General features: G+C 71.7%; 53 protein-coding genes, 1 tRNA gene and 1 riboswitch (2 of these 55 only partly in view). Of the genes, 30 read left to right on the top strand and 24 right to left on the bottom strand.

Annotation, left to right across the window (positions count from 1 at the left end):
* Positions 1–1,058: the 5' portion of a bifunctional phosphoribosylaminoimidazolecarboxamide formyltransferase/IMP cyclohydrolase gene (gene purH / locus BM333_RS02130; RefSeq protein ID WP_092306797.1), read on the bottom strand. It extends 547 nt beyond the left edge of the window; 1,058 of the gene's 1,605 nt are visible here — the first part of the coding sequence; its start codon is at positions 1,056–1,058; its stop codon lies beyond the left edge, outside the window.
* 154 nt (positions 1,059–1,212) lie between these two features.
* On the opposite strand from purH, the gene BM333_RS02125 reads away from it, so the two are divergent.
* Positions 1,213–1,431 carry a hypothetical protein gene (locus tag BM333_RS02125; protein WP_092306795.1) on the top strand — a complete coding sequence of 73 codons (219 nt, stop codon included), beginning with the start codon at positions 1,213–1,215 and terminating at the stop codon, positions 1,429–1,431.
* Between the two features lie 17 nt (positions 1,432–1,448).
* Here BM333_RS02125 and BM333_RS02120 read toward each other — a convergent pair whose 3' ends face one another.
* Positions 1,449–2,009, bottom strand: a complete 561-nt coding sequence (locus BM333_RS02120; RefSeq protein WP_092306793.1) for a prolyl-tRNA synthetase associated domain-containing protein — start codon at positions 2,007–2,009, stop codon at positions 1,449–1,451.
* Between the two features lie 53 nt (positions 2,010–2,062).
* On the opposite strand from BM333_RS02120, the gene BM333_RS02115 reads away from it, so the two are divergent.
* Entirely contained in the window at positions 2,063–2,803 is a 741-nt protein-coding gene (locus tag BM333_RS02115) for a DUF6065 family protein (protein WP_092306791.1), read from the top strand.
* An 84-nt stretch (positions 2,804–2,887) separates the two neighbouring features.
* Here BM333_RS02115 and BM333_RS02110 read toward each other — a convergent pair whose 3' ends face one another.
* From BM333_RS02110 to BM333_RS02090, 5 genes are all read right to left on the bottom strand, one after another.
* Entirely contained in the window at positions 2,888–3,436 is a 549-nt protein-coding gene (locus BM333_RS02110) for a CC0125/CC1285 family lipoprotein (RefSeq protein WP_092306789.1), read from the bottom strand.
* 82 nt (positions 3,437–3,518) lie between these two features.
* Positions 3,519–4,154: a LysE family translocator gene (locus BM333_RS02105; protein ID WP_092306787.1), complete on the bottom strand. Its 636-nt coding sequence runs from the start codon at positions 4,152–4,154 to the stop codon at positions 3,519–3,521.
* Between the two features lie 43 nt (positions 4,155–4,197).
* The gene (locus BM333_RS02100; RefSeq protein ID WP_092306785.1) at positions 4,198–4,773 is read right to left on the bottom strand and encodes a hypothetical protein; all 576 of its coding nucleotides are present in this window, start codon (positions 4,771–4,773) and stop codon (positions 4,198–4,200) included.
* 100 nt (positions 4,774–4,873) lie between these two features.
* Positions 4,874–5,311: a hypothetical protein gene (locus tag BM333_RS02095; protein ID WP_092306783.1), complete on the bottom strand. Its 438-nt coding sequence runs from the start codon at positions 5,309–5,311 to the stop codon at positions 4,874–4,876.
* Between the two features lie 83 nt (positions 5,312–5,394).
* Positions 5,395–6,633, bottom strand: a complete 1,239-nt coding sequence (locus BM333_RS02090; RefSeq protein ID WP_092306781.1) for an argininosuccinate synthase — start codon at positions 6,631–6,633, stop codon at positions 5,395–5,397.
* Between the two features lie 170 nt (positions 6,634–6,803).
* Between BM333_RS02090 and BM333_RS02085 the strand changes: the two genes are divergently transcribed.
* Positions 6,804–7,697 (top strand): aldo/keto reductase, encoded by an 894-nt coding sequence (locus BM333_RS02085; RefSeq protein WP_245777111.1) that lies wholly within the window; start codon positions 6,804–6,806, stop codon positions 7,695–7,697.
* Here the strand turns inward: BM333_RS02085 and BM333_RS02080 are convergent.
* Complete coding sequence (locus tag BM333_RS02080; protein WP_092306779.1) at positions 7,681–9,513, bottom strand: TonB-dependent receptor plug domain-containing protein; 1,833 nt, start codon at positions 9,511–9,513, stop codon at positions 7,681–7,683. The two genes, BM333_RS02085 and BM333_RS02080, sit on opposite strands and share 17 nt — an antisense overlap.
* A gap of 129 nt (positions 9,514–9,642) precedes the next feature.
* Positions 9,643–9,825: riboswitch (cobalamin riboswitch) on the bottom strand.
* Between the two features lie 79 nt (positions 9,826–9,904).
* Here BM333_RS02080 and mutS point away from each other — a divergent pair.
* The 5 genes from mutS to BM333_RS02055 all read left to right on the top strand — a co-directional run bounded on the left by mutS (position 9,905) and on the right by BM333_RS02055 (position 18,872).
* On the top strand, positions 9,905–12,601 hold the full coding sequence (mutS, locus tag BM333_RS02075) for a DNA mismatch repair protein MutS (protein WP_092306777.1): 2,697 nt from the start codon (positions 9,905–9,907) through the stop codon (positions 12,599–12,601).
* Positions 12,598–15,294, top strand: coding sequence for a [protein-PII] uridylyltransferase (gene glnD / locus BM333_RS02070; RefSeq protein WP_092306775.1), 2,697 nt, complete (start codon positions 12,598–12,600; stop codon positions 15,292–15,294). The genes mutS and glnD overlap by 4 nt, the downstream gene beginning before the upstream one ends.
* 33 nt (positions 15,295–15,327) lie before the next feature.
* Positions 15,328–16,923: a murein biosynthesis integral membrane protein MurJ gene (gene murJ / locus BM333_RS02065; protein ID WP_092306773.1), complete on the top strand. Its 1,596-nt coding sequence runs from the start codon at positions 15,328–15,330 to the stop codon at positions 16,921–16,923.
* 142 nt (positions 16,924–17,065) lie between these two features.
* Positions 17,066–18,115 (top strand): tryptophan--tRNA ligase, encoded by a 1,050-nt coding sequence (gene trpS / locus BM333_RS02060; RefSeq protein ID WP_092306771.1) that lies wholly within the window; start codon positions 17,066–17,068, stop codon positions 18,113–18,115.
* Positions 18,116–18,182: 67 nt separating this feature from the next.
* Positions 18,183–18,872, top strand: a complete 690-nt coding sequence (locus BM333_RS02055; protein ID WP_092306769.1) for a GNAT family N-acetyltransferase — start codon at positions 18,183–18,185, stop codon at positions 18,870–18,872.
* On the opposite strand, the gene BM333_RS02050 is transcribed toward BM333_RS02055, so the two are convergent.
* On the bottom strand, positions 18,873–20,276 hold the full coding sequence (locus BM333_RS02050; protein WP_092306767.1) for an RsmB/NOP family class I SAM-dependent RNA methyltransferase: 1,404 nt from the start codon (positions 20,274–20,276) through the stop codon (positions 18,873–18,875). It lies immediately after the preceding gene.
* The gene (locus tag BM333_RS02045; RefSeq protein ID WP_092306765.1) at positions 20,276–22,249 is read right to left on the bottom strand and encodes a potassium transporter Kup; all 1,974 of its coding nucleotides are present in this window, start codon (positions 22,247–22,249) and stop codon (positions 20,276–20,278) included. Before BM333_RS02045 ends, BM333_RS02050 begins: the two co-directional genes overlap by 1 nt.
* Before the next feature lie 156 nt (positions 22,250–22,405).
* Here BM333_RS02045 and BM333_RS02040 point away from each other — a divergent pair, with 156 nt between their 5' ends.
* Entirely contained in the window at positions 22,406–22,876 is a 471-nt protein-coding gene (locus tag BM333_RS02040) for an Rrf2 family transcriptional regulator (RefSeq protein WP_092307571.1), read from the top strand.
* A 35-nt stretch (positions 22,877–22,911) separates the two neighbouring features.
* A complete protein-coding gene (locus BM333_RS02035) occupies positions 22,912–23,694 on the top strand; it encodes an SDR family NAD(P)-dependent oxidoreductase (RefSeq protein ID WP_245777110.1) in 783 nt (260 codons plus the stop codon).
* A gap of 78 nt (positions 23,695–23,772) precedes the next feature.
* Here the strand turns inward: BM333_RS02035 and BM333_RS02030 are convergent, their stop codons facing one another.
* The 3 genes from BM333_RS02030 to BM333_RS02020 form a co-directional block, all read right to left on the bottom strand.
* Entirely contained in the window at positions 23,773–23,994 is a 222-nt protein-coding gene (locus BM333_RS02030) for a hypothetical protein (protein WP_092306763.1), read from the bottom strand.
* Positions 23,995–24,184: 190 nt separating this feature from the next.
* Positions 24,185–24,259: transfer RNA gene (locus BM333_RS02025), tRNA-Gly, on the bottom strand.
* A gap of 119 nt (positions 24,260–24,378) precedes the next feature.
* On the bottom strand, positions 24,379–25,161 hold the full coding sequence (locus tag BM333_RS02020; protein WP_092306760.1) for an SDR family oxidoreductase: 783 nt from the start codon (positions 25,159–25,161) through the stop codon (positions 24,379–24,381).
* A gap of 54 nt (positions 25,162–25,215) precedes the next feature.
* Here BM333_RS02020 and BM333_RS02015 point away from each other — a divergent pair, with 54 nt between their 5' ends.
* On the top strand, positions 25,216–25,620 hold the full coding sequence (locus tag BM333_RS02015; RefSeq protein WP_092306758.1) for a YkvA family protein: 405 nt from the start codon (positions 25,216–25,218) through the stop codon (positions 25,618–25,620).
* A gap of 5 nt (positions 25,621–25,625) precedes the next feature.
* Here BM333_RS02015 and BM333_RS02010 read toward each other — a convergent pair whose 3' ends face one another.
* A complete protein-coding gene (locus tag BM333_RS02010) occupies positions 25,626–26,627 on the bottom strand; it encodes an NADPH:quinone oxidoreductase family protein (RefSeq protein WP_092306756.1) in 1,002 nt (333 codons plus the stop codon).
* A gap of 98 nt (positions 26,628–26,725) precedes the next feature.
* Here BM333_RS02010 and BM333_RS02005 point away from each other — a divergent pair, with 98 nt between their 5' ends.
* From BM333_RS02005 to BM333_RS01995, 3 genes are all read left to right on the top strand, one after another.
* Positions 26,726–27,595 carry an isoaspartyl peptidase/L-asparaginase family protein gene (locus BM333_RS02005; protein ID WP_092306754.1) on the top strand — a complete coding sequence of 290 codons (870 nt, stop codon included), beginning with the start codon at positions 26,726–26,728 and terminating at the stop codon, positions 27,593–27,595.
* Between the two features lie 100 nt (positions 27,596–27,695).
* On the top strand, positions 27,696–28,220 hold the full coding sequence (locus tag BM333_RS02000; protein ID WP_092306752.1) for a hypothetical protein: 525 nt from the start codon (positions 27,696–27,698) through the stop codon (positions 28,218–28,220).
* A gap of 54 nt (positions 28,221–28,274) precedes the next feature.
* Positions 28,275–28,739, top strand: a complete 465-nt coding sequence (locus BM333_RS01995) for a hypothetical protein (RefSeq protein ID WP_143105744.1) — start codon at positions 28,275–28,277, stop codon at positions 28,737–28,739.
* A 57-nt stretch (positions 28,740–28,796) separates the two neighbouring features.
* Here BM333_RS01995 and acnA read toward each other — a convergent pair whose 3' ends face one another.
* Positions 28,797–31,514: an aconitate hydratase AcnA gene (acnA, locus tag BM333_RS01990; RefSeq protein WP_092306748.1), complete on the bottom strand. Its 2,718-nt coding sequence runs from the start codon at positions 31,512–31,514 to the stop codon at positions 28,797–28,799.
* 198 nt (positions 31,515–31,712) lie between these two features.
* Between acnA and ccmA the strand changes: the two genes are divergently transcribed.
* Both ccmA and ccmB read left to right on the top strand, forming a co-directional pair.
* Complete coding sequence (ccmA, locus tag BM333_RS01985) at positions 31,713–32,306, top strand: heme ABC exporter ATP-binding protein CcmA (RefSeq protein ID WP_092306746.1); 594 nt, start codon at positions 31,713–31,715, stop codon at positions 32,304–32,306.
* Complete coding sequence (ccmB, locus tag BM333_RS01980) at positions 32,303–32,968, top strand: heme exporter protein CcmB (RefSeq protein ID WP_092306744.1); 666 nt, start codon at positions 32,303–32,305, stop codon at positions 32,966–32,968. Before ccmA ends, ccmB begins: the two co-directional genes overlap by 4 nt.
* A gap of 9 nt (positions 32,969–32,977) precedes the next feature.
* On the opposite strand, the gene BM333_RS01975 is transcribed toward ccmB, so the two are convergent.
* Together BM333_RS01975 and BM333_RS01970 are read right to left on the bottom strand one after the other, a co-directional pair.
* Positions 32,978–33,202 carry an alkylphosphonate utilization protein gene (locus BM333_RS01975; RefSeq protein WP_092306742.1) on the bottom strand — a complete coding sequence of 75 codons (225 nt, stop codon included), beginning with the start codon at positions 33,200–33,202 and terminating at the stop codon, positions 32,978–32,980.
* Positions 33,203–33,211: 9 nt separating this feature from the next.
* Positions 33,212–34,708, bottom strand: a complete 1,497-nt coding sequence (locus BM333_RS01970) for a S41 family peptidase (RefSeq protein WP_092306740.1) — start codon at positions 34,706–34,708, stop codon at positions 33,212–33,214.
* A gap of 129 nt (positions 34,709–34,837) precedes the next feature.
* On the opposite strand from BM333_RS01970, the gene ccmC reads away from it, so the two are divergent.
* From ccmC to BM333_RS01940, 6 genes are all read left to right on the top strand, one after another.
* Positions 34,838–35,560 (top strand): heme ABC transporter permease CcmC, encoded by a 723-nt coding sequence (gene ccmC, locus BM333_RS01965; RefSeq protein WP_092306738.1) that lies wholly within the window; start codon positions 34,838–34,840, stop codon positions 35,558–35,560.
* A gap of 18 nt (positions 35,561–35,578) precedes the next feature.
* Positions 35,579–35,740, top strand: coding sequence for a heme exporter protein CcmD (gene ccmD, locus BM333_RS01960; RefSeq protein ID WP_092306736.1), 162 nt, complete (start codon positions 35,579–35,581; stop codon positions 35,738–35,740).
* Positions 35,737–36,306: a DsbE family thiol:disulfide interchange protein gene (locus tag BM333_RS01955; protein WP_092306734.1), complete on the top strand. Its 570-nt coding sequence runs from the start codon at positions 35,737–35,739 to the stop codon at positions 36,304–36,306. Before ccmD ends, BM333_RS01955 begins: the two co-directional genes overlap by 4 nt.
* A 34-nt stretch (positions 36,307–36,340) precedes the next feature.
* Positions 36,341–36,574, top strand: coding sequence for a hypothetical protein (locus BM333_RS01950; RefSeq protein ID WP_143105743.1), 234 nt, complete (start codon positions 36,341–36,343; stop codon positions 36,572–36,574).
* Between the two features lie 57 nt (positions 36,575–36,631).
* On the top strand, positions 36,632–37,384 hold the full coding sequence (locus tag BM333_RS01945) for a DUF1223 domain-containing protein (protein WP_092307567.1): 753 nt from the start codon (positions 36,632–36,634) through the stop codon (positions 37,382–37,384).
* A gap of 82 nt (positions 37,385–37,466) precedes the next feature.
* Positions 37,467–38,222, top strand: a complete 756-nt coding sequence (locus BM333_RS01940) for a hypothetical protein (protein ID WP_092306730.1) — start codon at positions 37,467–37,469, stop codon at positions 38,220–38,222.
* Between the two features lie 4 nt (positions 38,223–38,226).
* Here BM333_RS01940 and BM333_RS01935 read toward each other — a convergent pair whose 3' ends face one another.
* Both BM333_RS01935 and glpK read right to left on the bottom strand, forming a co-directional pair.
* Positions 38,227–39,306, bottom strand: a complete 1,080-nt coding sequence (locus BM333_RS01935) for a phosphotransferase family protein (protein ID WP_092306728.1) — start codon at positions 39,304–39,306, stop codon at positions 38,227–38,229.
* Complete coding sequence (gene glpK / locus BM333_RS01930) at positions 39,303–40,796, bottom strand: glycerol kinase GlpK (protein WP_092306726.1); 1,494 nt, start codon at positions 40,794–40,796, stop codon at positions 39,303–39,305. The genes BM333_RS01935 and glpK overlap by 4 nt, the downstream gene beginning before the upstream one ends.
* Before the next feature lie 90 nt (positions 40,797–40,886).
* Between glpK and BM333_RS01925 the strand changes: the two genes are divergently transcribed.
* Complete coding sequence (locus BM333_RS01925) at positions 40,887–41,891, top strand: threonine ammonia-lyase (protein WP_092306724.1); 1,005 nt, start codon at positions 40,887–40,889, stop codon at positions 41,889–41,891.
* The gene (locus BM333_RS01920; RefSeq protein ID WP_092306722.1) at positions 41,888–42,370 is read left to right on the top strand and encodes a MaoC family dehydratase; all 483 of its coding nucleotides are present in this window, start codon (positions 41,888–41,890) and stop codon (positions 42,368–42,370) included. The genes BM333_RS01925 and BM333_RS01920 overlap by 4 nt, the downstream gene beginning before the upstream one ends.
* Here BM333_RS01920 and BM333_RS01915 read toward each other — a convergent pair.
* Positions 42,367–43,302: a Gfo/Idh/MocA family protein gene (locus tag BM333_RS01915; RefSeq protein ID WP_092306720.1), complete on the bottom strand. Its 936-nt coding sequence runs from the start codon at positions 43,300–43,302 to the stop codon at positions 42,367–42,369. The two genes, BM333_RS01920 and BM333_RS01915, sit on opposite strands and share 4 nt — an antisense overlap.
* Positions 43,303–43,306: 4 nt before the next feature.
* Positions 43,307–44,467 (bottom strand): DegT/DnrJ/EryC1/StrS family aminotransferase, encoded by a 1,161-nt coding sequence (locus BM333_RS01910; RefSeq protein ID WP_092306718.1) that lies wholly within the window; start codon positions 44,465–44,467, stop codon positions 43,307–43,309.
* 161 nt (positions 44,468–44,628) lie between these two features.
* On the opposite strand from BM333_RS01910, the gene BM333_RS01905 reads away from it, so the two are divergent.
* The 3 genes from BM333_RS01905 (at position 44,629) to BM333_RS01895 (ending at position 46,396) form a co-directional block, all read left to right on the top strand.
* Complete coding sequence (locus BM333_RS01905; RefSeq protein ID WP_092306716.1) at positions 44,629–45,141, top strand: D-glycero-alpha-D-manno-heptose-1,7-bisphosphate 7-phosphatase; 513 nt, start codon at positions 44,629–44,631, stop codon at positions 45,139–45,141.
* Between the two features lie 77 nt (positions 45,142–45,218).
* Positions 45,219–46,091 (top strand): alpha/beta fold hydrolase, encoded by an 873-nt coding sequence (locus tag BM333_RS01900; protein ID WP_092306714.1) that lies wholly within the window; start codon positions 45,219–45,221, stop codon positions 46,089–46,091.
* Positions 46,088–46,396: a hypothetical protein gene (locus BM333_RS01895; protein ID WP_092306712.1), complete on the top strand. Its 309-nt coding sequence runs from the start codon at positions 46,088–46,090 to the stop codon at positions 46,394–46,396. The genes BM333_RS01900 and BM333_RS01895 overlap by 4 nt, the downstream gene beginning before the upstream one ends.
* On the opposite strand, the gene BM333_RS01890 is transcribed toward BM333_RS01895, so the two are convergent.
* Positions 46,397–48,454, bottom strand: coding sequence for an NAD(+) synthase (locus tag BM333_RS01890; RefSeq protein WP_092306710.1), 2,058 nt, complete (start codon positions 48,452–48,454; stop codon positions 46,397–46,399).
* 99 nt (positions 48,455–48,553) lie between these two features.
* Here BM333_RS01890 and ftsY point away from each other — a divergent pair, with 99 nt between their 5' ends.
* The 3 genes from ftsY (at position 48,554) to BM333_RS01875 (ending at position 50,786) form a co-directional block, all read left to right on the top strand.
* Complete coding sequence (gene ftsY, locus BM333_RS01885; RefSeq protein WP_092306708.1) at positions 48,554–49,489, top strand: signal recognition particle-docking protein FtsY; 936 nt, start codon at positions 48,554–48,556, stop codon at positions 49,487–49,489.
* 2 nt (positions 49,490–49,491) lie between these two features.
* On the top strand, positions 49,492–50,127 hold the full coding sequence (locus BM333_RS01880; RefSeq protein WP_092306706.1) for an inner membrane-spanning protein YciB: 636 nt from the start codon (positions 49,492–49,494) through the stop codon (positions 50,125–50,127).
* A gap of 80 nt (positions 50,128–50,207) precedes the next feature.
* On the top strand, positions 50,208–50,786 hold the full coding sequence (locus BM333_RS01875; protein WP_092306704.1) for a MarR family winged helix-turn-helix transcriptional regulator: 579 nt from the start codon (positions 50,208–50,210) through the stop codon (positions 50,784–50,786).
* Between the two features lie 182 nt (positions 50,787–50,968).
* On the opposite strand, the gene BM333_RS01870 is transcribed toward BM333_RS01875, so the two are convergent.
* The gene (locus tag BM333_RS01870; RefSeq protein WP_092306702.1) at positions 50,969–53,176 is read right to left on the bottom strand and encodes a prolyl oligopeptidase family serine peptidase; all 2,208 of its coding nucleotides are present in this window, start codon (positions 53,174–53,176) and stop codon (positions 50,969–50,971) included.
* 2 nt (positions 53,177–53,178) lie between these two features.
* On the bottom strand, positions 53,179–55,031 hold the 3' portion of the coding sequence (locus BM333_RS01865; RefSeq protein WP_092306700.1) for a prolyl oligopeptidase family serine peptidase. The gene runs 334 nt beyond the window's last position; only the last 1,853 of its 2,187 coding nucleotides appear in the window; its start codon lies off the right edge, out of view; the stop codon is at positions 53,179–53,181.

The raw sequence follows: 55,031 nt of genomic DNA, 5'->3' as shown, positions 1-55,031 counted from the left end.
AAGACGGCCTTCGCCTCCTCGTCGGCGCCGGGGGCGATGACCACCTCGGTGAAGATGCCGGTGATCGCCTTGGCGTCGGCGCCGGTGAGGGGACGGTTGACCGCCACCACCCCGCCGAAGGCCGAGACCGCGTCGCACTCCAGCGCCCGGGCGTAGGCCTCCTCGAGGCTGTTCCCGACGGCCACGCCGCAGGGGTTGGCGTGCTTGACGATGACGCAGGCCGGGGCCTCGAACTCGGCGACCAGCTCGTATGCCGCGTCGGCGTCGGCGATGTTGTTGTAGCCCAGCTCCTTGCCCTGCAGCTGGCGGGCGTTGGCGACCCCCGGACGGGTCTCGCCGGTGCGGTAGAAGGCCCCGGTCTGGTGCGGGTTCTCGCCGTAGCGCAGGGTCTGGGCGAGCGCGCCGGCGATCGACTTGCGGGACGGGGCGGCGTCGCCCAGCTGGGCGGCGAACCAGCCGGAGACGGCCGCGTCATAGGCGGCGGTGCGGGCGAAGGCGCGGGCCGCCAGCCGCTTGCGCAGCTCCAGCGTCGTCGATCCGCCGGCCTTCAGCGCCTCGACGATCATCGCGATCGACTCGCCGTCGACGGCGACTGCGACGTAGCCGTGGTTCTTCGAGCCCGAGCGGATCATGGCCGGGCCGCCGATGTCGATGTTCTCGATCGCCGCCTCGAAGTCGCCGCCCGACGCCACCGTCTGCTCGAACGGATAGAGGTCGATCCAGAGCACATCGATGCCGCCGATGCCGTGCGCGGTCATCGCCTCGGCGTGGGCCGGGGCGTCGCGCACCCCCAGCAGGCCGCCGTGCACCACCGGGTGCAGGGTCTTGACCCGGCCGTCCATCATCTCCGGGAAGCCGGTCAGGTCGGCGACGTCCTTCACCGGAAGGCCGAAGCCGGCGATGGCGGCGCGGGTGCCGCCGGTCGAGACCAGCTCGACGCCGAGGTCGTGCAGGGTGCGGGCGACGTCCTCCAGCCCGGTCTTGTCGCTCAGCGAGATCAGCGCGCGCTTCGGCGCCACGCGGTCGGGCGCGGGGGGAAAGTCGGGAGCGGCGGGCATGGCGGCGTCCGTATGTCAGGGGCGGGGAGGGATGCGGCGGGCTCTAGCATCCAATGGCCGGGGATTGAACCGCGGAGGGATTGCACATGGGACAGAACCTCGCGGCCGCGACTAGACTGCGACGCCTGGTTCTGGTGGAGGGGCGAGGAAGGTGATGCGGAGCTACTACCGCCGGATTGGCCGGACCATGATGGCCTTCGGCGTTTCGCTTCCGATCTTCTTCACACTGCTGACGCTCGGCGCCGTCGGCGCGGAGGTCGATCATTCCGACTCGATGAGAGAAGCTGTCGGGGCTCTCCTTGGCGTCTATGCGGCTTCCTCGGCCGCATTCCTGATTGGCCGAGTACTGGCGCGAATACCTCCCGTCGGCTGACCTGGGGGCTCAGCCGGTCACGCGCCTGCATCCCAAGTTGGCTGCGCGAATTCCACCACCACCGGCTCCCGCCCGAGAAGCTGCAGGAACCGCCGGAAATCGGCTTGCCCCAGCGCCGTGGTCGCCGTGTTGGTCAGCGGGTGGAAGTTGACGACGTCGGCGTCCCACAGGGCCTTGTCGAGGATGAAGGTCACGCGCTGGTCGGGGTCGTTGATCAGGCCGAGCGCTGTCACCGAGCCGGGTCGGACGCCGAGGGTCTCCCACAGCAGGGTCTCGTTGCCGAAGCTGAGGCGGGCCGAGCCGATCCATTTGTCCACCCGCTTCAGGTCGATCACCGTGTCCTGACGGGCCGAGATCAGCCACAGCTTCCCCTTCTTGTCCTTGAGGAACAGGTTCTTGGTGTGGGCGCCCGGCATGGCGGCCTTGAGCTCGTGCCCCTCGTCGACGCGGAACACGGCCGGGTGGTCATGGGTGACGTGCGGGATGCCATGCTCCGCCATCCAGGCCAGCAGGCGGTCGCGGTCGTAGGCGGGCGCGGGGAGGACGGCGGCGTCGGCGATCGGCTTGTATTCGGTCATCGGGCGAAGCTAGGGGTGAAGGCCTGTCGCCACCAGCCTGCCGGAGATCGCCCGTGGAGCTCGAATGCTACCCCATGATGCCGCAGCCGCCGGACCTCGTGCCGGGGCGGCAGTCGCGCAACTGGATGGACGCCTTCGCCAGCCGGCACCCCTACCGCTGCCTGCCGCTCACCATGGCCAACACCACGGGCTGGGAGATCCTGTGCCCGATCACCTTCACGGCCGAATGGAACGGCGGGCCGAGCCAGGACGACATCACGATCACGCCCGAGCGGCCGGTCCCGAACCTGAAGCACATCGTCACCTCGCACTTTTCGCGCGGGGTGCTGACGATGCATCCGCAGTACCTGTTCCGCACCCCGCCGGGCTGGGGCCTTCTGGCCGGCGGGTCGCCCAACCACGTCAAGGACGGCATCCAGCCGCTGACCGGGCTGATCGAGACCGACTGGCTGCCCTTCCCCTTCACCATGAACTGGATCTTCACCCGGCCCGGGCGGGTGAAGTTCGAGAAGGGCGAGCCGTTCTGCTTCATCACCCCGATCGAGCACCGCAAGGTCGAGCAGTTCGAGCCGGTGATCCGCTCTCTGGAGTCCAACCCCAGCATGCACGGCCAGTTCGAGGCCTGGAACCGGGCGCGGACCGACTTCAACCAGCGCCTCGCCGCCGGCGATCCGGAGGCGGCGAAGGAGGCCTGGCAGCGCTACTACTTCAAGGGCGAGGTGCCCGAGGACCTCGGCAAGGCCCCGGAGACGCATGTGAACAAGCGGCGGCTGAAGGGGCCGAGGATCGGGTAGGTAGGGACTAGGTTCTAGGGACTAGGTTTTAGGGGACGAGCGCCGTCTTCCCTAGCCCCTAGAGCCTGGCACCTAGCCGCTCCCTTACATCGCTCGCGGCACGCGCGGGCCGAGGTTGTCGATCACCTCGCGGGCGTCGAAGGCGTTGGGGTCGCCAGCCGGCTTGGGGCCGCGACCCATGACGATCTCGGCGGTGGCCTCGTAGCGGTCGATCTCGCGGACGTCGAAGTCGGGGCCGAACGGGTCGTACCACGGGCTCCAGTAGCCGCGGCGGTAGTAGCGCCAGCGCGGACCCCAGAACGGGCTGTACCGGTCATAGTAGAACGGGTCGGGCGTGGCCTGGTAGCGCACGTCGCGGTCGGTGGCGCGCTCGATGGTGGCGAACCAGTCGTAGCCGTTCTGAACCGTCACCTCGGCGGCGCGCAGCAGCAGGGCCATCTCGACCTGTTCGCGGCTGGTCACCGAGTTGCCGGCGAAGCTGATGCGGTAGCGGTCGGCGTCGATGCGTTGTTCCGAATAGCCGTAACGGCTGCCGTAGCCGGCCGGGCCGTAGGGGGTCGCCGTGGCGCAGGCCGACAGCGCCAGCGCGGCCGAGGCCAGCACGGCCGCGGACTTGAGGAAGCGAGGATTCATCGGAGGTCTCCTTGTCGCGACATTCCGCGCCATACGGGATGAACGGGCGCTGAACGGCGGCGGTTCCGCCGGACGCAAGTCCTTACAAACGCGAGACTATAAGCACGGCCGCGGCGAGCAGGAGCAGGCCGGTGAGGAGGGCGAAGCCGCGCCGGAAGCGGGGTTCGGTCATGCGCCGGGCCAGGGCCGCCCCGCCCAGACCGTAGGCGGACATGCTGAGCACGTCCATGCCGATGGTGGCCAGGGCGAACAGGGCCAGCTGCGGGGCGGCGGGCCGGTTCACGTCGAGGAAGGGCGGCAGGACGGCGGAGAAGAACAGCACGATCTTCGGGTTGGCGATCTGGACCATGAAGCCGTCGACGAAGGCGCCGCGGCCGAGCCGGATCGGGGTGTGGCCGGTTTCCGCGCCGCCCGCGCGAAAGGCGCCGATCAGCGCCTTGACGCCCAGCCAGGCCACGTAGAGGGCGCCGGCGATCGAGATCAGCCGGAAGGCGGCGGGAAAGGCCACAATCAGCGCGCCGAGGCCGAGCGCGGCGGCGGCGAACCACACGAGGGTGGCGGCGTTCATGCCGGCCACCCCGGCGAGCGCGCCCATCGGGCCGCGCTGCACGCCATTGGCGATGGAGAAGACGTTGGCCGGCCCGGGCGTGATCGCCATCACGGCCATGACGCCGAGGAAGGCGGCGTAGAAGTGCGGATCGACGGGCAGGGCGGGCATGGCCGGTCCCTGTCGGGCCGGCCGCTCCCGCGGTCAAGCGCGATCAGTCGGCGGCGGGCGGCGCCGGCTCGGCGACGGCGTCAGCGGCGATCTCCGCGGTGGCGGCGTTGACCTCGGTCATGGCGGCGTCGACCTCGTCGAGCGCGCCGCCGATCGCGTAGTCGGCCATCAGGCCGTAGGTGGCCATGTGCTCGGGGTCGTTGGAGGCCCAGGCCCCGTTCATGGCCATGCCGCCGGCCGCCGCCATGGCGCCGGAGAGGTTCACCTCGCGCATGGCCTCGACGACGACGGCCTCGATGTCGACTTCGGCGAGCGCCTGGCCGGCGATCTGGGCCGCATGCTGGCTGACCACGGCTGTGAAGGCCTGGACGTCCGGCGCGTACTCGCCCCACAGGGCGGCGATGCGCGTCTCGCGCTGGTCGTCGGTCAGGCTCTCGTCGGCGCCGAGGGCCTCGGCGCGCTCCCCGAACTCCTCCATGCGCGCCTCGAAGCGCTCAGCCGCGGCCTCGATCGCCGCCTCGGCCGAGGCGGCGGAGGTCTCGGCCGGGGGGGCTTCCTGCGCGGCGGCGGACAGCGGCAGAACGGCGAGGGCGGCGGCGAGGGACAGGGCCTTGATCATGGCGATCTCCTTGGGTCGCCGGCGAAGGTCGGCCCAACGCCGTTCGACCTCAAGTGAAATCGCGGTAAGGCGGCGGGGCCCGGCCCCGCCGCCGCGCGAGCTATTCGCTGACGCCGGAAGCGGCGGCCAGGACCTCGGCCTTCGCCTGGGCGGGGATGCCGCGAACCTGGGCGTCGATCATCGGGCCGGCCATGGCGGCCTGCGCCTGCGCCTCGGGCGGCAGGCTCGCCATCTGCGAGGCGATGAAGCCCTTGAGGGTTTCGGCGAAGGCGTCGGCTTCCGGCTGGTAGCGGGCCGCGATGGCGTCGAGGTCGGCGGAGGCCTTCGCCTGGTCGCCGCTGGCGGCCGTGGCGGCGGCCTGCATCTCCGAGGTCATCTCGCCCATGCGGGCCTCGAAGGCGTCGGCCCGGAGCTCCAGTTCGGCCTCGGTCATGGGCGCCTCGGCGGCGGCGGCCGGCGCGGCCGGCGCTTCCTGGGCGAAGGCGGGCGCGGCGAAGGCCAGGACGGCCGAGGCGGCGAGGACGAGACGGAGAGACATGAAGGATTCCTGGAATGCGGCGGCGCCGGCGGCGGCGGATGCAGAATGGCGCCGACGCGGCGCGCAGGCGAGTGGATTCCGCCTCACCCGCGGTCGCGCGCGTCCCGCTTGCCCAGAACGCGCAGGCGCAGGGCGTTGAGCTTGATGAAGCCCTCGGCGTCGCGGTGGTCGTAGGCCACGGCGCCCTCCTCGAAGGTGACCAGCTCCTGGTCGTAGAGGCTGTCGGGGCTCTCGCGGCCGATCACCGTGGCGTTGCCCTTGTAGAGCTTGACCCGGACGGTCCCGTTGACCCGCTGCTGGCTGTGGTCGATGGCGGCCTGCAGCATCTCGCGCTCGGGCGAGAACCAGAAGCCGTTGTAGATCAGCTGGGCGTACTTGACCGCCAGCTCGTCTTTCAGGTGCATGGCGCCGCGGTCCAGGGTGATGGACTCGATGCCGCGGTGGGCGGCCAGCAGGATGGTCCCGCCGGGGGTCTCGTAGACGCCGCGCGACTTCATGCCGACGAAGCGGTTCTCGACCAGGTCGAGCCGGCCGATGCCGTTGTCGTGGCCCAGCTGGTTGAGGCGGGTGAGCAGCTCCGCCGGGGACAGTCTCTCGCCGTCGATGGAGACGGCGTCGCCCTTCTCGAAGCCGATGGTGATCACGGTCGGCTGGTCGGGGGCGTCCTCCGGGGACAGGGTGCGCTGGTGGACGAACTCGGGCGCCTCGACCGCCGGGTCCTCCAGCACCTTACCCTCGGAGGAGGAATGCAGCAGGTTGGCGTCGACCGAGAAGGGCGCCTCGCCGCGCTTGTCCTTCGAGATCGGGATCTGGTGCTTCTCGGCGAAGTCGAGCAGGGCCTCGCGGCTGCGGAACGACCACTCGCGCCACGGCGCGATGACGCGGATGTCGGGCTCCAGCGCGTAGTAGCCGAGCTCGAAGCGGACCTGGTCGTTGCCCTTGCCGGTAGCCCCGTGACAGACGGCGTCGGCGCCGAGCTGGCGGGCGATCTCGATCTGGCGTTTGGCGATCAGCGGCCGGGCGATCGAGGTGCCGAGGAGGTACTGGCCCTCGTAGACGGTGTTGGCCCGGAACATCGGGAAGACGTAGTCCCGCACGAACTCCTCGCGCAGGTCGTCGATGAAGATGTTCTCCGGCTTGATCCCCAGCTTCAGCGCCTTTTCGCGAGCCGGGGTCAGCTCCTCGCCCTGGCCGAGATCGGCGGTGAAGGTGATGACCTCCGCCCCGTACTCGGTCTGCAGCCACTTGAGGATGATCGAGGTGTCCAAGCCGCCCGAATAGGCGAGGACGACCTTCTTCGGGGCGGGGGCGGAAGACGACATGGCGGAGGTCCTTCGGCGCGCGCGGGGAGGCGCTGGAGCGTGCGGCGCTTAAAGGACCAGACGCCCCGCGATGCAAGGGCGGGATTGGGGCGCCGATCAGCGTTCAGCGGGTAAGGTTCAGGCAAGGAGTTGGAAGGCGGGTCTTAAGCTTTGCCCGTCAGACTCCGCCGGTGATCCCGCACCGCGCCCCGTCTCCGGTCGACAAGCTCGCGCTCGCCGTCGTGCACGCGCCCGAACGGGCCATGCCGGCGCCGGTCGGCGCACGCGAGGAATCGCTGCGATTCCTGCTGCAGACCGCCGCCGACGCGGGCGTGACCGTGGTCGCGACCCGGCCCGAGGGCGACGGCGAGCGCCTGCTCGGCCAGGCCTGGCCCTTCCCCTCGCCGTTCCAGGTGACGGTGCGCACCGTCCCGATCGCCGAGGGCGTCGACCGGGTCGAGGCGCGCGCCCGCCGCTCGCTGGAGCGCCTCGGCCTGCCGCGCGGCGACGCCCTGCTGGCCGCCAGCGCCGCCGAACTGGTGGGTTCGGAAGGCCGGGAGCTGTGGGAGCGGATGCAGGCGCTGAAGGACCGCGGCCTGTTCCGTCGCATCGGCTTCTGCGCCACCATGGAAGACGGCCCGGCGCTGCTGGCCCGACGCTTCCAGCCGGATCTCGTGCAGCTGCCGTGCAGCCTGCTGGACCAGCGCGCCCACCGCACCGGGGTGCTGGACGAACTGGCGAGCCTCGGCGTCGATATCCACCTGTCGTCGGTGTTCGCCGGCGGCCTGCTGTTCATGAGCGGCGACAGCCTCCCGCCGGAGATGAACCGCTATGCGCCGCAGCTGTCGCGCATCCGCCGGCGGCTGGCCGAAGCCCGCGTCGACCCGATGCAGGCCGTGCTGGCCTACACCCTCGGCCTGCCGCAGGCCTCGGCGGTGGTGGCGAGCGCCGCTTCTGCGGCCGAACTGCGCGCCATGCTGGCGGCGGCCCACGCCCCCGCGCCGGCGCTGGACTGGGGCCAGCTGCAGCTGGAGCAGCCGGCCCCCGTCCTCGCCACCGTGCGCCGGATCAGTAGCGCAGCCTGAGGCCGACGTAGGCGGACCGGCCCGGCTCGCCGTAGCCGAACACCTGCTGGTAGGCTTCGTCCGTCAGGTTCTCGATCCGCGCGGTGAGGGTGACCTGCTCCGTCAGGACGTATGAGCCGGCCAGACTGGCGGTGACGAAGCCGTCCCGCACCACCGCAGCAAACCCGTCGGAGTCGTCCTGGTCGCTTTCGGCCCGCACGGTGACGGCGGCCGACAGGCGCTCGCCGCTCCAGCCCAGCGTCGCCGAAGCGGCATGTTCCGGCACGCGCAGCAGCCGGGCGCCGGTCGTCTCGTCGCGGGCGTCGGTCCACGCATAGGCCGCCGTCAGGTCGAAGCCGCCGCCCAGCCGGGCGCGGCCCTCCAGCTCCACCCCGTCCGTCGCCGTCTCGGCGATGTTGACGTAGCGGCCGGCCACATAGCTGATCTGATCCTCGACCTTCAGCCGGTAGAGGGTGGCGCGGCCCTCCAGCCGCCGGTCGGCGGAGCGCCAGCCGATCGCCGCCTCGAGCCCTTCGGCGGTCTCGGGAACGAGGGTCGGCCAGGGCTGCGGCGCGAAGCAGAAGTCGCACACCGCCTGGCTGATCGACGGGGCCTTGAAGCCCGTCCCCCAGGCCGCCGACAGGGTCACCCCCGCGCCGGCGTCGAAGGCGGCCGAGAGGCGGCCGGTGGTCTTCGCGCCGAAGTCGTCGGTGGCGTCGTGGCGGAGCGCGCCGGTCAGGCTGAGCCGCGCGACCGGCTCCACCCGCGCCGTGGCGAAAGCCGAGGTCGTCCCGAGCTCGCCGGTCAGGCCGGTGGAGAGGCGGCCCTCCGCGTCCTCACGCTCGGCCCCGAGGACGAAGTCGACGCCGCGGGCGGTCCCGGTCGCCTGCCAGCGCCACGCCTGCCGGGAGGCGTCGAAGACGGAGGGGAAGTCCGAGACGGTCTCGCGGGTCAGGTCGTGCACGGAGAGGCTGAACCGGTGGTCGAGGCCCAGCGCCGACAGGTGCAGCCGGCCGAAGCCGGACCACTGCTCGCTGGTCTGCGTGTCCGGCGTGTCGGCGAGAACGAAGGCGGGGGCGGGATAGCCGTCTAGGTCGACCTCGGCGTCGGTCCAGCGCAGCGAGCCGTCTACCGAGATGGAGGGGCTGAAGGCGTAGCGGCCCTTGATGCCGGCGGTGGTGGAGCGGAGGCCGTCGCGTTCGGCGCCGCCGTCGCGGGCGTCGGCGGCCGAGATCCCCTCGGAGACCACGTGCGACAGCCAGGCTCCGACCGCCCGGTCGACGTCGGCGGTCCCGACGGCCAGACGGCCGCGCCGGGTGTCGAAGGACCCCGCCTCGAGGTCCGCCGCGACGCCGTCGGTCTCGCGGGTGGTGAAGGCGATCACGCCGCCGATGGCGTCCGAGCCCCACAGCGACGACTGCGGTCCCGACAGCACCTCGATGCGTTCGATGTCGGCCAGGTCGAAGCCGCCGAAATCGAAGGCGCCGTTGACCTCGGCGGGATCGTTGACCGGCACGCCGTCGACCAGCACCAGGGTCTTGCCCGGCCCGGCCCCGCGCATGCGCACCTGGGCGACGCCGCCGAAGGCGCCCGAGCGCACCACCGACAGGCCGGGCACGTCGGCGAGGATGTCGGCGGCGAAGACGGCGCCGCGCCGGTCGATGGTCGCGCGGTCGACGACCCGCGCGCCGGGCGTGTCCTGCACGATGGCGGGCAGGCGCGTGGCGGTGACCACCACCTCGTCCAGGGGGTCCGCCGCCGCATCCGGCGTGCGGGCGTGGGACGGCAGGGGAAGGACTACGGCCGCGGCCGTGGTGAGAAGAAGGGCTCGCTGCATGGCGAAGGCTCCGTCGGTCTCCGCGCGAGCGCCCGCGGCGACGTGGCTGACGACCGGCCCGCCCGGGGGGCGACGCTGGGACCGGGTCGTCACGACGGTTCACCGCGCCCCTGCCTCATCCCGGACAGCGACGGACGACGTCGGCGGCCAGGTCTCCTGGCTTGCGGGTCGCCAGCCGCCCCTCACGCCTTCCCGGTCTCCCAGTGGCGCCGGGGATCGCTCCCCGGATCGAAGGACGGCCTCGCCGCCTACAGTTGCGGGCACAGCCGCGGTGTTGGACCGCGTTCCCTTAACCGCCTGCACCGCTTGTCGCAGCGCGTCCGAGTCTGTGCAAGACGGCCCGCTGTGGCTTGAGCGCGCAGGCGCATTCCTTCACCCTGCGCCGCTCCCCATGAACGCTCCGCTCGTCCCCCCGCCGAAAGCCGCCGACCTGCCGTCCGCCGAGGGCGTGACGCCGGTCATGGCGCAATTCCTGGCGGCCAAGGCCAGCCAGCCGGACGCCATTCTGTTCTTCCGCATGGGCGACTTCTACGAGCTGTTCTTCCGGGACGCCGAGATCGCCGCGTCGGCGCTGGGCATCACCCTGACCAAGCGCGGCAAGCACCAGGGCGAGGACATCCCGATGGCCGGGGTGCCGGTGCACGCGCTGGAGGGCTATCTGGCGCGGCTGATCCGGCAGGGCTTCAAGGCGGCCATCTGCGAGCAGATGGAGGACCCGGCCGAGGCGAAGAAGCGCGGCTCCAAGGCGGTGGTGAGGCGCGACATCGTGCGGGTGGTGACGCCCGGCACCCTGACCGAGGACAGTCTGCTGGACGCGCGTGGGGCCAACCGGCTGGCGGCGGTGGCGCTGCGCCGTGGGCGGGCGGCCGTGGCGGTGGTCGAACTGTCGGCCGGCGAGGTCGATGTGATCGCCTGCGGTCTTGAGGACCTCGGGGCGGCGCTGGCCTCGTTCCGGCCGTCGGAGGTGCTGGTTCCGGACCGGCTGTTCGGCGACGAGAGCGCCAAGGCGGCGCTGGACGGGTGCGGCGGGGTGGTCCAGGCCCTGCCGCAGGCGCTGGCCGAGCCGGTCGGGGCCCGGACGCGGGTCGAGCGGCTGTACGGGGTCGCGTCGCTGGACGGTTTCGGAGCCTTCGAGGAGTGCGAGGTCTCGGCGCTGGGTCTCGTCGCCGCCTACCTGGAGACGACCCAGGCCGGCAAGGCTCCGGCGCTGCGGCCGCCGCGCCGCTCGGGCGACAGCGGCTTCCTCGCCATCGACCCGGCCACCCGGCTGAGCCTCGAGATCGACCGCACCCAGAGGGGCGAGCGCGACGGGTCGCTGCTGGCCTGCATCGACCGCACCGTCACCTCGGGCGGGGCCCGGGCGCTGGCCGAGCGCGTCGCCCGGCCGCTGCGCGACCCGACGGCGATCAACCACCAGCTCGACGCGGTCGAATGGCTGCTGGAGCGCCGCGACCTGCGCCGCGACCTGCGCGACGGGCTGAAGGGGTCCTCGGACGTGGCCCGGGCCGTGTCGCGGCTGGCGCTGGGGCGGGGCGGGCCGCGCGATCTGGCCGCCATCCGCACCGGCCTGTCGATCGCGGAAGGTGTGGCCGGCCTGTTCCCGCCGGCGCGCGATCCCCTGACCGGCCCGCCGGCGCGGATCGCCGAATGTCTCGACCGGCTCACCCTGACGCCGGAGGTGGGGCGGCTGCTGGCGGAGCTGACGGCCGGCCTGGTCGCCGAGCCGCCGCACCTCGCCCGCGACGGCGGCTTCGTGGAGGCCGGCTTCCGGCCGGAGCTGGAAGAGGCGCGGGCCCTGCGCGACGACAGTCGCCGCGTGGTGGCCGAGCTGGAGGCCCGCGCGGTCGCGGAGTCCGGCGTGGCCTTCAAGGTTCGCCACAACGCCGTGCTGGGCTATTTCCTCGAGGCGAGCGCGAAGGCGGCCGAGCCCTTGCTGCGGCCCGCCGCGGAGAGCCCGTTCATCCACCGCCAGACCCTGGCCAACCAGGTGCGGTTCACGACAGTCGAGCTGTCGGAGCTGGATGCGAAGATCAGTCAGGCGGGGCAGCGGGCGCTGGCCATCGAAGCCGAGACCTTCGAGGGCTGGCGACGCACGGTGCAGACGCTGGCCCGGCCTCTGCAGGCCGTGGCCGAGGCGCTGGCCGAGCTGGACGCCCATGCGGCCCTGGCGGCGTGGGCCGAGGAGGTCGGGGCGGTGCGGCCGGAGGTCGACGACGGCCTGTGCTTCGAGGTGACGGCGGGCCGCCACCCGGTGGTCGAGGCGGCCGTGAAGGCGCAGGGCGACCCCTACACCCCCAACGACTGCCGGCTGGACGGCTCGGGGTCGGCCTGCGCGCGATTGTCGATCGTCACCGGCCCGAACATGGCCGGCAAGTCGACCTTCCTGCGCCAGAACGCCCTGCTGGTGGTGCTGGCCCAGGCCGGCGCCTTCGTGCCGGCGAAGGCGATGCGGCTGGGCGTGGTCGACCGGCTGTTCAGCCGCGTCGGGGCGGGCGACGACCTGGCGCGGGGGCGCTCGACATTCATGATGGAGATGGTCGAGACCGCGGCGATCCTGACCCAGGCGACGGCGCGCAGCTTCGTGGTGCTGGACGAGATCGGCCGCGGCACGGCCACCTGGGACGGGCTGGCCATCGCCTGGGCCACGGCCGAGGCGCTGCACGACCGCAACCGCGCCCGCACCCTGTTCGCCACCCACTATCACGAGCTGGCCGGGCTGGAGACGCGGCTGGCCCACGTCTGCAACCTGTCGATGCGGGCCCGGGAGTGGAACGGCGAGCTGGTCTTCCTGCACGAGGCGGCGCCGGGGGCGGCGGATCGCTCCTACGGGGTGCAGGTGGCGAAGCTGGCGGGCGTGCCGCCGGCGGTGGTGGCCCGCGCCCGTGAGGTGCTGGACCGGCTGGAAGGGGAGAAGCAGGCGGCCTCCAGCCTCGACGACCTGCCCCTGTTCGCGGTGGCCGAGCCGCCGCCTCCGCCGCCGCGCGCCTCGGCGGTGGAGGACGCCCTGTCGGGCATCGACCCGGACGACCTGAGCCCCCGCGAGGCGCTGGAGGCGCTGTACCGGCTCAAGGGGCTGGCGGGCCGGTGAGCGACGACCTCGACGCCCGGCTGGCGGCGGCGGCGGCGGCCTCGGTCCCGGACGTGCGCCGGGCGGCGGCGGAGATCCTGCGCGAGGCCTGGGAGGCGGGGCGGGCGCGGGCGGCGCGGAGGCTGGAGGCCGGCGCCGACGGCGTGACGGTGGCCCGGCTGTACGCCGCCGCCGCGGACGAGATGCTGCAGGCGCTGTGGCGTCTCGCGGCGGAGGTTCTTTATCCAGCGCCCAATCCGACCGAGGCCGAACGGCTGACCCTGCTCGCCGTGGGGGGCTACGGGCGGGCGGTGCTGGCGCCCTGGTCCGACCTCGACCTGCTGTTCCTGCGGCCGTGGAAGTCGACCCCGCGCAGCGAGCAGGTCGCCGAGTTCATGCTCTACGTGCTGTGGGATCTGGGGGTGAAGGTCGGTTCGGCGGTTCGCTCGGTCGACGAAAGCCTCGCGCTCGCGAAGCGCGACATGACGGTGCGGACCGCCCTCCTGGAGGCGCGGCCGCTGGCCGGCGACGCGGAGCTGGCGGAGAGCTTCATCACGCGCTTCCAGGCCATGGTGCGCAAGGCCGACCCCCGGCCGTTCATCGCGGCCAAGCTGGAGGAGCGGGACGTGCGCCACCGCAAGGCCGGGGCGGTGCGCTACCGGGTCGAGCCCAACGTCAAGGACGGCAAGGGCGGCCTGCGCGACCTCAACACCCTGTTCTGGATCGCCCGCTCGCTGGCGCCCGACAGCCCGCTCGGCGCGCGGGTGCTGGACGACCTCCTGACCGCGCGCGAGCGTCGCACCTTCGAGGAGTCGTTCGACTTCCTGTGGCGCACGCGGGCCCACCTCCACCTCGTCGCCGGCCGGGCGGAGGAAAAGCTGACCTTCGACCTGCAGCCCGAGGTGGCGCGGCGGATGGGCTGGCGCGGACGTGGTGACGAGCCGGCGGTGGAGCGTTTCATGCGCCGCTACTTCATCGTCGCCCGGGACGTCGGGGCGCTGACCCGCGCCATGTCGGCCAAGCTGGAGGCGCGCGAGCAGAAGAAGGCGCTGAGCCTGTCGCGCCTGATCCGGGGGCGGCGGCGCAAGCTGGGGATCGAGGGCTTCGTGCGCGTCGCCGGCCGACTGTCGGTGACCGGACCCGAGGTCTTCGCCGACGACCCCGCCAAGCTGCTGATCCTGTTCCGCACGGCGGACGAGCATGACCTCGACCTGCACCCCGACGCCTTCTCGGCGGTGACCCGGTCGCTGTCGCTGGTGACGCCCTCGCTGCGGCGCGATCCGGAGGCGACCCGGGCCTTCCTCGACATCCTGGCGCAGGGGCAGCGGCCCTACCGCACCCTGACGCTGATGAACGAGACGGGCCTGCTGGGCCGCTTCCTGCCCGAGTGGGGGCGGATCGTCGGCCAGACCCAGTTCAACATGTACCACGCCTACACGGTGGACGAGCACACCCTGCAGGCGGTCGGGATCATCAACGACCTGTGGCGGGGCAAGCTGAAGGCGGAGCACCCCAACGCCTCGGAGATCGTGCACCGCATCGCCGACTTCGAGGCCCTGATGCTGGCCATGCTGCTGCACGACGTCGGCAAGGGCGGCGACCGTGGGCAGCTGGAGGACGGGGCCATCGCCGCGCGCCGGGCGTGCGACCGGCTGGGGCTGGACCCGCGGCGCACCGAGTTCGTGGTCTGGCTGGTGCGCCATCACCTGGTGTTGTCCGACTACGCCCAGAAGCGCGACGTGTCCGATCCGGCCACGGTGCGCGGCTTCGCCGGGATCGTCGGGGATCCCGAGCGGCTGCGCACCTTGCTGGTGCTGACTGTGGCGGACATCCGCGCCGTCGGGCCGGGGGTGTGGAACGGCTGGAAGGGGCGGCTGATGCGCGATCTCTACCTGCGCACCGAGGCGGTGTTCCGGGGCGAGGGCGTCAGCCGCATCGATCCGCTGGAGGAGTATCCGGCGCTGGTCGCGCGGGCGGCGGAGAGCGGCGGCGCCGCCGAGGTGGTGGCGGATCGGGAGGCGGACGAGGGCGATGAGGTCCGGCCGGCCACGCGGGTGGCGGTGGCGGCGCGCGACCGGCCCGGCCTGTTCGCCGACCTCGCCGCCGCGCTGGCCGTGGCCGGGGCGGACGTGGTCGGGGCCCGGGTCGCCACCGCGGCCGACGGCACGGCCATCGACGTGTTCGAGCTGCAGGACGGGGCGGGCGCGCCTTACGGAGAGGCCGAGCCGCGGCGGCTGGTCCGCCTCACCGCGGCGCTGGAGAAGGCCGCGCGCGGGGAGGCGAGGGCGGCGCCGCCGTCCGACCGGCCCAGCCCGCGGCGCGCCACCTTCGACGTGCGGCCGGTCGCGCTGATCGATCTGGAGGAGTCTCCGGATGCGGCGGTGATCGAGGCGTCGGGGGCCGACCGCCCCGGCCTGCTGGCGGATGTCGCGCGCGTGCTGGCCGACCACGGCCTGTCGATCCGGTCGGCCCATATCGCCGGCTTCGGCGAGCGGGCGGTGGACAGCTTCTACGTCACCGACGGCGAGGGCCGGAAGCCGCAGACCGGCCCGGCGCTCGAGCAGTTGCGGACGGCGCTGGAGCGGGTGCTGGACCGCCCCGAGCCGGCCGTCCCGCCGGTCTCGACGCCGGTCCGGGCCAGCCAGCGCGACGTCACCGAGATCCGCCGCCGGCGGCCCCACCGGACCGTATCGCCCGCCGCGGAAGCAGGCTAAGCCTCGCCCGATCCCGCAAATCCCGAGTTCCCGATGAGCCTGGCCCGCAACACCCTGGTGCAGTCGTCTTTGACGCTAGGGAGCCGCGTGCTCGGCTTCGCTCGCGACATGGCGCTGGCCGCCCGCTTCGGCCAGGGGCCGATGATGGACGCCTTCACCACCGCGCTGATGCTACCCAACATGTTCCGGCGGCTGTTCGCGGAGGGCGCCTTCGCCCAGGCCTTCGTGCCGGTCTATGGCGGCGTGCGGGCGCGGGACGGGGACGAGGCGGCGGCGGTCACCGCCTCGGAGGCCCTGTCCTTCATGTTCGCCGTGGTCGCCGGCTTCACCATCCTGCTGCAGGTGCTGATGCCGTGGATCATGCCGTGGCTGCTGTCGACCTACCGCGACGATCCCGCGGTGCTGCGGGTGGCGGTGACGGCGACCCAGCTGGCCATGCCCTACCTCGCCTGCATGACCATCGCCTCGCTGCTCTCGGGGGTGCTGAACACCGCCGGCCGGTTCGCCCTGTCGGCGGCGGTGCCGATCTTCCTGAACCTGTGCACCCTTGCCCCGCTGCTGGCCGCCTACGCCTTCCCCGCCAGTCAGGCGACGGTGCTGCTGTGGGTGACCGCGGCGGTGACGGCGTCGGGCGTCGTCCAGGCGGCCCTGCTGTGGCGCGGCGTTCGCCGGCTCGGCGTTCGGCTGAACCTGTCGTGGCCGCGGCTGACTCCGAGCGTGCGCCGCACCCTCGCCCTGGCCGTGCCGGGGGCGCTCGCGGGCGGCGCCATGCAGATCAACTCGGTGGTCAGCCAGGTGCTGGCCGGTTCGGACGAGGGGGCCCGCTCCGTGCTCTACAACGCCGACCGCCTTTACCAGCTGCCGCTCGGCCTGATCGGCGTCGCCATCGGCCTGGCGCTGGTGCCCCGCCTGACGCGGGCCTTCGTCGCCGGCGACCACGACGGCGGGCGTCGCACGCTCGACGACGGGGTCACCCTGGCCATGGTCTTCACCCTGCCGGCCGCCGTGGCCCTGTTCACCATCCCCTACTTCCTGATCGACGCCACGGTGACGCGCGGGGCCTTCACCTCGGCCGACGCGGCGCGCACCGCCGATGTGCTGCGCCAGTTCGCCTGGGGCGTGCCGGCCTTCGTGCTGGCCAAGGTGCTGACCCCGCCCTTCTTCGCCCGCGAGGACACCCGCCGGCCGATGATCTACGCGGTGACGGCCGTGATCTTCACCGTCATCGTCGGCACGGCGCTGTTCTTCTGGATCTCGCGCAGTGGCGGCGACGGGGTGCTGGGCCTGGCGGTGGCGACCAGCCTGTCGGCATGGCTGAACGTCGGCCTGCTGGGCGGAACCCTGGTGCGCGAGCATGTCTGGGCGCCCTCCGCGCGCTTCGTCGGCCGCATGGCGCGGGTGCTGGCGGCGACCGCCGCCATGGCCGCGGTTCTGGTGGCGGCCGGGGTCGGCTACGACACGCTGAGCCGGTTGTTGCTGGCCAAGGAGATCGCCGTGCTGGTCGTCTGCGGCGTCGGCGCCGTCGTCTACGGGGCCGCCCTGCTGCTCTTCCGGGCGGTCACGGTGACGGAGCTGAAGGCGGTGCTGCGGCGCGAGCCGGGATCCTCGGTCCCGTCCGCTCTGGACTGACCGCCGAGGCCGCGATAAGCGGGCCGTGATGACGCCTTCGGGACAGATGTTCGCCGGCCGGCGATGGCGCGGCTGATCCGCCGCCACCTTCTCTGCGCGTCCGCGCGCGCCTGATCCTGCCCTCCTCCCGAGTTCACGACCCATGACCGACCAGACCCCGGCCCCCTCCGCTCCGGCCTACGGGGGCCCCCGCCGCATCCTGTCCGGCATCCAGGCCTCCGGCGCCTTGCACCTGGGCAACTATCTCGGCGCCCTGAAGCGCTTCACCCAACTGCAGGACCAGGGGGCGCCCTGTTTCCTGTTCGTGGCCGATCTGCACGCCATCACGGTCTGGCAGGACCCGGCCCTGCTGACCGCCCAGACGCGCGAGATCGCCGCCGCCTACCTGGCCTCCGGCCTCGACCCGGCGAAGTCGGTGATCTTCCCGCAGTCGGCCGTCCGGGCCCATTCGGAGCTGGCGTGGATCTTCAACTGCGTCGCCCGCCTCGGCTGGCTCGACCGGATGACCCAGTTCAAGGAGAAGTCCGGCAAACACAAGGAGCGCTCCTCGGTCGGCCTGTACACCTATCCGGTGCTGCAGGCGGCCGACATCCTGCTGTACAAGGCCACCGAGGTGCCGACCGGCGAGGACCAGAAGCAGCACCTCGAGCTGACCCGCGACATCGCCGCCAAGTTCAACAACGACTTCGGCGTCCCCGGCTTCTTCCCCCTGCCCGAGCCCCTGACCCAGGGCCCCGCTCCGCGGGTGATGAGCCTGCGCGACGGTGCGGCCAAGATGTCCAAGTCCGATCCCTCGGACCAGTCGCGCATCAACCTGACCGACGACGCCGACGCCATCGTCGCCAAGATCCGCAAGGCCCGCACAGACCCGGAGGTGCTGCCCGAGACGCTCGAGGGGCTGGAGAACCGCGCCGAGGCGAAGAACCTGGTGACCATCTACGCCGCCCTCGCCGACATCAGCCGCGAGCAGGTGCTGGCGCAGTTCGCCGGGCAGGGCTTCGGCCAGTTCAAGCCGGCGCTGGCGGAGCTGGCGGTGTCCGCCCTGGAGCCGGTCTCGGCCGAGATGCGGCGGCTGATGGCCGACCCGGCCGAGGTCGACCGGGTGCTGAAGGACGGGGCCGAACGCGCCGCCGCCATCGCCGACCCGGTGGTCGACGAGGTCAAGCAGATCGTCGGTTTCTGGCGGGCCTGAGCGGATTCCGGACGCCGCGCCGCTCCGGCGGCTGGCGTCCGGCGCGTCGTGCGCTAGATCGACGGCCATGAACCTCGCCCACCCGCTTGACCGACCCGTGTGGAGCGCCCTGACCAGTCGCCAGTCGGGGCTGGCGCGGGGCGACGTCCGCGCCCTGCGCTTTGATCCCGACTACGCCCTGTTCGCGGCGGCCGCCGACGCCTCGCCGGAGAACACGGCGGCCTTGGCGGCGCTGAACGTCTCCCCGAACGGCATGGGGCTGGTCGAGGCGGGCGAGATGCCGCTGCCGGCGGGCGCCGTCGTGCGGGCGCAGGCGGCCTGCGTGCAGATGGTCGCCGCCTCGCTGACGCCGGGCGGCCGCGACGTCGCCTTCGAGGCGCTCGGCGAGGCCGACGCCGCCGACATGCTGGCGCTGGCCACGCTCACCGTCCCCGGACCTTTCTTCGGCAAGACCCATCGTCTGGGCGACTTCATCGGGGTGAAGGTCGACGGGCGGCTCGTCGCCATGGCCGGCGAGCGGATGAAGCCCGACGGCTTCACCGAGGTGTCGGGGGTGTGCACCCATCCCGATTTCCGCGGCCGAGGCTACGCCGGGGCGCTGATGCGGGCGGTCACGCAGCGCATCCTCGAACGCGGCGAGCGGGCCTTCCTGCACGCCTACGCCTCGCACGCCGCGACCATCGCGCTCTATGAGACGCTCGGCTTCCGGGGGCGGACCACGGTCACCTACACGGTCCTGGAAGGTCCGGCGGCCTGATCAGGCCACCCGGTCGAGCCGCGCGACGAAGAAGCCGTCCAGCCCGCCCTTCTCTGCCCACATCGAGGGCAGGATGCGCAGCCAGCCCTCGGGCGTCAGCGCCTCGACGGGCGCGCCCAGCGCGGCCGGATCGGCCGGGGCGGTGCGGAAGGCGGGGTTGCGGCGCAGGAAGGCGATGATCTGGGTCTCGCCCTCCTCGCGCTCCAGCGAGCAGACGCAATAGACCAGCCGGCCGCCCGGCTTCACCCGCCCGGCGGCGGCGTCGAGCAGGCGGTGCTGGACGTCGGCCAGCTTGGCCACGTCGGCGGGGCGGGTGGCGCGCAGCACTTCGGGATTGCGGCGGAAGGTGCCGGTGGCCGTGCAGGGCGCGTCCAACAGCACGGCGTCGAAGGCGCGCGGGTCGTCCCAGTCCTCGGCGGGGGTGACGACGATCTCCGCCTCCAGCCCCGTCCGTTCCAGGTTCTGGCGCAGGCGGTTGAGACGCTTGTCGGAGCGGTCCAGAGCCACGACCGAAGCGCCGGCCGCGGCCAGCTGCAGGGTCTTGCCCCCGGGTGCGGCGCACAGGTCGGCGATCGCCTCGCCGGGCTTCGGATCGAGCAGGCGCACGGGAACCGCGGCGGCGGCGTCCTGCACCCACCAAGTCCCGTCGTCGAAGCCGGGCCAGGTCGCGATGTCGCCGCGCCGGCCGGTGCGGACCGCGCCGCCCGGCAGGACCTCGCCGTCGACGGCGTCGGCCACGGCGGCCGGGTCGACGTCCGGCTTCACACTCAGATCGGTCGGCGGCTCCTCGCGGGCGGCCAGCGCCAGGCCGGCCAGCGCCGCCTCCCCGTAGGTCGCGCGCCAGCGGGCGGCGATCCAGTCGGGCAGGTTGGATTCGGCCGTGGTCAGGCCGGGGCCGTCGCGGCCGACGCTGCGGAGCACAGCGTTGACCAGGTTCTTGTAGGGCCGGGTCTTCGGGTCGCGTTCGGCCAGCTTGACCGCGGTCGACACCGCCGCGAAGGCCGGGGTCTCCAGCACCAGGGTCTGGGCCAGGGCCACGCGCAGGATGGTCCGAACCGCCGCCGGCGGGGCCTTCTGCAGGCGGCGGTCGAGGATCTGGTCGATCTCGCCGAGCCGGCGCAGGGCGGCCATGGCCACGGCGCGGGCGAAGGCGCGGTCGGGCCCCGGCAGGCCGGCCACCTCGCGGAAGGACTGGGCCGCGTCGAGCCCGCCGCGGCCTTCCAGCGCCGCGTTGAGCAGCACGCCGGCGGCCTGCCGCGCCTCGACCCCGATGTCGGCCGCCTCGTCGCGCGGCGCGTCCGGGCGCGGCGGGCGGGGGCCGCGCGCCTTTTCCGCCACGCGGCGGCCCCGCGCCCCCGAGTTGCGCCCCTCGCCCTTCGGTCCCCGACCCTTCTGATCGGCCATCAGACCGACACCTGGGTGCCGAGCTCGACCACGCGGCCGGGCGGGATGCGGAAGAAGTCGGTCGGATTGGCGGCGTTGCGCATCAGGAAGATGAAGATGCGGTCCTGCCAGAGCGGCATGCCGGCGGCGGCGGACGGCACCACCGAACGGCGACCGAGGAAGAAGCTGGTCGACATGATGTCGAACTTCAGCCCCTGCCTGCGGCACAGGCCCAGCGCCTTGGGCACATTGGGCTGCTCCATGAAGCCGTACGACAGGGTCAGCTTCTTGAAGTCCTCCGAAATCGGCTCGATCGACACCCGCTTCGCCGGGTCGACGCGCGGCCGGTCTGTGGTGCGCACGGTCAGGATGATGTTCTTCTCGTGCAGCACCTTGTTGTGCTTGAGATTGTGCATCAGCGCCACCGGCGCGATGTCCGGGTCGGAGGTCAGGAAGATGGCCGTGCCCGGCGCCCGGTGGGGCGGCCGCGCCCGCAGCATCTCGATCAGGTCGGTCAGCGGCAGGCTGTCCTTGCGGGTCTTGTCGGTGAGAATCCGGGTGCCGCGCACCCAGGTCCACATGATCAGCACGAGGATGCCGCCGAGCAGCAGGGGGGCCCATGCGCCCTGCGGAACCTTGAGCAGGTTGGAGCCGAAGAAGGCCAGGTCGATGACGAGAAAGGGGGCGAGGGCGAGCAGGCTGAGCGGCAGGCTCCACTTCCACAACCGGCGCACGATGAAGAAGGCAAGCAGGGTATCGACCAGCATGGCGCCGGTCACCGACACGCCGTAGGCGCCGGCCAGCTGCGACGAGGTCGGAAACAGCACCAGCAGGACCAGGACCGCCGCCAGCAGCATCATGTTGACGCCGGGCACGTAGATCTGCCCAGCCTGGCTTTCGCTGGTCTGCAGGATGGTCAGGCGCGGCAGCAGGCCCAGCTGCACCGCCTGCTGGGTGAGGGAGAAGGCGCCGGTGATCACCGCCTGGCTGGCGATGATAGTTGCGAGGGTGGCGAGGACGAGCACCGGCCAGTAGAGCGGATCGGGAATCATGGCCCAGAACGGATTGGCCGCGGCGGCGCGGTCCCCCAGCACCATGGCTCCCTGGCCGAGATAGGTCAGGGTGAGGCAGGGCAGAACGAACCACAGCCAGCCGGCCCGGATCGGGGCTTTCCCGAAGTGGCCCATGTCAGTGTAAAGCGCCTCGGCCCCCGTGACGGCGAGGAAGACGCTGCCCAGCAGCACAAAGCCGAGGAAGCCGTTGTCGATCAGGAACAGCACGCCGTAGTGGGGCGACAGGGCCCGGAGGATCTCGGGATTGTCGACCAGATGGCTGAGCCCCAGCCCGGCCATGACCAGGAACCAGATGGTGGTGATCGGACCGAAGGCCCTCGCCATGCTGGCGGTGCCGCGCGCCTGCACCATGAACAAGCCGATGAGGATGGCGGCGGCGATCGGCAGCACGAACGGTGAGAGTGCTCGGCCGACGCCGGGGGCATCGCGCAGGCCTTCGACGGCCGACAGCACGGACACCGCCGGGGTCAGGGCGCCGTCGCCGTAGAACATGGCGGCGCCGCAGACGCCGAACAGGAACACCAGGCCCGAACGGCGGCCGATGGCGTGCTGGGCCAGCGCCATCAGGGCGAGGGTGCCGCCCTCGCCCTTGTTGTCGGCTCGCATGAGGAAGAAGACGTACTTGACCGTGACCACCAGGATCAGGGCCCAGAACATCAGCGAGACGGTGCCCAGCACGGCCAGTTCCGCCTGGCCGCCGCTGCGCGAATGGGCCAGCGCCTCGCGCAGGGCGTAGAGCGGGCTGGTGCCGATGTCGCCGAAGACGACGCCGATGGCGCCGACGATCAGGCCGATCTTGCCCGCGCCGCCCCGACCGTGGCCGCCGGCGTGCGGCGTCCCGGCGGCGGAATCGGCGGTGGCGGGGGTGCTGCTGGCGGCGGCGGACGCGGCGTCCGTCGTCTCGGGAAGGGTCCCGGCCATGAACTTCCTCCGGGGCGTCCGCACCAGCCGCGGTCCCCATCAAACAGGCGGCGAGCCTTTAGGCGCTTTCCTCTCCGGGTTCAATCGCGCTGCACCTGCGAAGGCCCGCCCGGTTTGTGAAACCGTCAGACCGTGCTTATCTTCGTCCGAACCGATATGTCCGACAGCCAACGCTTCCCCGTCGCCGCCCACGCCCTGGCCTATCTGGCCCACAAGGGCGCCTACTCGCCGGCCGAGGCCGCCGCGAGCGCCGTGTTGGCGGCCTCGGTGCCGACCAACCCGGTCGTGGTGCGACGCGTCACGGCCATGCTGGCCCGGGCCGGCCTGATCGCCACCCGTCCCGGGGCGTCCGGCGGGGCGTGGCTGCTGCGGCGACCCGAACAGATCACTCTCGACCAGGTGCTCAAGGCGGTGAACGGCTGCGCCCACCTGGGATCGCCGCCCGCCGGCGCCAAGGGCTGCCCCGTCAGCGAGCACATCCCCCGCCAGGTGGCCAAGGCCCTGACAGCCGCCGATCAGGCCGCCTCGGCGGCGCTGGCGAAGATCAGCATCGCCGACCTGCTGGCCGAAAACCCACCGTCGCTGGCCGGCCTGGAGCCGCACGCGTCCTGCCCGGTCGCCGCCTGAGCCGCTCCCCGTCGACGTCCGGCGAGCGGCGCACCGTGCTGGTCACCGGCGCCTCGGCGGGCATCGGCGCGGCGCTGGCCCGGTTCTATGCCGCGAACGGCTGGGACGTGATCCTCACCGCGCGCCGGCGCGCGCCGCTGGAGGCGCTCGCGGCGGAGCTCGCCGCCACGGGCGTCTCGACCACGGTGGTCACCGCCGACCTGTCCGATCCGCTTGCGCCGCCTCGTCTGGTCGACGAGATCGCCGCCCGGGGGCTTCGCATCGACGGCCTGGTCAACAACGCCGGCTTCAGTCGCACCTCAGGCTTCCTGCAGACCGACCCCGCCGATCACGCCGCCATGATCCGGGTCATGCTGGCCGCGCCGGTGGAGCTGGCGCGGCTGTACGCCCCGATGATGGTCGAGCGGGGCTTCGGCCGTATTCTCAACGTGGCCTCCCTCGCCGGCGAGATGCCGGCGACCGGCGGCGACACCCTGTACGGGCCGATCAAGAGCTTCCTGATCAAGGCCTCGCAGGGCCTGCATCTGGAGCTGCGGGGGACCGGGGTGCACGTGACCGCCCTCTGTCCCGGCTACACCCTGACGGAGTTCCACGACGTCAACGGGACCCGCGAGCAGGTCTCGGCCGCCTATCCCGCGTGGATGTGGCAGACGGCGGAGCAGGTGGCGCGGGTCGGCTACCGGGCCTGTGAGCTCAACCGGCCGAAGGCCACGCCGGGCGCGGCGAATGTCCTGCTGGCGGCCCTGGGGAAGCATCTGCCTGACGCCCTCGCCCTGGCCATGGTCGGCGGCCACGCCCGGCGGCTCCGGCGCATCTGACCGCACCGCCGGATTCCAGGCGCAAAAAAGCCCGGCCGTCCGTTGGGACGACCGGGCTCTCTCACGAATAGCGCTGGATCAGTCGCTCTCGGTGTCGTCCGCGACTTCCGACAGGATCAGGAAGCCGGCGACGGTGGCGGCGGCGAAGATGAGGCCGGCGGGGGCGCCCATCAGTTCGCTGGATTCGCCAGCCGGGGCGCCGATGCGATCGGCGACGCGGGCGGCGGCGGTGTTCTGCGCGATGGCTTGACCGCCGAGGAGCGAAAGCCCGATCGCGGCGGCCACAATGGTCTTCTTCATTGCAGGTCTCCAATAGCCCTCGATCAGGGCGCTGCGAACCTGCCCAGTCGCGGGGCGGTCGTCAACCCACAGATTGTATACGAGGTTGTGCTGCCCCCGGGCCCTGTGTCGCGGCTGCAACGACTCCTCCGCTGGGGGGTGAAGAAACAAGAAAGGCCCGGCCGGAGCCGGGCCTTCTTCGTGATCCGACTGGAGCGGGCGAGGCGATTCGAACGCCCGACCCTCACCTTGGCAAGGTGATGCTCTACCCCTGAGCTACGCCCGCGCTTCAGTCGAGGGCGGGCCTATACCGGACCCGCGCGGCCCCTCGCAAGCCCTATCGAAGAAAAACTGCGCTCAAGCAGCGAGCGACCGCGTCGCGAGCGATACCGCCCGTTCCGCGCGTCAGCGCGGCGCCAGCCGGATGGCCCCGTCGAGACGGATGCATTCGCCGTTGATGTAGACGTTGCGCGCCAGCTCCAGCACCAGCGAGGCGTAGTCCGCCGGCGTCCCCAGCCGGCTGGGGAAGGGGATCATCGCCGCCAGGGCGTCCTGGATCTTCTGGTCCATGCCCGCCATCATCGGCGTCCACATGATGCCGGGCAGGATGGTGTTGCAGCGCACCCCTTCCTGGGCCAGGTCGCGGGCGACCGGCAGGGTCATGGCGTAGACGCCGCCCTTGGAGGCCGAATAGGCGGCTTGGCCGATCTGGCCGTCCTGGGCCGCCACCGAGGCCGTGTTGACGATCAGGCCGCGCTCGCCGTCGGCCATCGGCTCCAGCGTCACCATCCCGGCCGCCGACTGCGACAGGACGCGGAAGGTGCCGAACAGGTTGACCCGCACGGTGCGCTCGAACTGGGCCATGTCGTGGGCGCGGATCTCGCCGGTATCCTTCTTGCGCGAGACCGTCTTCTGGCCGGTGGCGATGCCGGCGCAGTTGACGGTCAGCCGCTCCTGGCCGTGTGCCGCCCGGGCCTTCCCGAAGCCGGCGGCGACCGAGGCGTCGTCGGTCACATCGACCTTGCAGAACGCGCCGCCGATCTCGCTCGCGATGCGTTCGCCCGCTTCCTCGTTGAGGTCGAACAGGGCGACCTTCACCCCCTGCGCCGCCAGCGCCCGGGCCGTGCCCTCGCCGAGGCCGGAGGCCCCGCCCGTCACCACCGCCGCGATCGACCCGTCGAGTTTCATGGCCTCAGTCCCTATGTTGTTCGAACCTTGAGAGTGTCGCGGGGTTTAGCCGCCATGGCCGCCAAAACCAAACCTGTCACGCCGGAGGAGGCGCTGGACCCGTCCCGGGCCCTGACGCCGTCCGTCCAGCAGGTCAACGAGGTGCGGGTCGCCCGCGGCTTCTGGCCGAAAGTGCGGCGAACGGCCGCGCGGATCCCGTTCGCCGACCAGCTGCTGTCGGTGTGGTTCGCGGCCCGCGATCCACAGACGCCGACCACCGCCAAGGGCATCATGCTGGGGGCGCTGGCCTATTTCGTCCTGCCCACCGACGCCATTCCGGACGTCTTCGCCGGCATCGGCTTCACCGACGATGCGGCGGTGATCGCCGCCCTGCTGGCCACTCTCGGGGCGCATGTGAAGCGCCGGCACCGCGAGGCGGCCCAGGCGGCGCTGGAGCGGCTGAAGGCCGACGCCGGCTGAGGCCGTCAGTCGGCCACCGTCACCACGATCTTGCCCATGGCGCTGCGGTCGCCCAGCGCGCGGATCGCCTCGCCGGCGTGCTCCAGCGGGTAGCGCCGGCTGATGCGCGGCCGGATCCGGCCCTCGCTCCACAGGCGGAACAGGTCGGCCATGTTGGCCGCGTGGGCGGCGGGGTCGCGCATCACCGCCGCGCCCCAGAACACGCCGACGATGGACACGGACTTCAGCAGGGTCAGGTTCAGCGGCGGGGCCGGGATGCCAGCCGGGAAGCCGACCACCAGATAGCGGCCATCCCAGTTCATGGCTCTCAGCGCCGGCTCGCAGTAGGCACCGCCCACCGCGTCGTAGACCACGTCCGCTCCGTCGCCGCCCAAGGCCCGTTTCAGATCCGCGGCCAGGGCCTTTTGCTGATCTCGGTCCAGCGGCCCGCGCGGATAGATCACCGTTTCGTCCGCCCCGGCCGCCCGGGCGAAAGCGGCCTTGTCCCCGCTCGAGACGCCGGCGACCACGCGGGCTCCCATCGCCTTCCCCAGCTCCACGGCGGCGATGCCGACCCCGCCGGCCGCCCCGAGCACCAGCAGGGTCTCGCCCGGCTTCATCCGCGCCCGGTCCTTGAGGGCATAGTAGCTCGTGCCGTAGGTCATGGTCAGGGCCGCGGCCGTGGCGAAATCCATCTGGTCGGGGATCTTCATCAGCGTCGCCGCCGGGACCGCCAGCTTCTCCACCATGCCGCCCCAGCCGGGTACGGCGATCACCCGGTCGCCGACCTGGACGCCGGCCGTCCCTTCGCCCAGCGCCTCGACCACCCCGGCCAGCTCGCCGCCCGGCGAGAACGGGCGTTGCGGCCTGAACTGGTAGCGGTCCTCGATGATCAGGGTGTCGGGGAAGTTCACCCCCACCGCCTTCACCGCCACCAGCGCCTCGCCGCGGCCTGGCGTCGGGTCGTCGACCGTCTCCAGGGTCAGGGTCTCGGGGCCGCCCGGGGCGGTGGACAGGATGGCGCGCATGAACGGTCTCTCGCTCGCACGCCCCCGTGGCGCGCGTGATCGGGGAACGCTAAGCACCGCTTCGCCCGTTGCATAGGGCGACAAGGAGACCCCGATCCATGACCGCCCTCATCCTTCATGGCGGCGCCGGCGCCCGGCGCGGCGTGAACTACGACCGCGAGGTCGTGCACATGCGCGAGGTGGTGGAGGCGATGAAGGCGCGGCTGGACGCCGGAGCCCCGGCGCTCGACGTCGCCGTGGAAGCGGTGGTCATGCTCGAGGACTCCGGCCTCTACGTCGCCGGACGCGGCGCCTCGCCCAACCTCGCCGGCGCCTATGAACTGGACGCCAGTCTGATGGACGGGCCCACCCGCCGCGCCGGCGCCGTCGCGGCCCTGCAGGGTTTCCGCAACCCGATCCGGGTCGCCCGCGCCGTCATGGATCGCACCCCCCACGTCATACTGGCCGGCGAGGGCGCCGCCCTGTTCGCCGCCGAACAGGGGCTGGAGCCGATCGGGGACGAACCCGCCTGGTTCACCCAAGCGGGCCAGGGCGACGACAACCATCCGCCCAAGGCCATGAGCCACGGCACCGTCGGCTGCTGCGTGCTGGACGGCGACGGCCGGCTGGCGGCGGCCACCTCGACCGCCGGCGTGTTCGGCAAGATGCCCGGCCGGGTCGGCGACACCCCCCTGCCCGGCGCCGGCTCGTGGGCCGACGACCGCGTCGCCGTATCGGCCACCGGCGTCGGCGAATACTTCATCCGCACCGCCGCCTGCGTGCAGACGGCCTGGCGCGTGGCTGGCGGCCAGTCGCTGGCCGCGGCCGCGCAGGCGACGATCGACGACCTCGGCGGCCTCGGCGGCGACGGCGGCCTGATCGCCCTCGACCGCGATGGAAACCTCGCCCAGCCCTACAACAGCCAGGGCATGAAGCGGGCCTGGCTGACCCCCGGCGGCGAGATCGGCGTCGAGGTGTTCGGGCGCTGAGCCCGGCCCACCGTTACGGCGATTTCATCTTTCGCCGAGCGCGGTTCATCCAGCGTTCACCGGCCGCCGGGCTTAAGCTTTGCCGGAAAGAGGGCTCGCCATGAACGCCAGAATCGCCATCACCGCTATCGGGCTGCTCGCCGCCGCCTGCGCCCCCGTGATCGAGGGCGGGCCGCCGATGGAGCTGCCGCCGGGTCTGCAGGAGACGGCGCAGCTCGGCTCGGTGATCGTCTCCAGCGAGTGGCTGGAAGCGGAGGAGGACTTCTCCGACACCTTCTCCGACGAGGTCGGCGAGGAGCTGTCCCGATGCATGCACGGCACGGCCCCGGTCGACGTCCGCATCCATCTCGACCGGCTGGATCGCGCCGGGCGGCTGGAGACGCTGCTCCGCGGCGACGGCGTCCACACCCTCAGCGGCACGGTCGAATTCGTCCTGCCGGGACCGGACCGGCGGGTCGTCGGCCGCTTCCCGGTCGAGGTGGCGACCAGCGCCCGGGGACGTATCGGCGGCCTGCTCGGCGACCGGCAGATGATGGTCTCCGAGGAATTCGGCCGGGCCGTCTGCGACACCGCCTTCGGCCGCAATCCGCGTACGCGCGGCCCCCACAACGCGACGGGCGGTTGAGTCCATTGCCGGAAATTCACTTGGCCCGTGGCGGGCTCCGGCCAGACTGACGGGATGACCCTGGACCGTCTCCTGGCCTTCGGCGGGCTCGTCCCGCTCGTTTCGGGTTGCGCCGGCGGTTTCGACGACGCCGCGCCCCTCCCGCTGCCGCCGGCCGCCACCGACGCGATCCATATCGACCGCGTCGAGGTCCGGAGCAGCTTCTACAATCCCCGCGACGCCTTCCATGAGGCGTTCGAGGCCGGGGTGCGGCCGGTGCTGGACCGGTGCGCGACCGGCGTCCGGCCCGTGACCCTGCGCGCCTGGATCCACGATCTCGACCGCAGCGGATCCCTGCTGCGCGACGACGGGCGGGTTCACCTGCCGGGCGCAGTCGAACTGGTCGAGCGCGGCCGGGTGATCGCCCGCGCGAGAATCTCGGTTGAAGTTTCCACGCCCGAGGGCGGGCTGCCGGCCCACCGGACGGCCGCGTCGCGCGCCTTCGGGGAAGCCGTATGCCGCGACCTCTTCAGCCGCTGAGACGAAAGAGGCCGGCGGATCGCTCCGCCGGCCCCTGACTGTCTGCTGTGAGACGGCCTACTCCGCCGCGACCGCCTCCGGCCCGCGGGCCAGGTTGCGCAGCACATAGGGCATCACCCCGCCGGCCTTGAAGTAGTCCAGCTCGGTCTGGTTATCGATGCGGCAGCGCACCGGGAAGCGGGCCATCTTGCCGTCCGACGGGCGGAACAGCTCGACCCACAGGTCTTGGCGCGGCTTCAGCTTGCCGATGTTGACGTCGGACAGGCCGCGGATGGTGACGATCTCCTCGCCGGTCAGGTTCAGCTTCTGCCAGCCTTCCTGCTTGAACTGCAGCGGGACGACGCCCATGCCGACCAGGTTCGAGCGGTGGATGCGCTCATAGCTCTCGGCGATGACCGCGCGCACGCCCAGCAGGTTGGTGCCCTTGGCCGCCCAGTCGCGCGACGAGCCGGTGCCGTATTCCTTGCCGGCGAAGACGACCAGCGGCCGGCCCTCCGACTGGTAGCGCATGGCCGCATCGTAGATCGACATCACTTCGCCCGAGGGGAAGTGCTTCGTCATGCCGCCCTCGATCTCCGGGGTGATCCTGTTGCGGATGCGGATGTTGGCGAAGGTGCCGCGCATCATGACTTCGTGGTTGCCGCGGCGGGCGCCGTAGCTGTTGAAGTCCAGGGCCTCGACGCCGTGCTCCGTCAGATAGGCGCCGGCCGGCGAGGTCTTCTTGATCGAACCGGCCGGGGAGATGTGGTCGGTGGTGATCGAGTCGCCGAAGATGGCCAGCACGCGGGCCTCGACGATGTCCTTGACCGGCGCCGGCTCCATGGTCAGGCCCGCGAAGTACGGCGGGTTCTGCACATAGGTCGAGCTGTCGTCCCAGGCGTAGGTCTGGCCGCCCTCGATCTTGATGTTCTGCCAGTGCCGGTCGCCCTTGAAGACGTCGGCGTAGCGCTTGGCGAACATCTTCGAGGTCACCGACTTCTTCTGGATGGCGGCGATCTCGGCCGCGGTCGGCCAGATGTCCTTCAGGAAGACGTCCTTGCCCTTCTTGTCCTGGCCGATCGGCTGGGTGGTGACGTCGATGCGCATCGAGCCGGCGAGGGCGTAGGCGACGACCAGCGGCGGCGAGGCCAGGTAGTTGGCCTGCACATCCGGGTTCACCCGGCCCTCGAAGTTGCGGTTGCCCGACAGCACCGAGGTGGCGACCAGGCCGTTGTCGTTGATCGCCTTCGAGATGTCGGCGTCCAGCGGGCCGGAGTTGCCGATGCAGGTGGTGCAGCCGTAGCCGACCAGGTTGAAGCCCAGCGCGTCGAGGTCCTTCTGCAGACCCGAGTCGGTCAGATAATCGGTGACCACCTGCGAGCCGGGGGCCAGCGAGGTCTTGACCCACGGCTTGGGCTTCAGGCCCAGGGCGTTGGCCTTGCGGGCCACCAGGCCGGCGGCGATCAGCACCGACGGGTTGGAGGTGTTGGTGCACGAGGTGATGGCGGCGATGACCACATCGCCGTCGCCGAGGTCGAACTTCTCGTTCTCGACCGACACGCGCGGCGCGTCGGCCGGGCGGTTGAACACCTCGGTCAGGGCGGTCTCGAACGACGGCGCCGCGGCGGTCAGCTCGACCCGGTCCTGAGGCCGCTTCGGTCCGGCCAGCGACGGGACGACCGTCGACAGGTCCAGCTCGAGGGTGTCGGTGAACACCGGGTCTTCCGAGGTTTCGTCGACCCACAGGCCCTGGGCCCTGGCGTAGGCCTCGACCAGCGCCACGCGCGCCTTGTCGCGGCCGGTGGCGGTCAGATAGTCGATGGTGGCGCGGCTGACCGGGAAGAAGCCGCACGTGGCGCCGTACTCGGGAGCCATGTTGGCGATGGTGGCCTGGTCCTCGATGGTCATCGCCGTCAGGGCGTCGCCGAAGAACTCCACGAACTTCCCGACCACGCCCTTCTTGCGCAGCATCTGGGTGACCGTCAGCACCAGGTCGGTGGCCGTGGCGCCTTCCGGCAGGCGCCCGGTCAGGCGGAAGCCGATGACCTCGGGGATCAGCATCGGGATCGGCTGGCCCAGCATGGCCGCCTCGGCCTCGATGCCGCCGACGCCCCAGCCCAGCACGGCCAGGCCGTTGATCATGGTGGTGTGGCTGTCGGTGCCGACCACGGTGTCGGGATAGGCGACGGTCTTCTTGCCTTCCTCCAGCGTCCACACGGTCTGGGCGAGGTGCTCGAGGTTGACCTGGTGGCAGATGCCGGTGCCCGGCGGCACCACGCGGAAGTTGTTGAAGGCCGACGAGCCCCAGCGCAGGAAGTTGTAGCGCTCGATGTTGCGCTCGTACTCGCGCTCGACGTTGCGCTCGAACGCCTTGCCGTCGCCGAAGTGGTCGACCATCACCGAGTGGTCGATGACCAGGTCGACGGGGTTCAGCGGGTTGATCTTCGACGGGTCGGCGCCGAGGGCGGACATGGCGTCGCGCATGGCGGCCAGGTCGACCACCGCCGGCACGCCGGTGAAGTCCTGCATCAGCACCCGGGCCGGGCGGAAGGCGATCTCGTGCTCGACCGAGCCCTTGTTCTCCAGCCAGGCGGCCATGGCGCGCAGGTCGGCCTCGGTGACCGAAACGCCGTCCTCGTTGCGCAGCAGGTTCTCCAGCAGCACCTTCATCGAGCGCGGCAGGCGCGAAATGCCGGCCAGGCCCGCTTCCTCGGCGGCCGGAAGGCTGTAATAGGCGTACTTCTTGCGCCCGACGGAGAGATCCTGGCGGGTCTTGAGGCTGTCGATCGACGGCATGGAGAGGGTTCCTCTGGTCAAAGCCGCCCGACAATCCGGTTGCACGTTCGCGCGGTCGTCGGCGGGGCGCACAGGTCCCCGACGCGCGCGGCGAACGCCTGCTGCGGCCGGGCCGGATATAGCGACGGCGTTCGGCCCCGTCCATGTATCCACGACGACGTCAGGGTCTTTGCGACCTGCTCTCAACTGGGCCGGCGCATGCTGACGGTCTCCGGCCTCAGCCTGATCCGCGGCGAACGCGTCCTGTTCCGCGACTTCGACCTCGCCCTGGCCTCCGGCGAGGCGGTCGCCCTGACCGGCGCCAACGGGGCCGGCAAGACCAGCCTGCTGCGCGCCCTCGCCGGCTTTCTCCGCCCGGAAGCGGGCGCGATCGCCTTCGCCGACGTGGACCCGACCGAGGCGCGGGCGAAGCACATCCACTGGCTCGGCCACCTCGACGGCCTGAAGGGCGCGCGCCGCGCCCGCGAGGAGCTGGCCTTCCAGGCGGAATGGCTGGGCGCCGACGCCGCCGGCGTCGCCGCCGCGGTCGACGTGCTGGCGCTGGAGCCCCTGCTGGACCTCGAGGTGCGCAAGCTGTCGGCCGGCCAGCGCCGCCGCCTCGCCTTCGCCAGGCTGGTCGCCGCCCCGCGCCCGATCTGGCTGCTCGACGAGCCCTTCGCCCCGCTCGACGCCCGCTGGCGCGCCGCGCTGGGGCTGATCATGCAGGCGCACCTCGACAAGGGCGGCGCCATCCTCGCCGCCGTGCACGATCCGCTGCCGGTGCCGGCGCGGGCGGTGGAGATCGGACGGTGAGGGCGCTGCTGATCCTCTGGCGACGCGAGCTGGCGCTGGCATGGGGCGGCGGCGGCGGGCCGCTGCTGGCCTGCGGCTTCTTCCTCTGCCTGACGGCGCTGGTCCCGCTGGCCGCGGGCGGCGACCCGGCCGGCCTTCGCCCCGTCGCAGGCGGGATCGCCTGGCTGGCGCTGGCCCTGTCGTCCATCCTGTCGCTGGAGCGGCTGTTCGAGCGCGACCTCGAGGACGGGGCGCTGGATCTGATCACGCTCGGTCCGGCGCCGCTGGAGCTGGCGGTGGTCGTCAAGGCGCTGGCCCAGTGGCTGGCCGTCGGCGGACCGCTGGCGCTGACGGCCCCGCTCGCCGCCGTCACACTCGGCCTGCCGCCGGCGCACGCGCCGCTGGTCGCGCTCTCGGCCCTGATCGGGGGCCTCGGCTTCGCCCTGACCGGGGCCCTCGGCGCAGCGCTGGCGCTCGGCGCGAAGCGCGGCGGCCTGCTGATCGCCGTCGTCGTCCTGCCGCTGTTCATTCCGCCGGTCGTGTTCGGGGCCGGAGCCCTGGAGCGGACCGCAAACGGACTGTCCCCGGCCCCGGCGCTGGCCTTCCTCGCGGCCTACGTCCTGTTCGCCGCCGTGGTCACGCCGTTCGCCGGAGCCGCGGCCATCCGCAACGCGCAGGGGTGAGCCCGCCGCTCAGGCCTTCTTGACGAACTCGGTGCGCAGGACCAGGCCGCGCACCTTCTCGACGTTGGCCTCGATCTCGTCGGGGTCGCCGGTCAGGCGGATCTTCTTCACCAGCGTGCCCCGCTTCAGGGTCACGCCGCCCGACCCCTTGACCTTGAGGTCCTTGATCAGGGTGACGCTGTCGCCGTCCGACAGACGGGCGCCGTTGGCGTCCTTGACGATGTCTTCGCTCATGGACGGCCCCTAGCGCTGCGCGGCCGCGGCGTCGAGCCCGGCGATCCACGACTCCATCCCCGCCGTGTCGGACAGGACGCCGGTCCAGACGTGATCGGGCGTCCAGGTCTCATTGTTGCCGCGCGCCCGGCCGCGATAGACCTTCATGGGGACGCGGGCGGTGACCCGGCCGCCCGGCAGGACCTCGTCGCGAACCTCCATGTAGACCGTGTCGCCCGAGGTCTCGAGGCCGACGTGGGTCGCGCCGAGCGCCTTGAGCAGATCGACGGCGTCGAGGCAGGCCGAGGCGCAGCCGGAGTCGGTGAAGACATATGTCCGCGCCTGCATCGGCGAGGGCCTCGCCGGCTCCACAGTCGCCGCTTCGTCGTCATCCGCCTGCCGCCACAACGGCTCCCCGGCGGCGCGGGCTGCTGTCAGACCGGCCGAGATCTCGTTCAGCCACGCCATGGCTTCCGGGTTCGACGCGAACATCGCCTTGTAGCTCTCGATTGTCGCCAGGTTCTTTTCGGAGGCGCGCCAGTCCACCGCGGTCGATTCCGGCTGGTGGAATTCCACATGCGCCTCGCCCCAGAGGGTCCGGGCGAGCCCGTAGATCCACGCGGAGGAGCCGCCGCCGTTGCCGCGCAGGTCGAAGACCACGGCCGGGGCGTTGCGGATCTCGTCCGCCCGCGCGGCGATCTGGGTCTGGAGTGCGGTCAGCTTCACGCCGTCCTCGCTGTCCGGGTCGCCGTTGAAGCCGCCGAGGCTGATCCACTGGCCGCCGGCCCAAGGGCGCAGGCCGATATCGGCGACGAAGCGTGGGCTGCGGGCAGCGGCGAAGCCCTCGTCCCGCGTCGCATCCGGCAGGTCGCGCCAGGTCAGCCGGTAGGACCGGCTTTCGCCGTCCACCCGGAACTCGCACTGCTCCGGCCGGCGCACCCACGGATTGTGCTGGTCCACGAACAAGGTCCCGGCGTAGGCCGCCCGCCGCGATGCCATGCTCCAGCGTCCGGCGCCGCGCCCGATCACCTCCGCCGCCAGCGCCCCGGCGGCGCGGCCGTCGCAGCCGACCAGGACCGCCCCGAGCGGCGGCGCGGCCTCGTCTCGGCGGAACACCACCTCATGACGCTCGCCCTCCGGACCGGCGCGCAGGCCGGTGAGGAAGCCGGGCCAGTCGGCCGTCCATGCATGGCCCATCGGGGCCCAGTCCTTGAGACCCAGGTGGCCGTCGTCGAACGAGGCGGCGTAGGCCTGCAGGGCGAAATACCAGTGCTCGTTGCTGGTCGCCGTCAGCGCCCGCTCCAGGGCCAGCGCCAGCCCGGCCTCAAGATGGGCGTTGAAGTCCGGATTCTCGACATCGACCGGGCCGGGATGGCTGTCGGCGATGGTGTCGTGAAAGGCGCGCGCGTCCCCGGCCAGGGCCGCGCCCCAGTCGGCGGGCGCCGCGACCGGCGTCTCCTGGGCGGCGGCGGGAAGGGCCGCCAGCGCGGCGGCGGCGGTCAGGGCCAACCGGAGAGAGGAGGACATGGGCGGGTACGGCCAGGGTTGCGATCCCTCCGCCGTAGCCGGCGCCGCGCGGGGGCGCCACTTAAGCCTTGGTAATGCGGCGCCGCGCCCGACTTGCCCGCGTCGGCCCCGGCGCGTAATCGCAGGCCGATGTTCGGCCTCGCCAATCCCGACCGCTTCCTGCGCTTCACCCGGCCGCTGACGCCGGTGCTCTGGGTCGTGGCCGGGGTCTTGCTGGCGGCCGCCAGCTGGCTCGCCTTCGCCGCCCCCGAAGACTACCAGCAGGGCGACACGGTGCGGATCATGTTCGTGCACGTGCCCGCCGCCTCGCTCGGTCTGATGGCCTACGGCGCGCTCGGCGTCTCCAGCTTCTTCGCCCTGGTGTTTCGCCACGCCCTCGCCGACGCCGCCGCCCGCGCCGCGGCCCTGCCCGGGGCCGCCTTCACCGGTCTGGCGTTGGTCACCGGCAGCCTGTGGGGCAAGCCGATGTGGGGCGCGTGGTGGGCCTGGGGCGACGCGCGGCTGATGTCGGTGCTGATCCTGTTCCTCTTCTACCTCGGCTACATGGCGCTGCGCGCCTCGATCGACGACGAGCAGAAGGCAGCCCGGGCCGCCGCGGTGCTGGGGCTGGTCGGCCTGGTCAACCTGCCGATCGTCAAGTTCTCGGTCGACTGGTGGAACACCCTGCACCAGCCGGCGTCGCTGTTGCGCGCCGGCGGCCCGTCGCTGACCGGCGAGTTCCTGACCCCTCTGCTGACCATGATGGCGGCGTGGGCCGCCCTGTTCCTCGCCCTGTGGCTGACCGCCATCCGCACCGAGATCGTGCGCCGGCGGGTGCTGGCCATCCGCACCCGCCGCGCCCTGGAAGCTTGAGAAGGGAGGCCTGACCCGATGCTCGACCTCGACATGGGCAAGTACGCCGCCTTCGTATGGCCGGCCTGGGGCGTCTCCGCGGTCGTGCTGGCTGCGCTGGCGGCGCGGGCGCTGATCGCGGCGCGGCGCTGGTCTGCAGAGCTGAAGCGCCTCGAGGCCGGCGAGGGAGACCGCCCGTGAATCGCTGGCTCGCCATCGTTCCGCTGGTCGTCCTCGCCGCTCTCGCCGCCCTGTTCATCGGCTGGTCCCTGAAGCGCGATCCGTCGGTGAAGCCGGACGCCCTCGTCGGCCAGCCGGTTCCCGAGACGGTGTTGCCGATGCTGACCGGCGCCGAGGCCGGCCCGGGCCACGTCGATCTGAAGACCGCCGGCGTCGGCAAGCCGATGCTTATCAATGTCTTCGCCAGCTGGTGCGCCCCCTGCCGGGTCGAGCACCCGAAGCTGATGGCGCTGAAGGAACGCGGCGTCGCCGTGGTCGGCGTGGCGTGGAAGGACGATCCGGCCGACACCCGCGCCTTCCTCGACGAACTGGGCGACCCGTATTCGATGGTGCTGGTCGACCGCGACGGCCGCGCCGGGCTGGACCTCGGCATCACCGGCGCGCCGGAGACCTTCGCGGTCGACGCCATGGGCCAGGTGGTGGCCAAGTTCGCGGGCCCGCTGGTCGACGACGCCGAGGTGGAGCGCCTCGTCACCGCCATGCAGGCGCCGCCGCGCCCCCTGCCGACCGCGACCGTCCGCGATTAACCTTTCGTAGACCAGGTTCATTAACCCTGCGGGTATGAGCGCGATTCGCCCGCCTGTGCCCTCGATCCTGTTCCCGACGCAGACGTCGCCGGCCCCGTCCCGTCCGGGACGCGCCTCCTTCTTCCAGGCCGCGCTGGAGAGTCTGAAAGCCCCCGTCGCCGCCGACCCGGCGCTGGCCGGGGCCGAAGCCCTCCCCGGCGCGCCCGCGGCCGTTGCGACGCCGGACCGGCCCGCCCGCCCCGGCGCGCTCCTCGACATCCGCGTCTGATCCCCTCACGCGAAAATGAGGCGCGCGCGCCCCGACGCCGTGATTAAGGTGCGCGCCATGCGCTTCCGGGGCTGGATCTTCCCTGCGGCGGCCGGACTGGCCGCCCTGTTCGCGGCGGCCTCGTCGGCCCAGCCGTCGGCCCCTCGTCCGGCGCCGCGCGAGGCTCCCGCCGAGCCGGTGGTGGTCGAGCTGTTCACCGCCCAGGGCTGCGCCGGCTGCCCCGAGGTCAACGCCCGCGTCGAGGCCCTGGCGGCCGAACCCGGCGTCATCGCCCTGACCTACGCCGTCGACTACTGGGACTACCTCGGCTGGGAGGACACCTTCGCGCGGCCGGAGTTCGCGGAGCGCCAGCGCAGCTACCGTCGGCCGCTGCGTCTGCGGGCCGTCTCGACCCCGCAGGTGGTGATCGACGGCCGTCGCGCCGCCCCCGTCGCCGCCGTCGAGGCTCTGCAGGCGGCGGTCGAGGAGGAGGCGGAGCGGCGCGTCTTCCCGCCGGAGATCGAGTTCCGCGAATCCGGCGATCGCGTCGGCGTCGGCTCCGGCCGGGTTCCGACGGGCGGGGCTGAGGTGGTGGCCGTGATCTACAAGCCCGGCCCGCAGACGGTGGAGATCGGCGCCGGCGACAACCGGGGCCGGACGGTGCGCCAGGTCAATGTGGTGCGGGCGGTGAACGTTCTCGGCGGATGGACCGGCCGCCCCGGCCTCTATCGTCTTCCCGCCGGCCTTGGCGAGGACGAGGCGGTCGCGGTGCTCGTCCAGGCCCGGGCCGACCGTCGCATCCTCAATGGCGCGGTGCGCCCGCCCCGCTAGAGTCAGCTTCCGTCACTGGCGGCTTGATGCCCCCGGGCGACAGTGCAAGCCTTGCGCTTTCCCCGTGGCTGCAGGTGACCGGATGAGATCGGCCTTTCGCTTCCTGACCGTTCTTGGCGCCGCCGCCCTCGCGCTCGCCGGCGGTCCCGCCACGGCCCGCCAGGAGGCGCCGGCGGTCGAAACGCCCGAGGCGCGCGGGGTCGGGCGGGCGGTGATGGCCGCCGAACTCGCCGCCTGGGGCCGCGAGCGGGGAAGTCCCGAGGCCCTGCGGCTGGCGGCCGCCATCCTCGACGAGGTGCCGTTTCGATCGGGGGAAGAGGGCGACGCCGGCCTCGAGCCGGTGCTGTCCGCCGCCGCCTTCCGTCGCCAGGCGGCGGAGCTGGACGCCGCCCGGGCCGCGCAGGACGAGATCGCCGTCACGGGTTCGAGGGTGCGCCCGCAGGCGCCGCCGGCGGCGCCGCCTCCGCCTCCGCCACCGCCCCCTCCGCCGCCTCCTCCGGCGGCGGCCGCGCCGCCGCCCCCGCCGCCCGCCGGCGTGCGGTCCTCACCGTTCGGCGCGGGTCCGGTGTCGACCATGAAACGGCTGGCCTCGCGCGAGAGCTGGAGCTTCGACGTCGACGCCCGGGGGGCGGAGATCCTCCGGGTGGCGGTGGTCGGCGACGGCGACGCCGCCATCGACCTGGTCGTCCGCGATGCGGCGGGCAAGATCCTCTGCACCGACGGGCTGGGACATCACTATCCGGTCTGCACCCTCGCCCCCCGCGCGCCGGCCCGGCTGCGGATCGACGTGGTCAACCGCGGCGGCCTGTGGACCAGGGTTCAGGTGATCACCAACTGACGCCTCAGGCGCCGGCCCGTCGGGCGAACGTCAGCGCCGCCTCGGCCAGCACCGGCGCCTGCGCGCCCATCGCCCGCGCCTGGGCCGAGGCGGCGGTGCCGTCGCGGACCCGTCCGGCGATGCCCTGGCAGATCGCCGCCAGCCGGAACAGGTTGTAGGCGAACAGCCAGTCGAGGTTCTCCGGCGCGGCGGTCCCGGTCTTCGCCGCGTATCGCGCCACCGTCTCAGCCACCGACGGAATGCCCAGCGCCGGCAGGTCGGCGCCGGCCAGGCCGTTGCGCTCCGTCGCCGGAATCACCCAGGCGATGAGCAGGTAGGAGAAGTCGGCCATCGGATCCCCGAGCGTCGACAGCTCCCAGTCCAGCACCGCCTCGACCTCGGGTCGCTCGGGATGCAGGATGAGGTTGTCCAGCCGGAAGTCCCCATGGACGATCCGCGTCGGTCCCTGCGCCGGCAGGGTCGCGGGCAGGAATTCGATCAGCCGGTCCATGGCCGGAATGAGCGTCGTCTCCGAGGCCCGGTACTGTTTGGTCCAGCGTCCGACCTGCCGCTCGAAATAGTTGCCGGGCCGTCCGTAGTCGCCCAGTCCGATCGCCTCGGGATCGAAGCGATGCAGGGCCGCCAGCGCGTCGACCTGGGCTTCATAGATCGCCCGCCGCCCGGCCGGCTCCATCCCCGGCAGCTTGAGGTCCCACAGGATGCGGCCGTCGACCTTGTCCATCACGTAGAACATCGAGCCGATGACGCTGTCGTCGGTGCACAGCGCCCATGGCCGCGCCACCGGATAGCCCTGGGCGTGCAGGGCCGAGATGACGCGGAACTCCCGGTCGACCGCGTGGGCCGAGGCCAGCAGCGTCCCCGGCGGCTTGCGGCGCAGCACATAGGTGCGCGCCGGCGTGGTGATCTCATAGGTCGGATTCGACTGGCCGCCGCGGAACTGGCGGATGGCCAGCGGCCCGGAGAAGCCCATGACGTTGTCGGCCAGCCATGCGGCCAGCCGCGTCTCGTTCAGGGCGTGGCGCGGGTCGACCTCGCGCGTGCCGGAAAAGGTCGCTTGGGGATCGGCGAAATCGGTCTGGCTCATCGGGCCGCGATGATGGCCGCCTTCACCGCGCGCCGCCAGCCCTCCAGCAGCGCCTCGCGCTCGCCCGGGCGCATGCGCGGCTCCCAGCGCGCCGGGGCCTCGACCGGCCGGTCCTCCAGATCGGCGATGAGACCGACCCCCAGCGCCGCCAGCCTCGCCGCGCCCAGCGCCGTCATCTCCTGGAAGGCCGGCCGTTCGACCACGACCTCGCAGATGTCGGCGACGAACTGCATGGCGAAGGCGTTGGCGGTCACCCCCCCGTCGACCTTCAGCACCGACAGCGGCGGCGCCCCGTCCTTCGCCAGGGCGTCGAGCAGGTCGCGGGTCTGGTAGGCCAGACTCTCCAGCGCCGCCCGCACCAGATGCGCCGGACCGCTGTCGCGGGTCAGGCCCGTGATCGTGCCCCGCGCCTCCGGCTCCCACCATGGCGCGCCGAGGCCGGTGAAGCCCGGAACCAGATAGACCCCGCCGTTGTCCCGCAGGCCCGACGCCATGGCCTCGGACTGCCGCGATTCCGAGATGGCATGCAGTCCGTCGCGCAGCCACTGGATCGCGGAGCCGGCCGAGAAGATCGACCCTTCCAGCGCCCAGGCCGTATCGCCGCCCGCTGCATAGGCGAGGGTGCCCAGCAAGCGGCTGGTCGACGCCACCGGCGCCGGTCCGACGTTGGCCACGAGAAAGGCCCCGGTGCCATAGGTGATCTTGGCGTCCCCGGGCCTCAGCGCCCCATGTCCCACCAATGCGGCCTGCTGGTCCCCGGCGGAGCCGTGGATCGGCAGGGGCGCCCCCAGCAGCGACGGGTCGCATTCGCCGAAGCGATCAGCGCAGTTGCGGATCTCCGGCAGTCCCTCCACCGGGACATCGAACAGCGCGCAAAGGTCGGGCCGCCACGCGCGCGTCGCCAGATCCATCAGCGAGGTGCGGCTGGCGTTGGTGGCGTCGGTGACGTGGCTCGCCCCGCCGGTGAGCTTCCAGATCACCCAGCTGTCGATCGTGCCCAGCTTCACCTCGCCGCGCACGGCTCGCGCGCGGGCGCCGGGCACGGCGTCGAGCAGCCAGGCGAATTTGGAGGCCGAGAAATAGGGGTCGAGGATCAGCCCGGTCGCCGCCTGCACCGCCGGCTCTCGCCCCTCGGCCGCCAGCCGCGCCGTCACGTCCGCCGTGCGCCGGTCCTGCCACACGATGGCGCGATGCAGCGGCTCGCCGGTGGCGGCGTCCCAGATCACCGCCGTCTCGCGCTGGTTGGTGATCCCCACCGCGGCGAACCGCCCGACGCCGCCCGCCTTGCGCACCACCTCGCGGCAGGTCTGAAGCGTCGCGTTCCAGATCTCGGCGGCGTCGTGCTCCACCCAGCCCGGCTTGGGGAAATGCTGCGCCAGTTCTATCTGGCTGACCGCCGCCGGCCGCAGGGCTCCCTCGGCGGTGCATTCGAAGGCGATGGCCCGGGTCGAGGTGGTGCCCTGGTCGATGGCGAGGATCAGCTGGCTCATGGCCCGACGCTAGACCATTCCGCCCCCGCAGGGGGAGGGGAGACAAACCCGTTCCTCCCCCCAAGACGAGGAATGCGGTAAGGCTTGTCCATGCACACCGCTTCCTTCGAAGGCGTCCGGGACGCCGCCCGCCAGATCGCCGGCCACGCCGTTCGCACCCCCCTGATCGAGAGCCCGGCCCTCAACGAGCAGATCGGCGGCCGGGTGCTGCTCAAGGCCGAGAACCTGCAGCGCGCCGGGGCCTTCAAGTTCCGCGGGGCCTGGAACCGCATCAGCCGCCTGACGCCGGACGAACTGGCCCGCGGCGTCGTCGCCTACTCCTCCGGCAACCACGCCCAGGCCGTGGCCTGCGCGGCCCGGATGATGGGGACTCCGGCGATCATCGTCATGCCCGCCGACAGCCCGAAGGTGAAGGTCGAGGGCGTCATCGCCTTCGGCGGCGAGGTGCGCATGTACGACCGCTACCGCGAGAGCCGCGAGGCCATCGGCGAGGAGATCGCCGCCACCCGCGGCTCGGTGCTGGTCCGCCCCTTCGACGACCCTTGGGTCATCGAGGGCCAGGGCACGACGGGGCTCGAAATCCTCGAGCAGGCGGAAGCCGTCGGCGCCCCGATCGATCAGCTGCTGTGCGGCGCGTCCGGCGGCGGGTTGATCGCCGGCATCAACCTGACGATGGCGGCGATGTCGCCCGACACGCCGGTGATCGGCGTCGAGCCGCAGGACTACAACGACACCCAGCTGTCGCTGGCCGCCGGCGAGCGCCTGACTCACGCCCCCGCCCCCGGCACCATCTGCGACGCCCTGATGACCGACCGGCCCGGCGAGCTGACCTTCCCGATCAACCGCCGCCTCAAGGCGGTGGTCGCCGTCTCCGACGCCGAGGTGGCCGCGGCGGTGCGCTTCGCCTTCCGGACCCTCAAGCTGGTGGTCGAGCCCGGCGGGGCCGTGTCGCTGGCCGCCCTGCTGGCCGGAAAGATCGAGGCCGGCGACCGGACCACCGCCCTCGTGCTGTCCGGCGGCAATGTGGACCCGGCGCTGTTTTCGGCCATCATCGAGGATCGCTTCGACCCCGCCGACTGGAGGAAGGCCGCATGAGTCGCACCGAACGCCAGGGAACGCCCGTCCCCGTCGCGGATCTGCCGGGCCTGATCGGGCAGGAGATCGGCGTCAGCCGCTGGTTCGAGATCGACCAGGCCCGCATCGACGCCTTCGCCGAGATCACAGAGGACCGCCAATTCATCCACGTGGATCCCGAGGCGGCGAAGGCGACCCCGCTCGGCGGAACCATCGCCCACGGCTTCCTGACCCTCAGCCTCGCCTCGGCGATGAGCTACGACTGCGTGCCGCCGCTGGCCGGCGTGGCCATGGGCCTCAACTACGGCTTCGACAAACTCCGCTTCCTCGCGCCGGTGCCGGCCGGATCGAAGGTGCGCGGCCGTTTCCGCCTGCTCTCCGCCGAAGACAGGGGCGGCGGTCGCTGGCTGCTCAAGCACGAGCTGACGGTCGAGATCGACGGCGGGGACAAGCCGGCTTTGGTCGCGGAGTGGCTGTCGATGCAGGTGGTGGGCGGCTAACCCTCCCCCAGGCACCTCAGCGCCACTTCCAGGTTTCGCAAGCCGTCCTCGCCGGTCACCGCCGGCGGTTCGCCGGTGCGGATGGCGCGGGCGAACTCCTCCAGCTCGCGCTTCAGCGGCTCGGCCGGCCAGCTCATCACCCCGCGGGTCGAGTAGCTGCCGTCGGGCTGCTGGCCGAAATATTCGGTGACCTGGCGGGTGATCAGGTCGGCGACCACGAAGCGACTACCGGTGGCGACCTGCAGGGTCCGCACCTTGTAGGGGGTCACCCAGTTGGTGGTGATGTGGGCGATGGTGCCGTTGGCCAGCCGGAACTGGAGCAGGGCGGTGTCCTCGCGCTCGGCCTTGGTGCGGGCCAGCTGCGGCTGCACCTCGACGATCTCCGAACCGGTCAGGTGGCGGATGATGTCGATGTCGTGCACCGCCAAGTCGATGACCACCCCCACCTCGCCCATGCGCGGCGGGAAGGGACCGACGCGGGTGATCTGGATCGAGATGACGTCGTCGCCGTCGATGGCGCGCTTGACCGCCTCGACCGCCGGATTGAAGCGCTCGACCTGCCCGACCATCAGCACCCGGTCGTTGGCGCGGGCTGCGTCGATGATCCGCCGCGCGTCCTCGACCGTCGCGGCGATCGGCTTCTCGACCAGCACATGCACGCCCTTTTCCAGCAGGGCGACGGCGAGGTCGGCGTGGGTGCGGTTCGGGGTGGCGACGACGGCCGCGTCCAAGCCGGCGTCGACGAAGGCCTCGGCGGTCGTCACCGGCGTCGCCCCGTAGGCGGCGGCGACCCCCTCGGCGGTCACCGCGTCCGGATCGAACACGTGGGTCAGTTCGACGTCGCGGATGTCCGACAGCACCCGGGCGTGGTTGCGCCCCATCACGCCCGCCCCGGCGACGCCGAACTTCAGAAGCGGCTGGTGCTGGGTCATCGAGTCAGCCCTTGAACGACGCCACGGCGGCGATGATGCGGTCCTGCGTCGCCTCGTCCAGATCGGCGTGCATCGGCAGGCTGATGACCCGGTCCTTCAGCCGCTCCGTGACCGGCAGGCCGCCGGCGCCGCGCGGGTACCGCTCGTAGGCCGGCTGCAGGTGCAGCGGGATCGGATAGTAGACGGCGGTGGGCACCCCTTGGGCCTTCAGGTGCGCGGCGAGGCCGTCGCGATCGTCGTGCTCGATGGTGTACTGGGCCCAGTTGGAGATGTTGCCCGCCGGCACGTCGGGCACGGCCGCCACGTGAGGACGCAGGCCCTCATTGTAGCGGGCCGCGATGCGGTTGCGCCACTCGATCTCCTGCGGGAACACCTTCAGCTTCTCGATCAGAACCGCCGCCTGGATGGTGTCCAGCCGGCTGTTCAGGCCGATGCGCATGTTCAGATACTTGGTCTCGTGCTCGAAGGTGCGGTCCTTCAGGTCGATCCCTACCGCCTTGCCGTGCACCCGGATCGAGTCGATCAGTTCGGCCAGCAGGTCGTCATTGGTCAGCACCGCCCCGCCGTCGCCGTAACAGCCCAGCGGCTTGGCCGGGAAGAAGCTGGTGGTGGTGATGTCGGCCCACTCCAGCGGGTGCCGGCCGTCGATGGTGCAGCCGAAGCCCTGGGCCGAGTCGGCGATCAGCTTCATGCCGTAGCGGTCGCAGATCGCCTTGATCGCCGGGTAGTCGGCCGGCTGGCCGAACAGGTCGACGGCGATGACCACCCGCGGCTTGCGCTTGCCTTCCTTCAGCACGCCCTCGATCGCCGCCTCCAGCGCCTTCGGGTCCATGTTGTAGGTCTTCGGATCGACATCGACGAACACCGGCACGGCGTGGAACCACGGCACGACCTCGGCGGTGGCGGCGAAGGTGAAGCTGGGCACGAACACGGCGTCGCCGTGGCCGATGTCCCAGGCCATCAGCGGCAGCGCCAGGGCGTCGGTGCCGTTCGCGCAGCCCAGGGCGTGCTTCGCCTTGCCGAAGGCGGCGAGGTCCTGCTCGAACTGGCGCACCTGCGGCCCCATCACCCAGGCGCCGCCGACCACCGCCTCCTGCACGGCCGCCTCGATCTTGCCGGCCAGACGCAGGCGCTGGGCCTGCAGGTCGATGAAGGGGATGGTCATGGGGAGGCTCTCCGACGTCGGGGATCGCGGGCTCGGCGCGAGTCGAACGCGCCGCAGGGTCGCGCGCTCCCTACCAAATCGTCCGCCTCCGCGCCAAACTTGGGGGAGTCACATCGGGTGAGGGATTGCAACGGACCGCGAGGGCGCCTTATCCCCGGCCTATGTCCACCAGCGTACCCGCGGTGTTCCTCGATCGCGACGGCGTGCTGATCGAGGATACCGGCTACCCCCATCTGGAAGAGCACCTGCGCATCACGCCCGGGGCGATCGCCGCCATCGGCCGGCTGAACCGGCTCGGCTATCTGTGCGTGGTGGTGACCAACCAGTCCGGCGTCGCGCGCGGCCTGTTCAGCGAAGAGCAGATGAAGGCCTTCAACGCCCTGATGGTGCGCCGCTTCGCCGCCGGCGGGGCGCGGCTGGGCGCAGTCTACGCCTGCCCCTACCATGCCGAGGCCCGCGATGAGCGCTGGCGGCATCCCGACCATCCCGACCGCAAACCGAACCCCGGCATGATCCTGCGCGCCATCGCCGACCATCACATCGACCCGGCCCGCAGCTTCCTGATCGGCGACCAGGACAGCGACCTCGAGGCCGCGCGCCGCGCCGGCGTGCCGGGCTTCCGCTTCGAGGGCGGCGACCTCGACGCCTTCGTCCGCGAGCTGCTGGGGCACTGAGTCGCGTCGGGTTCGCGTCGGGTGGATTTCCTCCCCCGATGAAATACCTTGCGCCGCGACCGCCCCCGGAGCTTGCCATGACTGCCTTCGTCGACCGCCACTGGACCAGCGCCGACGGCCTGCACCTGTACGCCCGCGACTACGCCGCCGCCGCCGGGCCCGCGAAGCTGCCGGTGATCGCCATCCACGGCCTGACCCGCAACTCGGCCGACTTCGAGACCATCGCCCCGCTGATCGCCCAGTCCGGTCGCCGGGTGCTGGCCGTCGACGTGCGCGGCCGCGGCCGCTCCGACCGCGCCCCCGACCCGATGACCTACCAGCCGGCGGTCTATGCGAAGGACGTGCTGGAGCTGATGCGGCAGTCCGGCGTCGAGCGCGCCGTCTTCCTCGGCACCTCCATGGGCGGGCTGATCACCATGGCGCTGGCCGCCATCCGCTCGAAGGCCATCGCCGCGGCGATCATCAACGACGTCGGGCCCGAGGTGGCGAAGGAAGGCCTCGCCCGCATCGCCTCGTATACCGGCCAGCCGGTCGACACCCCGACCTGGAAGGAAGCCGCGGCCTACGCGAAACGCACCAACGAGGCCGCCTTCCCGCACTATACGGACGCCGACTGGGCCGCCTTCGCCCGCCGGGTGTTCACCGACGGCCCCGACGGCGCGCCGATCCTCAACTACGATCCGGACATCATGGTCCCGATCAGGGCCGCCGGAACCAAGGCCCTGGTCCCCAGCCTGTGGCCCATGTTCGGCCGGCTGGCCCGGGGCCGCCCCGTCCTGCTGGTGCGCGGCGAGACGTCCGACCTGCTCAGCCCGGCCATCGCCGCGAAGATGAAGAAGCGGGCCCCGAAGATGGACGTCGTCGAGGTCCCGGGCGTCGGCCACGCCCCCATGCTGGACGAGCCCGAGGCCAAGGCGGCGATCTTCCCGTTCCTCGGGGAGGTGGAGTGATCCCAGGGCTGGACGATGTCCTGCTCGCCGCCGCCGGCGTAGCCTGGTTCGTCACCGTCTGCCTGCTGGCCTATCTCGACCTGAGGGTCTACGCGCTGCGGCAGTCCGGGGACCTGCCCCCGACGGCTCCGGATATCGTCGGCCTCGGCTACGGCTTCTCCGGTCGCTGGAGAGGGATCGATATCCCGGCGCTCTATTCCCGCGCCTATCGCATGCTGGATGGCCACACCCGCAGGATCGTTCCGGTGGTGCGGGTTACGCTGCCCCTTGGCCCCGTCCTGCTGCTGGCGTCTTTCCTCACCTGATCAGGCGTCCGGCACATTCGCCTCCAGCTCGTCCAGCCACACCCGCGCCGTACTGTCGGACGGAGCGCGCCAATCGCCGCGAGGCGACAGCGATCCGCCCGTCACCACCTTCGGCCCGTTCGGCAGGGCCGAGCGCTTGAACTGGGCGGTCTGGAAGAAGCGCACGAGGAATTTCCGCAGCCAGTGCTTGATGGTCGCCAGATCGTACTCGACCCGCTCGTCCTCCGGCGTGCCGGCCGGCCAGTGGCCCCGCGACGCGTCCCTCCACGCCTCGTGGCACAGCCAGGCGACCTTCGACGGCTTCAGCCCGTAGCGGGTGATGTAGAATAGGAAGAAGTCGTTCAGCGGATAGGGACCCACGGTCCCCTCGGTCGACTGGATCTTGCCGTCCGTCGCCGGCACCAGCTCCGGCGAAATCTCGGTGTCGAGAATCCCGCGCAGCACCGGCACGGCCTCGGCCCCGACCACCTCGCGGTCGGCCACCCAGCGGATCAGGTGGCGGATCAGCGTCTTCGCCACCCCGCCGTTGACGTTGTAGTGGCTCATGTGGTCGCCGACGCCGTAGGTGGCCCAGCCCAGCGCCAGCTCCGACAGGTCGCCGGTGCCGAGCACGAAGGCCCCGTGGTGGTTGGCCAGCCGGAACAGGTAGTCGGTCCTCAGCCCCGCCTGGACGTTCTCGAAGGTGATGTCGTGGACCGGCTCGCCCTGGGCGAACGGATGGCCGATGCCCTCCAGCATCGTCATCGCCGTCGGGCGGATGTCGATCTCCTCGCCCGTGACCCCCAGCGCCCTCATCAGCGTCCAGGCGTTCGACTTCGTCCCTTCCGAGGTGGCGAAGCCGGGCATGGTGTAGCCGAGGATGCCGGTCCGCGGCAGGCCCAGCCGGTCGAAGGCGCGGCAGGCGACCAGCAGGGCCTGGGTCGAATCCAGCCCGCCCGAGACGCCGATGACGAGGCGCTCGCCGTTGGTCGCCTTCATCCGGCGCATCAGCCCCTGCACCTGGATGTTGAAGGCCTCGTAGCAGTCCTGGTCCAGCCGCGCCGGGTCGTCCGGCACGAAGGGGAAGCGATCCAGCGGCCGGCGCAGCGGCCCTCCGGTCCGCGCTTCGCCGGCTTCGAACAGCACCCGCTCGAAGACGTAGCCGTCCAGTTCGTCGCGGGCGCAGTCGGCGAAGGTGCCGTTGCGCAGCCGGTCCAGCCCGATGCGCTCGATGTCGACGTCGGCGATGGTCAGATGGCTCTCCAGCGCGAACCGCTCGCCGCTGGCGAGGCAGGCGCCAAGCTCGTGGATCGTCGCCTGCCCGTCCCAGGCGAGGTCGGTGGTCGACTCGCCCCAGCCCGAGGCGGCGAAGACATAGGCCGCCATGGCCCGGGCCGACTGACTGGCGCACAGCAGGGCCCGCTCCTCGGCCTTGCCGATGACGATGTTGGAGGCCGAAAGGTTCAGCAAAATGCGCGCGCCCGCCAGCGCCTGCCGGGTCGAGGGCGGCAGCGGGGCCCAGTAGTCCTCGCAGATCTCCACCGCGAAGACGAAACCCGGCCGGTCCGCCGCCTCGAACACTAGGTCGGTGCCGAACGGAACCTCCTCGTCGCCCAGCGTCAGCGCGCCGTCGTGGCTGGACACGTCCCCGCCCGCCGAGAACCAGCGCTTTTCGTAGTACTCCCGATAGTTGGGCAGGTAGGTCTTGGGGACCACGCCCAGCACCCGGCCGTTCCCCAGCACCACGGCGCAGTTGTAGAGCCGGTCGTCGCGGCGCAGCGGCGCGCCGACCACGGCGGCCACCCCGGTCTCCGCCGTCAGCGGCGCCAGAAGCGCGATTTGCCGCTCCACCTCGTCCAGCAGCGCCCCCTGCATCACCAGGTCGTCGATGGCGTAGGCGCTCAGGCTGAGCTCCGGGAACACCAGCAGCTCCACCCCTTCGGCGGCCGCCCGCCGGATCAGCGCGACATGCTCCTCCGCGTTGGCGACGGGGTCGGCCGTGTGCACCACCGGCGTGGCGGCGGCCACGCGCACGAAGCCGTGGGTGGTCGGAGAATGGAACGGGGGGGCGTCGGCCAAGTCGCGGTCCTTCCTGCGGTCAAGCTCGTATAGGGCCAAAGCAGCGGGCTCGCCACGATTGGCCGTGACCTGCAAACCCTTGGCCGCTAAAGCGGGTTCATGACCGACACCGGGAAAAAGGGCTGGTTCTCGCGCCTGACCGAGGGCCTCAGCCGCTCCTCGAAGCAGATGACCGACCAGGTCGTCGCCGCCTTCGTCAAGGAGCCGCTCAGCGAGCGCGCCCTCGAACAACTCGAGGAACATCTGCTGGAGAGCGACCTCGGCCCCGCCGCCGCCGACCGCATCGTCGAACGCTTCCGCGAGCTGCGGTTCTCCGCCGGGGCCGACGAGCGCGAGGTCAAGGAAGCGCTGGCCGAGGCGGTTACCGCCGAACTGATCGGCCACGAGGCCCGCTACGAACCGCTGGCGGGGCCGAAGCCCTTCGTCACCCTGTTCGTCGGCGTCAACGGTTCGGGCAAGACCACCACCCTCGGCAAGATCGCCGCCGACCTGACCGCCCAGGGGGCGAAGGTGATGATCGTCGCCTGCGACACCTTCCGCGCCGCCGCCCGAGAGCAGCTCAAGGTCTGGGCCGAACGCGCCGGCGCCGCCTTCGAGAGTCGCCGCGATGGCGCCGACCCGGCCGGCCTCGCGTTCGACGCCTACACCCGGGCGAAGGCCGAAGGCTTCGACGTGGTGCTGATCGACACCGCCGGCCGGCTGCAGAACAAGTCCGCCCTGATGGACGAGCTGCTCAAGATCGTCCGCGTGCTCAAGAAGATCGACGCCGACGCGCCGCACGAGACCCTGCTGGTGCTCGACGCCACCGTCGGCCGCAATGCGCTGGAGCAGGAGAAGATCTTCGGTCGCACCGCCTACGTCTCCGGCATCGTCATGACCAAGCTGGACGGCACCGCCCGCGGCGGGGTGCTGGTGCCGGTCGCCCAGGCCTCCGACGCCCCGATCAAGCTGATCGGCGTCGGCGAGGGGATCGACGACCTGCAGCCGTTCGACGCCCGCGCGTTTTCCCGCTCCCTCGTGGGGCTTCAGGACTGACCATGGCCGACGCCCCTTCCGCCAGCGCCCGCCGGCGCGCCAACATCCGCCAGGCCGTCGACTTCGGCGCGCTGGTCGCCTTCATGGTCGCCTATGCGGTCAACCGCTTCGTGCGCGACCTCGATGGCGACGACGCCCTGGTCCAGGCCACCTGGGTGCTGGTCGGCGCCTCGCTGATCGCCCTGATCGTCGGCTGGGTCGCCGAGAAGCGGCTGGCGCCGCTTCCGCTGCTCACCGGCGGCTTCGCCCTGTTGTTCGGAACCCTGACCCTGCTGTTCAACGATCCGGTGCTGCTGAAGCTCAAGCTGACCATCCAGAACGGCCTGCTCGCCGTGGTCCTGCTCGGCTCCCTGCCGCTGCGCCGCTATCCGTTTAAATACCTCCTTGGCGAAGCCATTCGCATCACCGACGAGGGCTGGCGCGGCCTGACCTTGCGCTACGGCCTGTATTTCGCGGTTGTGGCGATCGTGAACGAGATCGTCTGGCGCACCCAGTCGGACGACACCTGGGTCGCGTTCCGGGGCGGCCTGTGGGTCGCCTCCGCCGCCTTCGGCGTCTGGCAGGTGTTCTTCATCATGAAGCACCTGATCAAGGACGAGGAGCTGGCGGAGCCGGTGTCGCCCGACACCGGCCTCTGATCGCGCGGTCCGGATCGTCCGTCGTCAAACCGTAAAACCCGGCTGCTAGCTCTGGCGGGGCCACCGAGGGGATACGGTTCATGGTCAAGTCCGGCGACAAGACGAAGCGGCCGCCCGGCCTCGATGGCTCGCCCAGCCATCTGATGCACAGGGCGCTGCAGCTGGCGCTCGACATCTATACCGAGGAGGCCGGGCCCGACGGCCTCACCCAGCGCCAGTTCGCCGTCCTCGAGGCGGCCAGCCGCAAGGCCGGCCTGACCCAGACCGATCTGGTCCGCGCCACAGGCATCGACCGCTCGACCCTCGCCGATCTGGTCGCCCGCATGACGGCGAAGGGTCTGCTCGAGCGCGAACGTTCGACGCTCGACGCCCGCGCCAAGGCCGTGCGGCTGTCGGCCGAGGGCGAGGCGGCGCTGGCGACAGCCCGGCCCCGCGTCGAGGCCGCTGACAAGCGCATCATGGCCCTGCTGCCCAAGGGCAAGCGCGGCGCCTTCCTCGAGCTGCTGGCGGCGCTGGCCGGCGAGGCCGACGCCGCCCCGCTCAAGGCCAAGGCGGAAGCCAAGGCCGCGAAGAAGGCCGAGCGCGAGGCCAAGAAGGCCGCCAAGGCGGAGAAGAAGGCCGGGAAGCCGAAGAAGGCCAAGGTGCTGGAAGCGGCCTGACCTCCCTCTCCCATTGGGAGAGGGCTTGAGCGCACGGCGGCCAAGGGCCGTCGTCCTTGCGCGAAAGGGTGAGGGTCGACCCGTCAACGCGTCGGGGACGCCAACCCTCACCCCTTCGCCTTGCCGGTCCCTTCGCTCCCGGAGGCTCAGGCCCTCTCCCATCGGGAGAGGGCAGCATGCCCTCAATCCATCAGCTGCTGCGCCAGGTAGACGTAGTGGCGCGCCCAGCGGCGGGCGTTGGCGATCGGGTCGGCGTCGTTGGAGTGCCCGCCCGCCGTCTCCTCATAGTAGAGGTGGTCGTGGCCCATCTCGCCCAGCCGCGCCGCGAACTTGCGCGCGTGACCCGGATGCACCCGGTCGTCGCGGGTGTTGGTGGTGATGTAGACGCGCGGATACTCCGCATCCGGACGAAGCTGCTGGTAGGCCGAATAGCGGGCGATCCACGCCGCCTCCTCGGGGATGCGGGGATCGCCGTACTCGCCGATCCACGACGCCCCCGCGGGCAGCTCGTGGTAGCGCAGCATGTCGATCAGCGGGCTCTCGATCACCGCCGCGTTGAACAGTTCCGGATGCTGGGTGATCGACACCGAGGTCAGCACCCCGCCGTTCGACCGGCCGTAGATGCCGGTGTGCTCGGGCGAGGTGATCCCCCGCGCGTGCAGGTCGCGCGCCACCGCCGCGAAGTCGTCGAAGGCCAGCTGCCGGTTCTCGTTCAGCACCGCTTGGTGCCATTGCGGACCGAACTCGCCGCCGCCGCGGATGTTGGCCTGGACGAAGACGCCGCCGTTCTCCAGCCACAGCTTGCCCATCTCGGGCTTGTAGGCGGGCGGGAAGCTGACCTGGAAGCCGCCGTAACCGAACAGGATGGTGGGCGCGGTCCCGTCCATGGCCAGGTCGCGCGGGCGGGTGACGAAGTAGGGGATCTTCGTGCCGTCGGACGAGGTGGCCTCGAACTGCTCGACCACATGGGTGGAGGCGTCGAACTTGGCCGGGGCCTGACGCAGCGTCTCGAGCGAGCCCGCGCCCGCGTCGGCGAGGCTGAGCGTCGGCGGCGTCAGGAAGCCCTGGGCCGAGACGAACACCTGCCCCCGCGACTTCGAACTGTCGCCGAGGTTGACCGCCAGATTGTCGGGCGTGGCGATGTCGGTGCGGACCCAGCCGCGCTCGCCCCGGTCCTCGAACACCGCCAGCTTGCCGACGACGTTGTCGGTGTAGCCGACCAGCACCCGGTCGTGCAGCACCCGCACGTCGGACACCGCCTGCCGCTCTTCCGGCGCGAAGATCCGGACCGCGCGGTTGGCCACCGCCGTCTCGCCTTCCGGCAGCGGCCGGCGCAGGCAGATCAGGCAGGGCGACAGCAGCGACCCCGCCTCATAGGCCTCGCCCAGATGCGTCCAGGCCTCGTCGTTCGACAGGATCAGCGAGCCGTGCACCACGCCGTAGATGCTCAGCCGCTCGGGCACGTCCAGCTGCACGGGGCGGCGGTCGATCAGCTCCCAGGTCTGACTGCGGAAGGTGTCCAGCGGCCGGCTGATGATCACCGCCTGCACCGCCCCGTCCCTGTCGCGATAGACGGCCGGGCTGACGCCGTAGCCGCCGTCGCCCTGTTCGCCGCGATAGACTTCGGTCGCCTGGTCCAGCGTCTGCCCGCGCCTCAGCGCCTTGACGATGAAAGGATAGCCGCTCTCGGTCAGGGTGCCGGCGCCGAAGTCGGTGGCCACCAGCAGGGTATCGCGATCCAGCCACTCGATGCGATGCTTGCCCTCGGGCAGGACGAATCCTCCGTCCACGAACGATCGCGTCGTGGTGTCGAACTCGCGCACCGTCACGGCGTCCTTGCCGCCGTCCGACAGGCTGATCAGGCAGCGCGTCTCGTCGGGAGCCAGGCAGTCGGCGCCCTTCCAGACCCAGTCCCGGCCCTCGGCGCGGGCCAGGGCGTCGACGTCGATCAGGGTTTCCCACTGCGTGTCGTCGGAGCGGTAGGACTCGAGCGTCGTGCGCCGCCACACCCCCTTCGGATTGGCCGCGTCCTGCCAGAAGTTGCCGATGCCGTCGCCGAGGAAGCTGGGAGAGGGGATCCGGTCCGTGGCCGTCAGGATGGCCTCGGCCTCGGCCCGGAAGGTCTCGTAGCGACGATCCCCCTCCAGCGCCGCCAGCGCCTGCCGGTTCGACTCGGCCACGAAGGCCATCGCCTCGGCCCCGTCGACCGCTTCCAGCGCCAGGTGGTCGTCCGCGGCGCGGACCCCCTCCGGCGTCAGGTCGGCGGGGAAGTGCGGCGGCGGGGTCGTGGCGACCGCCCCGGCCGGGTGGTGTCCGGCGTGCTGGCCCGCGGCCGGCGCGGCGGCCAGCAGCAGGGCCGGAAGGGCGGCGGAGAGGATCAGATGACGCATGACTATTCCGCTTGCTCCGCCGCCGGCTGATCCATCAGCCGCCGGGTCAGGTAGGTGTACTCCAGCGCCAGCCGCCGGGCGGTCTCGCGCAGGTTGGCGCCGGCCGCGTGGCCGCCGTCGGTGTTCTCGTAGAACAGCACCGGATAGCCCAGCTCCTCCAGCCGCGCCGCCGCCTTGCGGGCGTGGCCCGGATGCACCCGGTCGTCCTTGGTCGAGGTGTGGATGAACACCTCCGGATAGGGCTGGCCGGCGGCCAGCCGCTGGTAGGGGGAGTACTGCTCGATCCACGCCCGCTGCTCGGGGATGTCGGGGTCGCCGTACTCGGCGATCCAGCTCGCCCCGGCCAGCAGCCGGTGGAAGCGCAGCATGTCGAACAGCGGCACCTGGATTACCGCCGCGTTGATCAGGTCCGGGCGCTGGGTCAGCATCGCTCCCATGAACAGCCCGCCCTGCGAGCCGCCCATGATCCCGAGGTGCGGCTGCGAGGTGACGCCGCGGGCGATCAGGTCCTCGGCCACGGCCTGGAAATCCTCGTGCGCCCTTTGCCGGTTCTGCTGCAACGCCGCTTGGTGCCAGCGTGGCCCGAACTCCCCGCCGCCACGGGTGTTGGCCACCACATAGACCCCGCCGCGCTCGAGCCACAGCTTGCCCACCGTCGGCGAATAGCCGGGCAGCAGCGACACCTGGTAGCCCCCGTAGCCGTACAGCAGGGTCGGGTTCGAGCCGTCCAGCGGCATCTCCGCCTTGTGGACCACGAAATACGGGATCATCGTCCCGTCGGCCGAACGGGCCTCGAACTGCTCGACGGTCATCCCCGTGGCGTCGAACTTGGCCGGCAGCTCCTTGACGATGTCGGCCGAGCCGGCGGCCGCATCGGCCAGATACAGGCTCGACGGGTTCAGATAGCCGGCCACGCTGACGAACACCCGGTCGTCCCGCTCGCTGGTCGAGCCGACGCCGACGGTGACGTTCTCGGGCAGGGCCAGCCGCGTCCGCGACCACTCGCCGGCCAGGTCGGGCTCATAGACGTAGACCGCCCCGCGCACGTTCTCGGTCATCGCCACGACCAGCTTGTTGCGGGTGTTCGAGATGCCTTGGATGGCCTCGCGCTCGGTCGGGCGGATGACCAGCTGCGCCGGCGTCGCCGGATCGGCGAGCCAGCGGTCGAGGTCCCAGGCGATGACGTCGCCGGTGCGGAATTCCTGGCCCGAGGGCGCCGTCCAGTCCTGGTCGGTGGTCACCACCAGCTGGCCCTGCACCAGGGCGTTGATGCTCGACTTGGCCGGCAGCTCCAGCTTCGTGGTTGTGCCGTCGGCGTTCAACCGGTGCGTCTCGCCCTCGTAGAAGTTGACGCCGCGGTTGATCAGGGTGGCGCGGATGTTTCCGTCGGCGTCGCGCAGCGCATATCCCGACACCGAGACATCGGTCGGCTGTCCCGTGAACACCGTCTGCGCTTGGTCCAGCGTCTGGCCGCGGCGCAGCACCTTGACGATCATCGGATAGCCCGAGGTCGTCATCGAGCCCGGCCCGAAGTCGCGCGACACCAGCAGGGTGTCGGCGTCGACCCACGAGGCCCCGCCCTTGGATTCCGGCAGCACGAAGCCGCCGTCGACGAAGGTCTTCGTCGTACGGTCGAACTCGCGGATGGTCACCGCGTCCTTGCCGCCGTCGGACAGGGAGACGAGGCAGCGGGTCTCCTCCGGCGGCAGGCAGGTCGCGCCCTTGTAGACCCAGTTCTTGCCTTCGGCCGCGGCCAGGGCGTCGAAGTCGAGGATGGTCTCCCACTCCGGCTCGGCGGAGCGGTAGCTGTCCAGCGTCGTGGTCCGCCACACGCCGCGGACGTGTTCCGCGTCCT

Source organism: Brevundimonas viscosa, from assembly GCF_900116065.1.
GTDB lineage: Bacteria > Pseudomonadota > Alphaproteobacteria > Caulobacterales > Caulobacteraceae > Brevundimonas > Brevundimonas viscosa.
Note: the sequence above shows the minus strand (reverse complement) of the source record. Positions and strands in the feature narration are given on the sequence as shown.

What these genes read in the sequence shown, in the direction of transcription:
- BM333_RS02125 (WP_092306795.1), top strand. Translation starts at nt 1,213, where the DNA reads ATGCGGAGCTACTACCGCCGGATTGGCCGGACCATGATGGCCTTCGGC.
- BM333_RS02120 (WP_092306793.1), bottom strand. Translation starts at nt 2,009, where the DNA reads ATGACCGAATACAAGCCGATCGCCGACGCCGCCGTCCTCCCCGCGCCC.
- BM333_RS02110 (WP_092306789.1), bottom strand. Translation starts at nt 3,436, where the DNA reads ATGAATCCTCGCTTCCTCAAGTCCGCGGCCGTGCTGGCCTCGGCCGCG.
- BM333_RS02105 (WP_092306787.1), bottom strand. Translation starts at nt 4,154, where the DNA reads ATGCCCGCCCTGCCCGTCGATCCGCACTTCTACGCCGCCTTCCTCGGC.
- BM333_RS02100 (WP_092306785.1), bottom strand. Translation starts at nt 4,773, where the DNA reads ATGATCAAGGCCCTGTCCCTCGCCGCCGCCCTCGCCGTTCTGCCGCTG.
- BM333_RS02095 (WP_092306783.1), bottom strand. Translation starts at nt 5,311, where the DNA reads ATGTCTCTCCGTCTCGTCCTCGCCGCCTCGGCCGTCCTGGCCTTCGCC.
- BM333_RS02090 (WP_092306781.1), bottom strand. Translation starts at nt 6,633, where the DNA reads ATGTCGTCTTCCGCCCCCGCCCCGAAGAAGGTCGTCCTCGCCTATTCG.
- BM333_RS02080 (WP_092306779.1), bottom strand. Translation starts at nt 9,513, where the DNA reads ATGCAGCGAGCCCTTCTTCTCACCACGGCCGCGGCCGTAGTCCTTCCC.
- mutS (WP_092306777.1), top strand. Translation starts at nt 9,905, where the DNA reads ATGAACGCTCCGCTCGTCCCCCCGCCGAAAGCCGCCGACCTGCCGTCC.
- murJ (WP_092306773.1), top strand. Translation starts at nt 15,328, where the DNA reads ATGAGCCTGGCCCGCAACACCCTGGTGCAGTCGTCTTTGACGCTAGGG.
- trpS (WP_092306771.1), top strand. Translation starts at nt 17,066, where the DNA reads ATGACCGACCAGACCCCGGCCCCCTCCGCTCCGGCCTACGGGGGCCCC.
- BM333_RS02055 (WP_092306769.1), top strand. Translation starts at nt 18,183, where the DNA reads ATGAACCTCGCCCACCCGCTTGACCGACCCGTGTGGAGCGCCCTGACC.
- BM333_RS02050 (WP_092306767.1), bottom strand. Translation starts at nt 20,276, where the DNA reads ATGGCCGATCAGAAGGGTCGGGGACCGAAGGGCGAGGGGCGCAACTCG.
- BM333_RS02045 (WP_092306765.1), bottom strand. Translation starts at nt 22,249, where the DNA reads ATGGCCGGGACCCTTCCCGAGACGACGGACGCCGCGTCCGCCGCCGCC.
- BM333_RS02040 (WP_092307571.1), top strand. Translation starts at nt 22,406, where the DNA reads ATGTCCGACAGCCAACGCTTCCCCGTCGCCGCCCACGCCCTGGCCTAT.
- BM333_RS02030 (WP_092306763.1), bottom strand. Translation starts at nt 23,994, where the DNA reads ATGAAGAAGACCATTGTGGCCGCCGCGATCGGGCTTTCGCTCCTCGGC.
- BM333_RS02020 (WP_092306760.1), bottom strand. Translation starts at nt 25,161, where the DNA reads ATGAAACTCGACGGGTCGATCGCGGCGGTGGTGACGGGCGGGGCCTCC.
- BM333_RS02015 (WP_092306758.1), top strand. Translation starts at nt 25,216, where the DNA reads ATGGCCGCCAAAACCAAACCTGTCACGCCGGAGGAGGCGCTGGACCCG.
- BM333_RS02010 (WP_092306756.1), bottom strand. Translation starts at nt 26,627, where the DNA reads ATGCGCGCCATCCTGTCCACCGCCCCGGGCGGCCCCGAGACCCTGACC.
- BM333_RS02005 (WP_092306754.1), top strand. Translation starts at nt 26,726, where the DNA reads ATGACCGCCCTCATCCTTCATGGCGGCGCCGGCGCCCGGCGCGGCGTG.
- BM333_RS02000 (WP_092306752.1), top strand. Translation starts at nt 27,696, where the DNA reads ATGAACGCCAGAATCGCCATCACCGCTATCGGGCTGCTCGCCGCCGCC.
- BM333_RS01995 (WP_143105744.1), top strand. Translation starts at nt 28,275, where the DNA reads ATGACCCTGGACCGTCTCCTGGCCTTCGGCGGGCTCGTCCCGCTCGTT.
- acnA (WP_092306748.1), bottom strand. Translation starts at nt 31,514, where the DNA reads ATGCCGTCGATCGACAGCCTCAAGACCCGCCAGGATCTCTCCGTCGGG.
- ccmA (WP_092306746.1), top strand. Translation starts at nt 31,713, where the DNA reads ATGCTGACGGTCTCCGGCCTCAGCCTGATCCGCGGCGAACGCGTCCTG.
- BM333_RS01975 (WP_092306742.1), bottom strand. Translation starts at nt 33,202, where the DNA reads ATGAGCGAAGACATCGTCAAGGACGCCAACGGCGCCCGTCTGTCGGAC.
- BM333_RS01970 (WP_092306740.1), bottom strand. Translation starts at nt 34,708, where the DNA reads ATGTCCTCCTCTCTCCGGTTGGCCCTGACCGCCGCCGCCGCGCTGGCG.
- ccmC (WP_092306738.1), top strand. Translation starts at nt 34,838, where the DNA reads ATGTTCGGCCTCGCCAATCCCGACCGCTTCCTGCGCTTCACCCGGCCG.
- ccmD (WP_092306736.1), top strand. Translation starts at nt 35,579, where the DNA reads ATGCTCGACCTCGACATGGGCAAGTACGCCGCCTTCGTATGGCCGGCC.
- BM333_RS01950 (WP_143105743.1), top strand. Translation starts at nt 36,341, where the DNA reads ATGAGCGCGATTCGCCCGCCTGTGCCCTCGATCCTGTTCCCGACGCAG.
- BM333_RS01945 (WP_092307567.1), top strand. Translation starts at nt 36,632, where the DNA reads ATGCGCTTCCGGGGCTGGATCTTCCCTGCGGCGGCCGGACTGGCCGCC.
- BM333_RS01940 (WP_092306730.1), top strand. Translation starts at nt 37,467, where the DNA reads ATGAGATCGGCCTTTCGCTTCCTGACCGTTCTTGGCGCCGCCGCCCTC.
- BM333_RS01935 (WP_092306728.1), bottom strand. Translation starts at nt 39,306, where the DNA reads ATGAGCCAGACCGATTTCGCCGATCCCCAAGCGACCTTTTCCGGCACG.
- glpK (WP_092306726.1), bottom strand. Translation starts at nt 40,796, where the DNA reads ATGAGCCAGCTGATCCTCGCCATCGACCAGGGCACCACCTCGACCCGG.
- BM333_RS01925 (WP_092306724.1), top strand. Translation starts at nt 40,887, where the DNA reads ATGCACACCGCTTCCTTCGAAGGCGTCCGGGACGCCGCCCGCCAGATC.
- BM333_RS01920 (WP_092306722.1), top strand. Translation starts at nt 41,888, where the DNA reads ATGAGTCGCACCGAACGCCAGGGAACGCCCGTCCCCGTCGCGGATCTG.
- BM333_RS01915 (WP_092306720.1), bottom strand. Translation starts at nt 43,302, where the DNA reads ATGACCCAGCACCAGCCGCTTCTGAAGTTCGGCGTCGCCGGGGCGGGC.
- BM333_RS01910 (WP_092306718.1), bottom strand. Translation starts at nt 44,467, where the DNA reads ATGACCATCCCCTTCATCGACCTGCAGGCCCAGCGCCTGCGTCTGGCC.
- BM333_RS01905 (WP_092306716.1), top strand. Translation starts at nt 44,629, where the DNA reads ATGTCCACCAGCGTACCCGCGGTGTTCCTCGATCGCGACGGCGTGCTG.
- BM333_RS01900 (WP_092306714.1), top strand. Translation starts at nt 45,219, where the DNA reads ATGACTGCCTTCGTCGACCGCCACTGGACCAGCGCCGACGGCCTGCAC.
- ftsY (WP_092306708.1), top strand. Translation starts at nt 48,554, where the DNA reads ATGACCGACACCGGGAAAAAGGGCTGGTTCTCGCGCCTGACCGAGGGC.
- BM333_RS01880 (WP_092306706.1), top strand. Translation starts at nt 49,492, where the DNA reads ATGGCCGACGCCCCTTCCGCCAGCGCCCGCCGGCGCGCCAACATCCGC.
- BM333_RS01875 (WP_092306704.1), top strand. Translation starts at nt 50,208, where the DNA reads ATGGTCAAGTCCGGCGACAAGACGAAGCGGCCGCCCGGCCTCGATGGC.
- BM333_RS01870 (WP_092306702.1), bottom strand. Translation starts at nt 53,176, where the DNA reads ATGCGTCATCTGATCCTCTCCGCCGCCCTTCCGGCCCTGCTGCTGGCC.